Origin of the sequence: Leifsonia sp. CL147 (genome assembly GCF_900114565.1) — a bacterium.
Classification (GTDB): domain Bacteria; phylum Actinomycetota; class Actinomycetes; order Actinomycetales; family Microbacteriaceae; genus Leifsonia.
The window spans coordinates 1-56,297 of record NZ_FOTM01000025.1 but is presented as its reverse complement, the minus strand read 5'-3'; the positions used below and the strand labels follow the sequence as shown (position 1 = coordinate 56,297).

The following is a 56,297-nucleotide window of genomic DNA, read 5'->3' as shown; positions in this document are numbered from 1 at the left end:
CGAGGTCGCGGTGCCGGTAGCCATTGCGTTGCGCGGTGCGGTCGGGGCTGGGCTTGCCCCATTCCGCGCCGACGACGGCGTCAGCATCCGCGGAGAGGAGCGCATTGATCGTGGTCTGCAACAGGCTGCGCATCAGATCCGCCCGACGCGTCGGTCAAGGCTTCAGCGAGCACGCTCGCAGGGTCGACAATGTGAAGTGCGGTCATCGTGATGATGCCTTTCGAGTGGAGGTAAGAGACTTCTCGAAGGATCACACGGTGACCGCGCCCACGTCCGAAACGACGAGCCGGCCACCGCGCTACACCACATTACGGGGCACTACTTACGTTCCACCCACAGCAGCGAAGGAATCCCCTGCTGAGGCGCTAACGGTTCTGAATGACCCGGCAAGGTCGCTTGCTGATCTTGCATTCGTGTAACCAAGTGTCACGTGCGCCCCGGCGTTGAATAGTCCTCCTGATCGTCAACAACAAGACCTTCCACGTGGCTAAGTAGTCACCTTGGTGCTCTCGGATCGCCGTAGCACCTCCGCGTGTCGTGCCGCGAACATTTCCCACAACGTCGAGAATCGCGGGATGTCGCTCATCTACCCATACCTTGTGACGGATGCGTACCCCGGAACGAGCGACGCCTCGCTGTCGCGCGGCATCGGCCATGGCGTGTTTGTTCAGATAGTGGAGGATCACGACGGGGTGGTCGCTTCTGCTGGACCTGAACGCCTGGCCTCTGGCGGTGGAGGTATTGAGGTTTGTCTGCCTGAGGCGATCGCCAACCTCGATGCCTTGCTCAGATCCGGAGCGATCGGTTCGCGCGTTTTCCCGACTGGTCCGGGAGGGATGCCGTTCGCGCTATTTGGCGGTCACTGGGCAGCGTCGAGCGTTTTGATCCTGCCGTCCTTGTTGTCGATACTCGGCCCGCATCTGGGGACCAAACTGGTTGCCTCAGTCCCGCATCGGGAGGCGCTGCTTGTGTTCCCTGCTTCCGACGCCTCGTCCCGAGACGAAGTCCGTGACTTCGTCCGCGAACATGAATCCGACGGTGCGCGCCCGCTGACACCGGAGCTTTTCGCCCTCACCGCCGGCTGGCCACATCCGATCGACTGACGCCAGTCGCTATCGAAGCAATCTCTCCAACACTAGGAAGGCATTGGCTGAGGGGTCGTGTTCGCGAGTACATAAGGAGGCCACCCGCGATAAGAACAAACGCGATACCCAGGAGCAGCAGCCCGCAGCGGCGGTGAATATCGCTCTGCTTAAGCACAGATTTGTGGCTTCATCCCAGTGTCCAGTAGGGACTGTACCCGGTCACGGAACTGCGGATCTTGTTCCAGCTTCGTTGTCCGAGAGTGGCGTCGCCGACGAATCATCGGGTCAAGGAGCTTCGCCAGCTATCGCGAGAGAGGCACTGCGGAGCAGATCGAATACGAAGTCGGCGAACCCTTCGCCTTCCCAGCGAACGAAGTCGTCCCTGATAAAGAAGCCGGTGGAATCCTCCGCGCTGAGACGGACCAGCCCACCGCTGAGCATCGCCGTGAGCATTCGTGACCACTCGGAGTCGTCACCCTCGAGCCGGTGCAGGACCCACCGGGCAGCCGACGGAAAGCGAGGGATAAGCAGGTGCTCTTGGGATGTGGGGAACGTGACGGAATCGAAATGTGAACCGCGGAACTCGACATCGTAAAACTCGGAGTCGCTGAAATCCACCGAGCGCATCGGATGCCCGACGCTGGTCACGGTGACGAAGTCTCTATTCTCGAACAGCACATCCCGTAGCGGACCGGCGAAACGGATTCCTTCGAGCCTCGAATGGCGAAACGAAGCGCCCTTCAGATCGGCGTTACTGAAATCCACATCGTCGAGGTCGGCATTGTGAATGATGGCGTCACGCATCTTCGCGCGCTGAAAACTGACGTGTCGCCACTGGTTGCGTGGGTATTTCTCGCCCGCGCCGATGAGCGCCCCCTCTAGCTTCGCACGCGTGAAGGACGTGTGTTCGATCGACGATTCCCACACACGCAAGCCATCGAGCGAAGCACCGTCGAAAAGGCATCCCCCGACTTCCACCGACGACCACCGCATGTGGTCCAAGCTCGCGCCACGGAGGTCCAAGTCTTTCCAACGCGCGTTCTCCACGGTCCCGTAGATGGTCGCGGGTCGCTGGCTTTGCAGATGGTGCATCGCGAGCCCGCGCAGATCGTGGCGCCCATCGATCGAGTCCAGATTTCGCGGGCGACGCGCGCGCCCATACAGCCACGCGGATACCGCAGCGGCAAGCGCTCGACCTTCGGCAGTATCCCAACGTTTCCGCAGCTCGACCATCGTCATTTCGTGAACAAGCCTATTCCCTGACCGAACGGGTCGCTGTACTGGTTCAAGTGCGCTTGAAACCTACCGGGAGTGGTGATGTCCCACCAAGTATTTGTATTCACGTCGTGAAAGTCGGGGCCGTATTCGCCAGATTTGGATATCCAAAGGCTCAGACGAGAGTCGCCCTCGACAGAGTTCTTGATCGCACTGTCGAGGACCTGCCCTCTGAACATTTCGTATAGATTGCCGTTCTTGCCGGCAGCCAGCTCCTGCTTGGCAGACAACGCAATGTCCCCGGCGTCAAATCTGGCCACGGCGGCGTCGGTGTGTTCCTGGAGTATCGAGCTGATTTCAGCTACCGACTGCTCAGTCGAGATTTCGGTGACTGCGCCGCCTTCTTCGACAAGGAATGCGCCGCAGACCCCCTCGGTCGCCGCAATACACCCGACCACCGTGAGTGCTATTCCACCCACCACGACCGCCGTACCAGCGGCTTCCCCCAGTCCGGTCCAATCGACAGGGCCGTTCTTGAACTTGTCAGGCAAAGGCGACCACGTATAGAAGCTGAAGAACTGGCTAGCGTTCGTGGGAGCGTGCAAGAGATTGGCGTCGCCCGAGCTGTCGGAAGATTGGTGTTGGCTCGGACCGGATCCGCCGTTACCCGCGGGAGGTGGAGCGTTGGAGATGTCGGTTCCGTCGCCGTTGGCTGGTGCGCCGTAGTAGGCGTTGCGGCACGCGGCGGTATTGCAGCTAGGGTCGGGGTTCGTGGGTTCGTTGCCGGAGGGATCGGCTTGGGTAATCGGGTTATTCAGGGCGTAGGTGTAGCCATTGTTCTGCATCGGATTGTCCGGAGCCAGGACGCTATCGACGGAGAGGAATTTCCCGATGGTGGGGTCGTACGCGCGGGCTCCAACGATGCTTAGACCCGTTGTGGTCGATTGTGGCGCGTTGAGGTAGGTGTTGGTGCTTGACCAGCTGGCTGACGTACCGCGGGCGTTTCCGTATGGGTCGAAATACCGCTCGGTCGTGGCCGCTGTTGTGTTGTTGATCTCGAGGTACGGGGTTCCGTTGGCGTCGGTTCCGACGAAGTTCAAAACGGACCCAGTGACACCAGCCTGGGTTGTTCGTTCGGCAACCAGCTGGCCGCTGATGCTGTAGTCACGTACTGCGGAGGCGGTTGTCGTCCCGGGTGTGACGTGGAGTTGGGTATCCCCGACGAAGAGGGTGCTTCCCGCGGTTGGATCTGTTTGAAGCAGGAGGTTCCCGGATGGGTCGTAGATGTTCGATTGAGTGTGCGATGAGACATTGTCTGAGGCGAGTTTGCCCGCTGCATCGAACGTGAGGGTCTGCCCGGGGCGCGTTGCAGTGTTACCGGCTGCGTCGTAGCTGTAGCTGGATGTCGAAGTGGTCCCACCGGTGGCCGCTACTGTCGTGATGGCGTGTGGTTTGGCTGCGCCGGCTGCCGGGTACGAGTATGTGTTCGTCGTCGATGGCGCACTGGCCGAGGTGCCGTGCTGGACTTCTTGGGTCCGGTTGCCGGTCGCGTCATCGACATTGAAGCTCTCCCAGTAAGGAGCGGGCCCCCCGATGTTGCTTGCGGATGCTGCGGTTGTGCAGTTGCCGTCGGTGGGCGTCCAGGCTTGGGTGAGGTTTTTCAGGTAGTCGTAGTTGAAGCATTGGGTGTCAGTGGCGGAGATCCCTGCGTTTTTCAGGCTGGTGACATTTCCGCTGTGGTCGCGGCCGTACGTGAGGGTGGCTGGGGTGGAGTATGCGGTGCCGTTGTACTCGGTTTCCTGGATTCCTGTGACCGCTCCAGTGGCCGCGTCGTAGCCGAAGCTTGTCGTGTCGAGAACGCTGGTTCCCTTCTGGATCTGCGCTGTTTGCCCGATCCCGGTGAATGAGACGACGCCGTAGGAGGTTGAGCCGTGCAGCCCGCTGAGTTGAGCGGTGGTGTTGTAGGTGAAGTGGAGAGTTTCGGAGGCGAGGCCGCCTTCGGCGGGCAGGATCTCCGCGGCGAGGCTTTCGTCGCGGTTGTAAATGTTCGATGTGGTGTAGCTTGTGCCGGCGAATGCGGGAGCTCCGGCGGGAATGCTCAGTGTGGTTCCGGTGGGCTTGTACGCCTTGTCGTACCCGTTGACCGTCGCCTTGTAGGCGGCGCCGGGAGTTCCGGGCACGGATCCCTGGTAGCTGGTGGAAGAGGCGAGTTGACCGGTTGCGTTGGCGACGGTGTCGTACGTCCACGCTGCAAGGAGGCTCCCCGTAGTACCGCCAGCGTATTCGGCGAGTTTCCGGTTAAGCGGGTCATAGGTGTACGACAGTTGTTGCCCGCGAGCATCGGTGCTGGTGAGTAGGTTGCCCGCTAGGTCATAGCTGGTTGAGGTCGTCCCGGTGTCCGGGTCGGTGGCCGAGGTTTGGTGGTTGAGGACGTCGTATGTCCAGCTCCACGCATTACCGGCCTGGTCGGTCATGGAGGACATGTTTCCGCGCGCGTCGTAGGTGTACGCCGTGGTGTCGGTCGGGGCCGTGGTCGATACAGACGCGGCCTGATATTGGACGAGCTTCGTCTTTTGTCCCGCAGAGTTCGTGAAGACGCTCGTGGGTGTCCCGCCGGTCGGGGGGTTGGTGTCGGTTTCGTTGGTGAACGGGTAGACGTAGCTGGTGCGGAACTGTTCCGTGCCGTAGCTGTTGGTGATCGAAGCGGTTGTCCGGCCGGCGCCGTCGAAGGTCGTGACGAGCGAGGTTGGGATGTTCTGTGGGTTGTTGGCGATGAAGACCGTGCTCGACGGGGTCACGGAGGTCGTCCAATAGGGGCCTTGGGTGAAGTTGGCTTGACCGTTGGCGTCGTAGCCGGTGTCGGTCACGATGGTGCCACCGGCAGGTGAGAGGGATTGTGTCTGGACTGCTCGGCCGAGTCCGTCATACAGGGTGTAACTGCTCAGGGTCGAGTTCGAAGTCCACGTCGTGGTCTCGACCGATGATGCGGCGGTCTGGGAAAGGGCGTAAGTGTATGCCGTGTTCGGGTTGGTGGGGTTCGTGCTTTGGGCGTTCCCGGGTAGCCAGACCCCGGTTCGCCGGCCGAGCGCGTCGTAGCTGGCGCTGGTGACCAGTCCGTTCTGATCTGTGGCGGAGGTCTCCAGGCCGAGTGCCGGGTTGAACTGAACCGACGTGGTCCAGGAAACCGGTGCGGAGTTGTTCACGACCGACTGTGAGCTGTTGGCTGCGGCGTGGGCAGCGCCCGCTGTGGGCGTGTAAGTCGTGGTGGTCGTGTGGCCGAGGACGTCCGTTCGCGCGAGCGGGCGTCCGAGGCTGTCCACGGTTGTCGTGGATGCGGTCGTGAACTGCGGTTGACCGTTGGTGTAGCTGGTTGCCACCTGTGTTGAGGTCACGTTCCCGATTGTGGGAGCCGCACCGAGGGTGCTGCTGCCGTCGTAGAACGTTCGGGTGTCTGAGATCGCGTCGGCAGGGAAGGTGGGACTGGTTCCGCACTTCTGGCCGACCGTGACGCTCTCGGCGGTCGCGCCGATGATCCAGGCGGTCAAATTCGGGGCGGTCGCCGTGATTGTTTGGCAGGTGTTTGTGGCGCCGTCGGAGTGCTCAGTGTCCACCTGCGTGACGAATCCATAGGTGGGGTCGAACGTTGTGTTCGTGGTCGTGGTGGCGGTGCCGGTGGAGTTCGGTGTGGTTACGACCGTCTGCGCGTCACCGGTCAGGTAGGCAGTCCCGCTGGAGTCGGTCGCGGTGGCAGCGGACACCCATGGCGTGTGGATCGCTTGCGAGAGCTGGGACCCTGCAGCGCCGTTGAGGGTCTTTTGTGAGTAGACCCTGCCGGCGAACCACAGCGAATCCAGGATCGTCGTGCCGGTGACGTCAACGGTCTTCGTTCCACCCGACGCGTTGGCCCGGTCTTGGTCGAGGCCCTGGTAGTACACGTAGTCGTTCTCGTGTTCCTGGGCTGGAATCGTCGGGTCACCGGTGAGGACGTTGACGGTGTTGAAGCCGGCGAAGACTGACCAGGTGCGCTGGGCGTCCGGGATCAACGGTGAGGTGTCGTATCGCCAGCCCGGGGTGCCGTAAGTGTAGGTCGACTGTTGGATGACGTCGTTGCTTCCCCCTGTTGTCGGGTTGCTGACGACGCTATTGATGACGTACTTGTTGAAGAGGTCCTCTCGCTGGGTGCCGCCCTGCGGGGTCCACCATTCAGGGAAGCACAGTTCGTTGTTCGACCACGGGTTCGCCTCGATCCCGGAAACCTGCGCGGCGGTGCACTGTGGTGATGAGTAGCCCACCGTTGTCTGTGCGCCGAGAGCGGAGGTGATCCCGGAGATCCGGTACCGGTTCAGGGGCAGTTCGCCGTCAATGGCGTAGACGCGGTTCTGAAGCGTGCGTCCGGTGAAGGTTGTGGGCGGTTCGCTCAGGCCGGTGGTAGAGCCTACGTGCCCGGTGTGCGTGATTGATGTGAGCCAGAGGGCAGCACTGCTGCTGTCTCCGGGGTCCGGGAACGAGTGGCCAAGCGTCCAGGTGTCGACGGTGGAGTAGGCCGTGCTGGACCACACGGAGGTGGTGATCGTGTCGAGCATCGAATTGGACCAGAAGGTGGGCGAGAGCTGCGTTGAGCACGTTCCGGTGGTGCAGTTCTGGTCGTACGGAATATCCGGGTAGTTCGCGGGGACAGCTGGGGTGACGGCACTTCCTGAAACTGGCTCTGCGGTGCAATTCGCGTGACTCGCGTCGCTGCATCGGCCGTAGCTGTCGTACCCGAAGGACACGATTTGGGAGGGTGTGTTTGCGGTGTGGATGCTCGAGCTGGGCGCACCGTATTGGATAGATGCGAGTTCGCCGCCGCGGACATACGGTGTCGCCGTGGTGCCATTTAGCGCGTACTCGTTGGTCTGCGCATTGTAGGTGAAGGCTTCGGCGTTCCCGTTTGTGTCGATGACCTCGTCGAGATTCCAGCGCCATCCTTGACTGCACGATGACGCGGCGAACGTCGCGGCGTGGCACGGCTCCCCCGGGTCGTTCCCGAACACCGGGACCGTCCAGGTGGAGTTCGAGGACGGGTTTGCGCCGAAGAGGTAGCGGGTGCCGTCTGCTGTGGTGACGGTCCAGCAGTCGCTGTCGTAGGTTCCGTTGCTCCCACAGGACGCGCCGCTCGTGTGCTGAATGCGCGTGCCGTCGTCGTGCAGCAGCCGCCAGTTACCGCTCGTACCGATTTGGACGAGCTGGCCGGTGTGACCGTTGAGGTCCAGGGTAGCGTTGTCGGTCTTCCAGCACAGGTCGCCGGAGGTGGTGACGGGACCCGAGGAGCCATCGTCTAATGCGCAAGGAACATACGTGCGTTCGATGAATCCGGATCCGGTGATATGCCAGCCATCTCCAACCGATGAGGGCTGATTGTTGGTGGAGGCTGTCTCGCCATCGATCGACTGCGAGTCGTACGCCAGCGACAGATCGGGAGCGGGCCCGGCAGCAGTCGGCGGCACCCGCAGTGGGTAGGTCCAAGAGAAGTCGCCCGTTTGGGCGCTGACGTCCCAGGTGTCGGAGGGCTTCAGTGAGGTGGCGGTAAAAGTGCCGGTCCCCGCAGTCGATGAGGGAGCGGCGGTCGCCGCGAGAAGCATGGGCGTTGCGGAGACCTGGGCCGCGGTTACGACCGATTTGCTCGACGGGTCGGCCACGGAGGAAAGTGCGCTGGTTTTTGGTGAGGAGCTCGCTTTGGTCGCGGGCAGCTCGGTCCAGTGAATGCGGGAGGCGTAGTCTGCGCCAAACAGTGAGTTGAGAAGCGTTGCAGGAATTCGGATGGCGGTCGTCGCTTGGGAGCGAGCCGAGTCCGAGCGCTGGAGCTGGATCACCAGCCCGGAGAGCCCGAACTTCTTTGCCTGGGACGCGGAAAGAACTTGGGCCGTCACGGATTTCACGCTGGTCGAAGGGCCGGAGTGTGAGCCGACGTCGGCTGGTGCAAGTTCAATTCCTGTAGCGCCGACCGCCTGCCACGCCCCGAGCAGATCACCAAACCGCTTCCCCGCGAACTTCATCGCCGTTCGGCGTCCATCTGGCTTTGTTGCAACCGTGTACGTGCCCGCCTTCGGCAGGCTCTTCAGGTCGGGCTTAACACTGTTCGAAGAAGGCGCGGCGGTCGCGGAAGCGACACTGTTGGCGTGATGACCAGGAACGGGTTTGCCCAGCACAGGCTTGGGTGCCTCCGTTGTGGCAAACGCAGGGGTAGCGGTGATCAGCGCACTCACGAGCACTGCGATCGCTGCCGCGCCTACTCCACGCTTAAGAAAACCGGCCGGCCCAACTCGACGTGCTCGCATGCTGCCCTCTGTTCTTGACGCTGTTCGATGCGGGGAATGGTGCGCTAGCTAGGGTCAGAGTCGCTCATGAGCTGACCCAATTGGCTTCCGTCAATAACTCCGGGTACAACCGCGGGGCTACCGAGCTGCCCGACCCACTCCTGGGTTGTGATACCGGTTGAAGTGACGTCGGACCCGACCGCGAGCGGTCCGGACGCTCCCGGATCAGTCGTGTCATCAACCCAGATCATGACAGCCGTGCTTTGGGTCGAGCCGTTCAACAGGATGCGCATCAGATGGTTCTTGGCGTCATAAACCCCGGTCACCCACGTCCAGGTGTTTACCGCGGGCGTGTCGACGGTGTCGGTGAGGCAAGCACCGTGCGCCGGGGTGGCCGCGACCTGACTGCGCATGCAGAACACCGGGTGGCCTTGGCTGAGCTCTAGCGAGAACCCGTACCCCTGCGGACCGACCAGGGACAGTGCTGTGGCACTCTCTCCCGCGGTTGTCGGCTCCATCCAAACGCTCGCGCTGAAGGACGCGCTCGAGTTGAGCAGCGAGCCGCCGGTAACCGGGCTCGCTTCTGTTGGCGCCTGGCCGTTGGTACCTGTGAAAGCGAGCGACGTACCCGAACCCGAATAGACGGGTGAGTTTCCGCTCGCGACCGACACGTCTCCAGCGAGGTTAAGATTGGTCGCATTTGACGTCGTATTCGAATCGGGTATCGGACTCCCGCTGACCAAGTCGGTCGTCCATTGGTGACCGCCCGTCTCAAACGAGAGGTTCGCCGCAGGCTTCAGGGAAAAGGCCGCATATGCACCACGATCGGAACCCGAAATGCGCGGCGACACGTTACCTGCCGCGTCATATGCCACAACATTCAAAACCGAGGTGAGGTCCGGCATCCCGATGCTGATCGTGGCCTGGCCGTTCGTCCCGGACGGGCAGGCAAAGCCCACAAGATTGCCGCCCGGTGTTACCGTCAGGCCGCCCGTGCACGGCGAGGGCGCGTTGACCGTTTCGGCCACGGGCGGGTCGCCCGCCGAGACGGTGCCTCCCGGAGTAACCCAGTATTCATAGCCTTGGATGGACGCCTGATCGGTGGGATCCGTGATCACTGCGGTCGCAACGTCCCCCAAAGTTTGACCGGCAGTGGGCGTGACAGAGATGTTCGCCGCCGACGGACCTGTCGTGTACACCTTGAAGAAGCAGTCGATCGAGTGCGGTCCGGCCATTCCTGTGTCATCGCGGGACACGACGTACCACTTATAGGTGTGCCCGTTGACCCACGCGCTCGAGCCTGTCGTCGGCGCCGTGTAATTCCACACGAACGTCGAACCCTGATTCAGGAGCGAAGATGTGTATGACGCAGTCCCTACGATAGGACTCACGCTCATGTCGTCGATGTAGAAGACCCCTTGGACCGTCTGGCCGCTGTCGGCGTCTGAGATCACGGCCTGCATCGGCAGGTTCACCCCGGCCACTGTCGGGTTCAACGGCGTCGGGCTGGTCTGCGTCCCACAGCCTTTGCTGCCGATCGCCGACCCGAACTTCAGGTTCGAGGGCGCATTGGGCGGCGTGTCATAGATGGTGATCAGCTGGGCGTTCCAGTCGTAATGCTTCCGCGTCAGGCTGTTGCCCTCGTTCGCCGACCGCAGACCGAGCTGAATACTTCCCTGACCGCCGGCTGCCGCAGCGGTGACGGCGCTGGTGGCGTTCAGGCCCACCCAGTTGGCGGCTGGCGCGCACGGTCCGCCGTTCTCCTCCACGTTCTGGTCGAGCAGGGTGTTCCATGCTGCCGGCTCCTGGTTCCAGGTGAACCCAGGGCTCGTGGAGGGACCGTAGTTCCACAACTGCGTTGTGGTGGTATCGCAACTGTTTGAATACGTCTGGTTGGCGCGGAATTGAGAACTGGAGATGTACTTGCCGGCGAGTTGGCTCGTCTGGAACTGGAAGAACGCCCGCGACAGGTAACCGATGCCACCGGAGATGCCGTATCCGACGCTGTCCGAACTCGGGTCCAGATACGACTGGTTCGGGTATGCACGGTCGTCGTACCAATCGGCCTGCAGATATGCGGAGTTGCTGCTCCAATCGGGATCGATGTAGACCGGATACTGGAGATTAGGCGTTGCAGTGACCGAGTCGACCTTCAAACCCACTGATGTCGCGGTATTCGAATAGGCCATCGCCCGAGCATCACCGCCACCAGCCCCCAACGGGCCCGCCTTGGCTCCCGCGGAATCCCACCACAGTGGCGCGGCCGAGACTGCCTTGGCCCCACCAGGCGTAGTCGCCAGAAGGGCCTTCGTGGTGGAATTCGCAACCGTCAGTGTCGCGCCAGCGATGCCGAACTGTACGTTCGCGAGTTGGGGGTCCGCGGCGCCGGCCGGTGTCTTCACCACCAGGACCTCTGACATACCCGGCGCCGTCGCCGTGAGTTCAAGATCCACGTCGGGGAAGACATTCGGATAGGTCACGCTGGATCCGCTGATTTGGGGCGTCGGAAGGGCTCCGTAGGGCCACGACTCGGTTACCCAGTCCCCGCTCGGCACTTGGACCTGGGCCATCTGCGTGGTACCGCCAGCGGAGAAACGCACTGATGCAGCCGCCGCGCGCGGGCTGAACCATCCATCGACAGCGGAACCCAGAGTCGTGTCCTCGGGCGTCCATGCGCCGTTCTGAAGCACGCGCGAAGGGACCTGGTCCGCCTCTTGCTTGAACCCGCCGACAGCCAGAGCCGTGGTCAACAGCGTCGGCGACGTTTCGGATGTGACCGTGACGTCATGCTGAAACTTGACCGCGATCACGGAGGCGTTGGCCTCGGTGTCAGCAGTCGCCGAATCTGCAACAGTCGAGATATCCGCTTGTACTAGCGGTCCGGCCGCACCAGCCGGTGCCAGCGCGGTTGCCTGAGCCGCAACGCAGAGCGAGAAAGCGGCCACTACAAGTACAGTTCGGCTTCTGCGAAGTGAACCGAGCGATGCTTTGTTGCTTCGAACCTGGAGCGGTCTTGTGGATCTTGCGAGCGCGGGCGCCTGACGCAATGTGACTCCGAAGTCTCAGAACCTCCCCAGTGGCGGCTCGACCAAACCAAACCGTAGGGCCGGTACGTCCTGGAAAGGAATAGCAGGCGACACGCAGAACCCGTTTTGCACCCCCTATTGGGGGCAGATTGACCGTACGAGAAACCCAATATGTGAAACCTCTCAGGCGCCGTACGGTGTTTGGGAGCCTCCTTGACGGCGCCTTAAACGAGGCGGCCGCAAACTACGCCAACTCCCCGGAACGGCTAAGCCGCGGCAAGCGCCTAGTTATGCCCGGAATCGGTAGGCCATCGCCGGAGGGGCTCGACTCGTCGTACTCACCATCGGCGAGCCGGCGATACTCGTGGTCAATCTCGGCGTCGGGCTTGCGCGCGTCGCGATGACTGCGACTAGAGGTCTCTCGCGTAGAACAGCGAGTTTCCGTGGGCACCGTCAGGTTCCACTCGACCGGTCTCGACGAACCCGAGCTTGGTCATCACACGACGCGAGGCAGTGTTCCAGTCGCGGACGGTCGCCCATACTCGTCGGTAGCCCGACTCTTTGGCCCAGGCGAGCACAGCCCAGGATGCCTCGGTCGCAAATCCCTGACCCCAGACCCTGCGGAGAAACTCGTACGCCAATTCCGGCTCGCCATCCTGTCCGTGCACGTTCGCAATCAGACCGCAATAGCCGATGACCTCCGCTGAGCTCTTTCGCTGTGCTGCCAAAAGTCCCAGCGAAGCATCTGGGTCCCCCCGACGGAACCAGTCCTCGATATCCTCCACTGTCGGGTGACCGTCCGGGTCTATCCGACGATGCGGAGGCACGCGAGGATCGCGCTCGGTCCACAGTTCCCGCTGGAGGGCGGCATCGGACACTCGCCAACGCCGAAGCAGCAAACGCTCCGTCTCAACGACGACGTCGCCACCGGAGACTCGCGCGTGGTTCATACCGACGATTATGCGGGAACTCCGCTCATGCCCCACGCGGGAGGGCGAGGATGATGCTATGGCGACGAACACCTTCGCCCGCTGGCTGCGGGCTCAGCCCGCCCTTGTCGGATCGCCACCGCCGCTCGACTTGACGGTGCTGGCGAGCGATCCGGCTGAATTGTTCACGACGTGGATAGTCGAAGCAGCAGACGCTGGAGTGCCAGAACCCCACGCCGCGACGCTGTCAACGGTGGATGCCAGCGGTATGCCCGATGCGCGCACTCTCATCCTGAAGGACGTTGGCTCTCGTGGCTGGGCGGTCGCTGGGTTGCGCTCCTCCGCCAAAGGGGTGCAGCTAGGTACGAACCCGGTGGCCGCTCTGAATTTCTGGTGGCAGCCAATCGTGCGGGCCGTACGCGTGCGCGGAGCAGTCCGCGAAGCAACGCTGGAGGAGAGCGCCGCCGACCTCGCCGGGCGCTCAGCATCAGCACGCCAAGGCGTCGCGCCGGGTGATTGGACCTTGTGGTGGGTTGAGCCGAAGCGCGTGGAATTCTGGCAAGGTTCACCAGATCGGCGTCACATTCGAGTCGTGTATGAGCGCGACGGAGAGTCGTGGACAAAGTCGCGAGACGGTGGCGAGGGAACGCTCGATCGGAGCCCAGTGGTCACCGGCTGAGCGAATACGAAATGATGTGGATGACGGTCAGTGGGCCCTCAGCTTCGGTGGGCGGCTCGAAGTGATCGAAGTATGCGGCAATGAGCGCTTCGTCCAATGGGTAGTCGTCCTCGTGCGCAAGTCGACGAGCGCGCATCCGCTCCGACGCCACCTGTCGTGGTGTATCGAGGTACACGGTTACGGGTTCGATGCCGAGCGGACGCAGCAGCTCGCGGTACTCGATGAGTGCGCGGCGTGACCAGAACGAGAAGTCACGAACGACGTCAACGCCATCAGCAACCAGCTGAACGAGACGGGCTCTGAGCTCACGCTCGATCTCCTCGCGCAACTCCGGGGAAAGCGGCATGACCCGGAGTCCGCGGTTCCACGCCTCCTGATCGAACGAGAGCCGAGTCGTCCCGTCTGCTTCCAACTGTCGAGCAACGGTGGACTTGCCTGCACCTGCCGGCCCACACATGAGAACGACTCTGCTCGTTATGCCGACTCTATTGGCCCGGGTTCGACACCGTCATTACCAACGCCAAGCCGTTCAGCGAACCCGAGCGCTCGCGCAGATGGAACTCGAGATCAAACGCGAACGCATTCGAGACTCGGTCGCCAAACGTCGAGCGTCGCCCGAGCCCGGCGTCGCGCCCGAGCCCAGCCTGTGCGTAGCGAAAGCACGCTCTGGTCTATTGCCGGTCGTCTCGGCCGGCGGTACTATCGGCACCGAATCGGGGGCCCTAGGAGGTCATCGCCATGTCTGTCATTGTCGCCGTCAAGATTTCCGCCGATGTGGACGCGTTCAAGAGATCGCTCACCGAACGCGCGGACGACTACCGAAGGATCGCGGAGATGGGGCGGCAGCAAGGCGCCCTTCACCACCAGTTCGGCTCCGGGGATGGATACGTCCTCATCATCGACGAATGGGAGTCCGCGGACGCGTTCAACACGTTCTTCAGCGATCCCGAGCTGATGTCGTTCATCGGTTCTGTCGGCGCTGACCCGAACGTAGCCCCGGAGATCACCGTCGGCGAATCCGTGGATTCTCCCGATAAGTTCTAGCCGGCGCGTCGCTGCACCGACCCCCGCTAGACAGCGGAATTCCGCAGCTGCCTGCGAGGTAGCGTCGGCCACCCCTACGCTGCCGACTTCGGTGTCGGGATGCTGGTCGTCGCGCGTTACGACCACTCGATCCTGCACCCCGGCCTGGGATGACTCTTGCGGTCAGCGTCGGCGGTGTGATCGTCTTGGCCCCGTGAGCTTCTTTCCGCCGGACCCGCCCGAAGTCGAGAGCGAAGGCCCGGAGCGCGAGCCCACGCCGTGGTGGAAGCCGTCGGACACAGAGTTCGCTCCCCTCTTCCCGATCGACGCGACGATCGCCGTCACCGAGAATGTCGCCATCATCCTGGCGGCGGTTCGCGTCTACAGCAATGGCGTCGAGTTCCTGATCGACCGCCGCATCCGGCGCGGACGTGCGAGCAGCCAGGAATGGCGCGAGATGCAGTCGAAGATCAACGACCACTTCGTACGCTTCCACCCCAAGCGCCTCCGTTACGGGGTCCTGCTCGGCGACGGTCAGCAGGTGATCCTCGGCTCGCCGCCGGGTGTCTACGGCGTCACGCCTCAAAGCCACACCCTCAGCCACACGGGAGGGGGCGGGGGCGGGTCCGAGGATTTCTACCGGGCCGACGACGCCTTGTGGTTATGGCCGTTGCCACCGGAAGGCCCCGTGGAGGTGGTCGTCCAGTGGCCCGCGTTCGATGTGCCAGAGTCCCGCGTCGTGCTCGACAGTGTGCCGCTGCGCGAGCTCGCTTCGCAAGCGCGCCCGGTGTGGGGCGAGGACTAGCAGTGGGACAGACGGTCGTCCTCGTCGTGGGCCGTCCCGCCTCGGGAAAGACCACCATCAGTCGCGCCATCGCTGAGCGGTGGCAGCTCCCTTCCGTCGCCAAGGACACGATCAAAGAGGTTCTCTTCGACAACTAGAGTCGACCACTCCACTCGTCCGCCGACAGGGAGGCACCATGGACCGCCGGCTGGCCGCAGCAGGCCTCGCTCTCTCCCTTGCGGCTGCATCGCTGATGGTGACCGGGTGCGCTCCGGCAGCACGCTGCTTTCCAGAGCCGCTGAAGGCGACGCCGACGAGCGTGGCGGCAGGTGGGGCCGTGACCATATCGAGCGCCGCAGCGCGCTGCGACCTGGGCTACCCGGGTGGCCATACGTATTCCATCGTCCTCTGGCACCGCGGCATCCACTCGGAATCCATCAGCGTGAGAGTCGCGCCTGACGGCTCGTTCGGCACGGAGCTCACGGTGCCCGCCGATTTCCCGCACGGTGAGGCTTTCGTGGTGGTGAGTGGCAGCACCTACGACGATTGCGTCGACACGGGATCCTGCGCCGGGTACTCCACAACCATCACCGTCGAATAGCGGTTCGTCCGCTCGCGCGGCATCGAGTGGTCGCAACACGCCGTGTCACAGCGGGCCCATACGGCGTGTTGGGACCACTCGATCGCGAGGGCCGTGAGCAAGCGCAGCGACTCACGCCGGCGGCGCGACCGGCGCGACCGGCGGCGCGACCGGCGCCTTCGGCGGCGACTTCCGCACCACGCCGTCGGTCGGCGCGGGGACGGAGCTCCCGTCGAGGGTGACCAGCGCGGGCAGCGGCTGGCCGAGAGGCCCGGGCCACGGCTTCGGCTCCACGGGCGTCGGCCGCGGCGACGGAGGGGTCGGCTGGGTGATCGCGCTGCCGGGCGCCGGGGGCACCGGCCGGCCGAGTCCCGGCTGGACGAGCTGCGCCAAGGATGGTGCCTCATCCACTCGCGGCACACCGAACGTGCCGAGGCCCAGCAGGTCGCAGATGGTCTTCGGGATGGACGCGTGCGAGTGCCACTCCGAGTCGATCGCCTGCGGAACGGCACCGCCGAACATCAGCAGCGGGATGCGGGAGCCGCCGATGATCGGGAAACCGTCCGGGTGGAGGGCGTCCGGCACGGTTTCGATGGCGGGCGTCGGGACGGAGTCCGCGTATCCGCCCCAGTCGTCCCAGGTGAGGATGAACACGGTCTCGTCCCAGCCTCCGCCGTCGATCACGGCCTGCACCCGCTGCCAGACGAGACCCTGCCCCTTGGTCAGGTAGTCGGGCGCGCTCGTGAAGGGCGGATGCTCGTCGTAGCCCGCGGGCGACCAGACGTAGCAGATGTCCGGCAGCGTCCCTCCCTTCGCCATCGGGATGAACTGCGACGGCGGGTGCAGGTTGGCGTTTCCCGGCGCTTCGGTGAGGGTGGTGTAGAACTTCGTCGGGTACCCGTCCTGGTCGGGGAAGGCCGCCCAGCTGACGCCGGCCTTCTCGGCGACGCTGAAGATGGAGGGCAGGTTCCACACCGGATGCGGTCCGACGAACGGCGGGTTCTTGAGGGTGGGCATCTGGCCGCCGATCGCCAGCATGTGCCCGGGGGTCGAGTTGGAGCCGGACCCGAAGTGGTGGTCGCTGAAGACGAAGGTCTTGGCGAGCCAGCTGTAGTACGGGATGAGCTGGTCGTTGTCGAGCTGCATGCGCTCGGCCGGGTAGTCCCCCATCCGGTAGTGCACCCAGGCGTTGCGATCGTGCGGCTGGTCGAAATCCGGGGCCGTCGTGCGCAAACCGCCATTGTCCGCCACCTGGGCGCCCCAGTCGGCGAGGGTGGGGAAGTAGAAGTCGGTTGTCTTGTTCTCCTGCAGAAAGACGATCACGCGCTTCACCGCTGCCATGCCGCCAGGCAAGCACGCGAGCCTCTCCCCCGCCACCCCTGTGAGCGACTTCGCAGAACCAGCCCCACCGTCGAGTACACGAAGACTGCACGCGACACGCCGCCGCAGCGTGCAATCTTCGTGTACTCGACGGTGGGGGGTGAGGGAGCGGGGACGGGACGGTTGCGGGCGGGGTGCGGAGCGAGCATTCTGGGGTCATCCGCATCGAGGAGGTGGGCGCATGCAGGCCTCAGTCGGAGACCGCCTGATCGTCATGTCGAGGAGTGTCGCCGGGAAACAACGCATCGGGGTCATCGTCGAGGTGCACGGGAACGAAGGAGAGCCGCCCTACGTCGTCCGCTGGGAGGACGCCGACCACACGGCCGTCGTCGTCCCCGGCCCGGACGCGCACGTCGAGCACGCCGGGTGACCGCCGCCTCCCTCGCCCTCATCGTGGCGATCGGGCTGCTCGGGCCCGTGCTCTCGGCGAGGGCGGCGTGGCGCGTCCCGGTCGTCGTGGGCGAGCTCGCGGGAGGATTGCTCATCGGCGACACCGGGCTGCGCCTGGTGGATCCGCACACCGACGCGTTCCGGCTGCTCGCGAACATCGGGTTCGGCCTGACGATGGTGGTGGTCGGTTCGCAGATCCCGCTGCGCGACCCGCGCCTCCGCTCCACGGTCGGGCTCCGGGGCCTCGCGGGAGCGGCCGTCGCGGGTGTGGCGGCCGCCATCCTGGGCGTGGTCCTGGCGACGGCCTTCGGGACCGGGCATGCGGCGATGTACGCCGTGGTGCTCGCGTCGTCGTCCGCTGCCGTCGTCCTGCCGATGCTGGGATCCGTCGGGCTCTCGTCGGCGGGGCTCGGCCCGCTGATCGCGCAGATCGCGGTCGCCGACCTCGTCTGCATCGTCGCCCTTCCGTTCGCCGTCGCCCCTCAGGATGCGGGCCCCGCGGCGATCGGTGCGGTCGTGATCGCGGCGGTCTCGATCGCACTGGTCGTCGTTCTGCCACGGCTCGACCGGAACGGCCTGCGCCGGCGCATGCACGCCTACTCGGAGCGGCGGCGTTTCGCCCTCGAGCTCCGGCTGAGCATGCTCGTGCTCTTCGTCTTCGCCGCGATCGCGCAGACGGCCCAGCTCTCGATCATGCTGGCCGGGTTCGCGCTAGGCCTCGTGCTCTCGGCGATCGGGGAGCCTCATCGGCTCGCCCGGCAGCTGTTCGGGATGACGGAAGGCTTCTTCGGTCCCCTCTTCTTCGTCTGGCTGGGCGCGTCGCTGGACCTGCGAGACCTCGGCGGCCATCCCTGGATGGTGCTGCTCGGCGTCAGCCTCGGCGCGAGCGCGGTGATCGCGCACACCGCATCCCGGGCCGCGGGCCTGCCCTGGAGTCAGGCCGTCGTGTCCGCCGGGCAGCTGGGCGTGCCGGTCGCGGCCGTGGCACTGGGCCTGCAGGCCGGCGGCCTCCTCCCGGGCGAGGGATCGGCGCTCCTGCTCGGGGCGCTGATCAGCGTCGCGGTCGCGGCGGTGGCGGTCGGCGCGCTGGCGCGCCGCACGCAGCAACACCCTCTCGCCACCGTCGGAGATTCGCAGGCCTGACCGCCGAATCTCCTTCAGTACTGCCATTCGAAGGAGATCCGGGCCCGATTCTCCTTCGATCGCAACCGCGCCCGGCCCGCCCGGCCGGGCCCGGCCGCGCCCGACCCGTCGGCCGCGCCCCACCCGTCAGCCGCGCGCGAGTCCGAGGTCGGCGGCCAGCGTCAGCGTCGCCCGGGCGCGGGCGAGGGTCGGCAGGTAGCTTCCGTCGATGGCGGATCCGTCGGTCGCCGCCTCCACGGTGGCCTCCGCCCAGGCGAGTTCCGCCGGCGACGGGCTCAGCGCTTCGTTGATGGCTGCCGCGTGCGCGGAGCGCAGCATCAGCTTGCCGGTCATGCCGAGGGCCCGGGAGGCGCTGGTCGCCTCGGACACCCGGTCGGGCGAGTCCGCGAGGGTCGGCCCGTCGATCGGTCCGGGAAGCCCGGCCGCGGCGCTGGCCACCACGAGCCGCGAGCGCGGGTAGGCGAGGGCGACCGGGTCGTCGTGCATCCCGGTGTCGCGCCGGAAGTCGCCCGACCCGAAGGCCAGCCGGAACGTCCTCTCCTGCCGGGCGATCTCGGAGGCGGCCTCGAGGCCGCACGCGCTCTCGATGAGCGCGACGATCTTCGCTCCCCGCGCCAGCGCCAGGGCGGTCCGCTCGATATCGGCGGCCGACTCGGTCTTGGCCAGGATGATCCCGAGCAGACCGTGCGACGCCCCGATGACGCGGAGGTCGTGCGCCCAGTGCGGCGAGGTGACGTCGTTCACGCGGACCCAGGCGGGCCGGTCGTCCAGGAAGCGGGCCGCGGCCTGACGGGCGGACTCCTTCTCGGCCGCGGGGACCGCATCCTCGAGGTCGATCACGACGGCATCCGCTCGGGATGCAGCAGCATCCTCGAGCCGGAGCCCGGAGACCAGGTGCCAGGAGCGCGCGAGCCGCGCAGGCACCGCCGGGTGGGCGGTGGCTGCGCGGCTCTCCGTGAGGTGGGTCATCGGTTCCGTCCGCCGGCCGACTCCTCCAGCTGCGTGTCCGCGGGGGTGGTGCCGACGATCGCGTGGAGGTTGGCGGTGGTGGGGACCGGCGTCGCGACGGGAGCCTCGACCGGCGGCAGGCCGTGGTCCTCTCCCATGGTCTCCTCGTCGAACGGCCGTGCGCCCGAGAGCGTCAGACGGACCTGCTCGGCGTCGATCTGCCGCGTCCAGCGTCCGATGATGAGGGTGGCGACCGCGTTGCCGGTGAAGTTGGTCACCGCACGCGCCTCGGACATGAACCGGTCGATGCCGACGATGACGCCGACGCCGTTGACCAGGTCGGGGCGGTACGTCTGCAGTCCGCCGGCCAGGGTCGCGAGGCCCGCTCCGGTGACGCCCGCAGCACCCTTCGACGCGATCACCATGAACAGGAGGAGGCCGATCTGCTCACCGAGGGCGAGCGGCGTGCCCATGGCGTTGGCGATGAACAGCGACGCCATCGTCAGGTAGATGGCCGTGCCATCCAGGTTGAAGGAGTAGCCCGTCGGGACGGTGATGCCGACGACCGACCGGGAGACGCCGAGGTGCTCCATCTTGGCGATGAGCCGGGGCAGGGCCGCCTCGGAGGAGGAGGTGCCGACGATGAGCAGGTACTCCTGGCGCAGGTACTTCAGCAGCGAGAAGATGTTCACTCCCGTGACGACCTTCAGCAGCAGACCGAGCACGACCACGATGAAGATCGCGCAGGTGATGTAGAAGCCGATCATGAGGGTCGCGAGGCTCACCAGCGCGCCCGCTCCCGTGCCGCCCACGACGGCCGCGATGGCGCCGAACGCACCGACCGGAGCCAGCCACAGGATCATCGACAGGATGCGGAAGACGACCGCCTGCAGGCTCGTGACGGCCTTGACGATGCCGGCGCCGCGCGCGCCGAGGCCCTGGACGGCGAAGCCGACGAGCAGCGCCACCAGCAGGACCTGCAGGATGCTGCCGGACGAGAACGCCGAGAACAGCGACACGGGGATGATGCCGAGGATGAAGTCGGTGCCCGAGACCGCCTCGCCGGTGGCCTTGTAGCTGATCCCCTGGAGGTGGAGGCCGGTGCCGGGGTGCAGCAGGTTGCCCACCACCAGCCCGATCGCCAGCGCGAAGGTCGACATCACGAGGAAGTAGCCGAGCGCGAGTCCGCCGATCTTGCCGACCGTGGCCGCCTTGGCGATCGAGCCGACGCCGATGACGATCGTGCAGAAGATCACCGGCGCGATCATCATCTTGATGAGGCCGACGAAGGCGGTGCCGATCGGCTGAAGCGTGACGGCGAACGCCGGGGCGACGATACCCACGATGGCCCCGGCGATCACGGCCACGATGACGGCGAAGTAGAGGTAGTGGTTTCGGTTGATTCGGCGGCGGGCGCCGGGCTTCTTTAGCATGGGATGGTCCATTCGATCGGAACGTCGTTGTGCCTGATCCACCTGAGGTGGTGCACCATCAGCCTGCGGAGGCGGACCGGGCGGCGCTATTTGTGGTCATACTGATCACCAGAGGATCGAGGTCAGGATCGAGGTCGGAATGGTCCGGGCACGACGGCGATGGAGCATCGCGAGCCGCATCTTCGCGCTGCAGCTCGTCGCCGTGCTGGTCGTCGCCGGCGCGCTGACGCTCATCCTGTGGCTGAGCTCCCGCCAGTCGGCGAACGAGACGGCGACCCGGGTGAGCCTGGCCGTCGCCTCGACGCTCGCACACGACCCTGCCGTCGTCTCCGGCGTCCAGGCGCTCCAGCCGACCGCACGCCTGCAACCGCTCGCCCTCGAGGAGATGCACGCGACGGGCGTCGACTTCGTGACGATCATGGATCCGTCGGGCACCCGCTTCACGCATCCCAACCCGGCGGAGATCGGCAAGAAGTACATCGGCACGATCGCGCCTGCGCAGGCGGGACGGACCCTCACCGAGACCTACACGGGCACCCTCGGACCGTCCGTGCGGGCGGTCGTCCCGGTCCTCGACCACGGAACGGTCGTCGGGATGGTCGCGGCCGGCGTGACGGAGAGCAACGTGACGTCGTCGGTCGCCGCGCGCATCCCGTTCGTCCTCGCCGGCGCGGTGCTCCTGGTGCTGATCGGCACCCTCGGCGCGATGCTCGCCCGCCGCTTCCTCTCGCGGGTGACGGGGGCGATGCAGCCGACCGAGCTCTCGCGGATGGTGACCTACTACCAGTCGGTGCTGCATTCGGTGCGGGAGGGGCTCATCCTCACCGATGAGAAGGGGCGCGTCGTCCTCTACAACGACGAGGCCGCCGACCTGCTCGACCTCCCGCCGGCCTCCGGCGATCAGCAGCCGGTGCCGGTGAGCGAGCTGGAGCTGCCGGCCGCGATCGCGGAAGTGATCTCCGGCGGCGGCCGCGTGACCGACCAGACGTATGTGGCGGGCCGGCGGCTCATCGTCGTGAATCAGGAGCCGGCGACTCCGGCCGGCGGTTCGCGGCAGGCCCTCGGCACGCTCACGATGCTCCGCGACCGCACCGAGGTGCAGCGCCTCGCGGGCGAGCTGGAGTCGGTGCGCACTCTGACGGAGGCGCTGCAGTCGCAGAGCCACGAGTACACGAACCGGCTGCACACGGTCGTCTCGCTGCTGGAACTGGGGAGGCCGGAGGAGGCGATCGAGCTGATCGCGGAGCAGGTGGAACGCAGCCAGTCGCTCGCCGACGACGTGCTCGGCGCCGCCAACCAGCCGGCGGTCGCCGCGTTGCTGCTGGGGAAGGTGGCGCAGGCGGCCGAACGCGGGGTCGAGCTCCAGGTCGCGGTGGACGAGGGACTGCCGGACTCCCGGCTCTCCCCCGTCGATCTGGTGTCCGTGGTCGGCAACCTCGTCGACAACGCGATCGATGCGGCCGCCGAGAGCGCAGGTCCGGCCTGGGTGCGGGTGACCCTGACCGCGGACCGCGCCGAAGGGATGCTCGAGCTGACCGTCGCGGACAGCGGCGGCGGGGTGGACGCGACGGTGGCCGACCGGATCTACACCCGGGGGTTCTCCACGAAGCCGAGCGGACCAACCGGCCGCGGATTCGGGCTGGCGCTGGTGCGCGAGCTGCTGGAGTCCAACGGCGGCAGCATCCACTTGCGGCAGGGGCCTCCCACGGAGTTCGTGGCGCGCTGGGCGGTGGCCGCATGATCCACACCCTGGTCGTCGAGGACGATCCGCTCGCCGCCGAAGCGCACGCCAGCTACCTGGCCCGGCTGGACGGCTTCGCGGTGGCCGGTGTGGTCGGGACGGCCGCCGCGGCGCTCGCGGCGATCCGCGCCTCCCTCACGTCCGAGCCGATCGAGCTGGTACTGCTCGACATGAACCTCCCCGACGGCACGGGCATCGACATCGCACGGCGCATCCGGTCGGCCGGGATCGCGGTCGACATCATCGCCATCACGGCCGTGCGCGATATCGACATGGTGCACTCCGCGGTGTCGGTCGGGATCGTGCAGTACCTCATCAAGCCGTTCGCGTTCGCGACCTTCGCCGCGAAGCTGCAGACCTACCTCGACTACCGGCGCCGGCTCGAGAGCGGCTCGGCGCACGCCACGCAGGACGACGTCGACCGGATGCTCGCCTCGCTTCGCACGCCGTCCGACGTCCCGCTCCCCAAGGGCCTGTCCGAGCCGACCCTGCAGGCGGTCGTGGAGTACCTCCGCGGCGTCGACCGGCCGCTCTCCGCGGTGGAGGTGGCGGAGCCGCTCCACTTGTCCCGGGTCACCGCCCGCCGCTACCTGGAGCACCTGGCCGACACCGAGCGGATCTCGCGCTCGCCCCGCTACGGCACCCCCGGCCGCCCGGAGCTCGAGTACCGCTGGCTGGGCTGACGCCGCCGCTGGACCCCATGGATGCCCGGGGCGCATCATCGGATCATGACGAGCACGCTCGGCACCGTCCCCGGCCGGTTCCGCCTCCGCCACGGCGCGGGCTTCTGGGTCATCGCGGCAGCGTTCCTCGCGGTCATGGCGTTCTCGACCATCCCCACTCCGCTGTATTCGCTGTACCAGGCGCGGGACGGCTTCCCGACCTGGGTCGTGACGGTCATCTTCGCGGCGTACGCGGTCGGCGTCATCGCCAGCCTCTTCCTCATCGGGCACCTCAGCGACCGGACCGGGCGGAGGCGGATGGTGCTGATCGCCGTTCTGCTCGAAATCGTGGCCGCCGCGCTCTTCCTGGTGTGGAACGACGTGGCCGGCCTCATCGTGGCGCGGATCGTCTCCGGTGCGGGCGTCGGCGCGCTCACGGCGAGCGCGACCGCCCAGCTGAGCGAGCTCCGGGCGGTCGCGCGCCCGGAGGAGGGTCCGCGCCTGGCGGGCACCGTCTCCACCGTCGTCAACACGGGAGGCCTTGCGCTCGGTCCCCTGATCGCCGGCGCCTTCGCCCAGTTGCTTCCGCAGCCGCTCGTGCTGCCGTACGCGGTGTTCCTGCTGATCCTGGCCGTGGCCGCCGTCGCCGTGCCGCTGGTGCCGGAGACGGTCGCGCGCGCGCAGGAGCGGCCGCCGTACCGTCCGCAGCGCATCTCGCTCCCGGCGGAGGCGCGCGGGGCGTTCTCCGCGGCGGCGGTCGCCGCGTTCGCCGGTTTCGCGGTATTCGGGCTGTTCACGTCCCTGGCGCCGAGCGTACTGGCCGGGACGCTGCACCAGACCTCGCACCTGCTGGCCGGCTTCGTGCCGTTCGCGGTGTTCGCCGCCTCCGCGGTGTCGCAGATCGTCTTCGCCCGGCTCAGTACCCGCGCCCAGCTGATCCTCGCGCTGGTGCTCATGCTGTCCGGCCTCGGCGGCTTGGCGGCGGGTGTGCTGTCGGCATCCCTCCCGGCGTTCGTCGTCAGCGGGGTGCTGGCGGGCGCCGGCGTCGGCCTGCAGTTCCGCTCCGCCATCGCGGTGGCGGCGTCGCTGGCGGCTCCCGACCGCCGGGGCGAGGTGCTCGCGGCGATCTTCCTGATCGCCTACCTCGGCCTGGCGCTGCCGGTCCTGCTCGTCGGCGTCGCGCTCATCCTCTGGCCGCTGGTCACGGTGCTGGTGGTCTTCGTCGCGGCGGTCGTGGTGCTGTCCATCCCCGCCGGCCTCCGGATGCTCCGCCGCACCTGATCGGATTGCGCCGGAGGGCACCCCGTCGCGGTCGCGATGACGCGTGCAACGAGGTGTCCCCCGGCGAGAGGAGCGTCAGATCCCGCGGGCGAGGCGGTAGTACGCCGCGTTGCCCTCGAGGTCGCGGCGGAACTGCCGCAGCGTGGTCGACTCGTCGATGACGACCAGCTCGGTGCGCGCCATCCGGGCGAAGTCCTCGAACACCTCGACGCCGACGGCCGTGCTCATGACGGTGTGGTGCGCGGCCCCCGCCTCCAGCCACGCGGTGGCGGAGGTGGTGAAGTCGGGCGCCGGCTTCCAGACGGCGCGGCCGACCGGGAGCTTGGGCAGCGGGGCCGACGGCTCCACGACCTCCACGACGTTGGCGACCAGGCGGAAGCGGTCCCGCACGTCCGACAGGGCGACGACCACCGCGGGACCGGAGTCGGCGGTGAAGACCAGGCGGACCGGGTCGTCCTTGCCGCCGATGCCGAGCGGGTGCACCTCGAGGGTCGGCTTGGCCGACGACAGCGACGGGCTCACCTCGAGCATGTGCGCGCCGAGGATGCGCTCGTCGCCGGGCGTCAGGTCGTAGGTGTAGTCCTCCATGAGGGAGGCGCCGCCCGGGAGCCCCGCGCCCATCACGTTGGCCGCGCGGACCAGGACCGCGGTCTTCCAGTCGCCCTCGGCGCCGAAGCCGTATCCCTCGGCCATCAGGCGCTGCACCGCGAGACCGGGCAGCTGCTTCAGGTCGCCCAGGTCCTCGAAGCTGGTGGTGAAGGCGCCGAAGCCGCCCTCCTCCAGGAAGGAGCGCAGGCCCAGCTCGATCGCGGCGCCGTCGCGCAGCGACTGGTGGCGCTCGCCGCCGCGGCGGAGCTCCGGCGCGACGTCGTACAGCTCCTCGTACTCGGCGACCAGGGCGTCGACGTCCTCGGTGGATGCTGCGGCCACCGCCGCTGCGAGCTCGTTCACGCCCCAGGTGTTCACCTGGACGCCGAAGACGTGCTCCGCCTCCGTCTTGTCGCCCTCGGTCACGGCGACGAAGCGCATGTTGTCGCCGAAGCGGGCGAGCTTCAGGGTGCGGGTGGCCGCGTGTCCGGCGGCGGCGCGCATCCACGTTCCGACCCGTGCGGCCACGACCGGGTTGGAGACATGGCCGGCGACGGTCGTGCGGGGGACCCCGAGGCGGGTCAGGATGTAGCCGAACTCGCGGTCGCCGTGGGCGGCCTGGTTCAGGTTCATGAAGTCGAAGTCGATCTCGGCCCAGGGCAGCTCCACGTTCGCCTGCGTGTGCAGGTGCAGGAGCGGCTTCTGGAGGGCGTCGAGGCCCGTGATCCACATCTTCGCGGGGCTGAAGGTGTGCATCCACGCGATCACGCCGATGACGCGGTCGTCGGCGTTCGCCTCCAGCATGATGCGGCGGATGGCGTCGGAGTCGGTGAGGACCGGCTTCCACACGATGCGGACGGGCACGCCGGAAGAGGCGCCCAGTTGGTCGGCGATGGCGCGCGACTGGTCGGCGACCTGGGCGAGGGTCTCCGGCCCGTACAGGTGCTGGCTCCCGGTCAGGAACCAGACCTCGTAGACATCGAGGGAGGTGGTGAGCTTCGGCATCAGGAGATGGATCCTTCCGGGTTCTGTCCGTACACGTTCTGATAGCGGTCGAAGAGGCTGTCGATCGCCTCCTGCGGGATGGGGACGATGTCGCCGCCCTGGCGGGCGATGTGCATCGTGCGGGCGACGTCCTCGGCCATGACGGCGGCCTTCACGGCATCCCGCGCATCCTTGCCGATGGTGAAGACGCCGTGATTCTGCATGAGTACGGCACGGCTGCGGTGACCGGTCAGGGTCTGGACGATGCCGCGGCCGATGGAGTCGTCGCCGATGATCGCGAACGGACCCACCGGGATGTCGCCGCCGAACTCGTCCGCCATGGCGGTGATGGCGCACGGGATGGGCTCGGCGCGCGCCGCCCAGGCGGTGGCGTAGGTGGAGTGCGTGTGCACGACGCCGCCGACCTCGGGCATGTTCCGGTAGACGAAGGCATGCGCCGCGGTGTCCGAGGAGGGCGACCGCTCCGAGCCGGGGGAGCCGGGGACGACCGCGCCGTCGAGGGTGCAGAGGATCATGTTCTCGGGCGCCAGGTCGTCGTAGTCGACGCCGCTGGGCTTGATGACGAAGAGGCCCTCGCCCGGGACGCGCTCGGAGACGTTGCCGCCGGTCCAGACGACGAGCCCGTAACGGACGAGCTCGGCGTGCAGGGCGGCGACGCGCTCGCGGGCGGCGCGGACGGCGGCGGATTCGGCGGGGGTCACTGGTCGGTTCCTTCCGGGGTGGCGGGGGCGTCGGTGAGGGCGTCGGGGGCGCTCGTGTCGTCGGGGGCGGTGCTGGGGGCGTCGGGCAGCGCGACGACCGCTGCGCGCTCGACGGCGAGGCCGGCGTCGTAGCGGTCGAGGTAGGCGGCGAAGCCGGCGACATCCGCCGCGCTCGGCTCGGCGGTCTCGAAGGCGACGTCGCGGAACACGCTCTCCCGCAGGTACGTGTCGAGGTCCTGCCCCGTCTCCGCGCGCGAGCCGAGGTAGGCGGCGAGCACCGCGATCCCCCACGCCCCGCCTTCGGAGGCGGTGTGCGCGACCGAGACCGGGGCGTCGAGAGCGCCGGCGAGGAAACGCTGCGCCACGCCCGCCGTGCGGAACACGCCGCCGTGCGCGAGCATGCGGTCGAGCGCCACGCCCTCGTGGGCGAGCACGCGCATCCCGAGCGCCAGGGTCGCGAAGACGCCGTACACCTCGGCGCGCATCAGGTTGCCGAGCGTGAAGCGGCTGCCGGGCGTGCGGACGAGCAGCGGCCGCCCCTCGTCGAGGCCGGCGATCGGCTCCCCGGCCAGGTGGTTGTAGGCGAGCAGGCCGCCCGCGTCGTCCTCACCGGTCAGAGCCTCGCGCAACAGCGTCTCGAACACGGAATCGGGCTCGACCGGGCTGCCGGAGGCCGCGGCGAACCGGCCGAACAGGCCGGCCCACTCCGCGAGCTCGCTGGCGCCGTTGTTGCAGTGCACCATCGCCACGGGATCCCCTGCGGGCGTGGTCACGACATCCAGTTCGTCATGCACCTCGGCCAGCGCACGCTCCAGCACGACCATCGCGAAGATGCTCGTGCCTGCGCTCACGTTGCCCGTGCGCGGCGCGACCGAGGCGGTCGCGACCATCCCGGTTCCCGCGTCGCCCTCGGGCGGGCACAGCGGCACGCCGGGACGCAGCACACCGGACGGGTCGAGGAGGGCGGCGCCCGCGGCGGTCAGCTCGCCGGCCGGTTCGCCGGCCGAGAGCACCTCCGGCAGCAGGTCGCGCAGCGGCGGGATGCGGCCGGCTGCCAGGCCGTCGTAGCGGCCGACGAGGGCCTCGTCGTAGTCGGTCGTGGCCGGGTCGATCGGGAACATGCCGGACGCGTCGCCGACGCCGAGCACCCGGCGGCCCGTCAGCTGCCAGTGCACGTAACCCGCGAGGGTGGTGACGAAGCGGACCGAGGGGATGTGCGGCTCGGCGTCGATCACGGCCTGGTGCAGGTGGGCGATCGACCAGCGGAGCGGGATGTTGACCCCGAGCAGGTCGGTCAGCTCGCGTGCAGCGGCGCCCGTGCTGGTGTTGCGCCACGTGCGGAACGGGACGAGGAGCTCGTCCCGTTCGTCGAAGGCCAGGTAGCCGTGCATCATGGCCGAGACGCCGAGCGCTCCGATGGTCGTCGGTGCGACGCCGTGGCGCTGCTCGGCGTCGGCGACGAGGCCGGCGTAGGCGGCACGGAGGCCGGTCCAGACCTCCTCCAGCGAGTAGGTCCAGCGCCGGTCGACGTAGGAGTTCTCCCACTCGTGGGCGCCGACGGCGAGGACGACCGACGGATCGTCGGCGTCCACCAGGCACGCCTTGATCCGCGTCGAGCCGAGCTCGATGCCGAGGGCGGTGCGTCCGGCGGCGATGGCTTCGCGCGCGCGGGCGTCGGGTGCGGCGGCGGGCTGCATGGCATCCACTCCTTTGTGACCGGTCACATTGACACAGGAAGCATACGCCATCAGGCCGAGTCGCGCACGACGAGCACGGGCGCGACCGGCTCCTCGAAGCCGAGGTCACCGCCCTCGATCAGTGACACCAGCCGGGCGACGCACCGCCGTCCCAGCTCGTCGAACTCCTGCCGCACGGTCGTCAGCGGCGGAGCGAAGAACGCGGCCTCGGGGATGTCGTCGAACCCCACGACGGCCAACTCGCCCGGCACGGCGCGTCCTATGAGCCGGGCCGCGTAGAGCACCCCGAGCGCCATCTGGTCGTTGGAGGCGAACACCGCCGAGATCGCCCGGTCTCCCACCAGGGCCGCACCGATCGCGGCACCGGACGCCGCGGTCCAGTCGCCCTCGGGCGAGACCACGGGATCGGCGCCGGCCGCCGCCATCTCGGACAGGAATCCCTCCCGTCGCGCCCGCGCCTCCGTCCAGTCACCCGGCCCGGTCAGGTGCGCGATCCGCCGGTGGCCGGCAGCGAGCAGGTGGCGGGTGGCCAGCCGCGCGCCGAGCACCTGGTCCACGAAGACGCCTTCGTCGCCGGCCCCGCCCGCGCCGTGGAGCGTGACCGAGGGGACGGACAGCGAGAACTGCGCCATCGCATCCTGCACCCGCTGCTGCGGAGCGATCACGACCACACCCTCCACGGCCTGCGCGCGCAGGTGGTCGAGGGCAGCCTCCAGATCATCCGAGTCGAGGGACCCGGCGTGCGCCACGGTGACCGTGTAGCCGGCGTCGCGACCGGCACGCTCCACCGCGTCGATGCTCGAGGCCGGCCCGAACAGCGACGACGTGGATGCGGCGAGCACCCCGATCGTGCGCGAGCGCGCCGTCGTCAGCATCCGCGCCGCGCGATTCGGCCGGAAGTCCAGGTCGGTCATCGCCGCGAGCACGCGCTCCCGCGTCTCGGGCCGGATGCTCGGATGATCGTTGAGCACGCGCGACACCGTCTGACGCGAGACGCCCGCCGCAGCGGCCACCTCACGCACCCCCGGGGCACGCCCTGGCTCGCTCACGTCCACACCTCCCGCACATCCACACCCTAGGGGAGCCGGGCCGGTCTGCCGGACGGGGGGCCGCCCGGGCCGGCTCGCCGGCCGGCGGCCCGCCTACATGTCTGGCCGCCTGACCTGCCTTCCCGCCACTTGCCACTTGCCGACCGGCCGCCTGCCGACCGGTCACCTGCCGGCCGGTCACCTGCCGGCCGGTCACCTGCCGACCTGCCAACCTGCCGACCGGTCCCTGCCACCTGCCACCTCCCACCCCCACCCGCCGGTGGGCTATCGAAGGAGATCGGGTTTCGAATCTCCTTCGAATGGCAGTACTGAAGGAGATTCGAACGGGATTCGTTCGAATCTCCCGCAATCGCCCGGCCGACCGGCGCCCGAACCGGCGCCCGAACCGGCGCCGCCGCGACGGCCGCACCGGCCAGCTTCCGGTCACCTCGGCTCCCGCAGCAGCGGTCACGGACGATCCGCGTAGGGTCGGGGCATGGACTCTTCGGACACCGTCGCCGCGGACCGGCCGGTCGCCCTCGTGACGGGCGCGTCGCGCGGGATCGGCCGGGCGATCGCGGTCGAGCTCGGCCGCACGCACCACATCCTCGTCGGAGGGCGGGACGCCGCCGCCGTCGATGCGGTGGTCGCTCAGCTGCCGTCCGCCGAGCCCTTCGTCGCCGACCTCGCCGGCGACACGCTTCCGCCTCTGCCCGGGCGACTGGATGTGCTGGTCCATTCGGCCGGGGTCGAGGACGGCGGCACGGTCGAGGAGACCGGCGTCGAGACCTGGCGGCGCGTCTTCGAGGTGAATGTGTTCGCCGTCGCGGAGCTGACCCGTCGGGCGCTGCCGGCGTTGCGGGCGGCCGGCGGGCTGGTCGTCGCCATCAACAGCGGGTCGGGACTGGCCAGCTCTCCCGGCGGCGGGGTCTACGCGGCGTCGAAGTTCGCCTTGCGGGCGCTCACGGACGCGCTCCGCGAGGAGGAGCGGCCGCGCGGAGTGCGCGTCAGCAGCATCCATCCGGGTCGCGTCGACACCGACATGCAGCGCGCGCTCGTCGCCCGCGAAGGCGACGAGTACGACACGGCGTACACGATCACGCCCGAGATGGTCGCGGCGACCGTCCGCATCGCCGTCGACCTGCCGCCCTCCGGAACCGTCGAGTCCCTCAGCGTCCGCCCCCTCCGCCGCCGCTGACCCCCCGCCCCTCCGCCCCCGCCCCTCGCGCCCCACCGCCCCTCCGCCCCTCCGCCCCACCGTCGAGTACGCAAAGACTGCACGATTTCGAGCTCAGAACGTGCAGTCTTCGTGTACTCGACGGTGGGGCGCGAGCGGGGCGGGGCGCGAGCGGGGCGGGGCGGCTAGGCGCGGTGGGCGGGCTTGTGCTCGTCGGGGCCGCCGCCGGAGCTGGTGTCCTCGCCGGGCTCGGGGGCGCTGCCGTCGGAGGCGGCGCCGTCGGGCAGCTCGTCGGCGTCGGGGCGGGTGTTCTCGTCGCTCATGGCGTCGTCCTTCCGTTCTGTGCTGACCGCGCGACGGTACTCCGTCCGGCGCTGGAGGTCCACCGTCCGCACGGGCGCGCAGAAGCATGACGGCATCCGGGGATGTCACCCGCCGGCCCTAGACTGCGTCCCGTGACCGACGCATCCACCCCGCCGCGGGGCGACGGCTCGCTCGCCCGGCGACTGACCCTGGGGGATGCGATCAGCATCGGTCTCGGGTCGATGATCGGCGCGGGCGTCTTCGCCGCGTTCGCTCCGGCCGCGGCCGCCGCCGGTGCCGGACTCCTCGTGGGACTCGTCGTCGCCGGGTTCATCGCATTCTGCAATGCGACCTCCTCGGCGCAGCTCGCCGCCCAGTACCCGACCTCCGGCGGCACCTACGTCTACGGCCGGGAGCGGCTCGGCGAGTGGGCCGGGTTCTTCGCCGGCTGGTCGTTCGTGGTCGGCAAGACGGCCAGCTCGGCGGCGATGGCCCTCACCTTCGCCACGTACGCGGTGCCCGGTCCCTGGGTGAAGCCGGTCGCCGTCCTGGCCGTCGCAGCGCTCACCGTCGTCAACACTCTGGGGGTGACGCGCACGGCCCTGCTGACCCGCCTCCTCGTCGCCGTCTCCCTGGCGGCGCTCACCGTCGCGGTCGTCATCGGGTTCACGCACAGCGCGGCGAGCGCGGCGCAACCCGGTCCGGCGGTGACCGCGTACGGCATCCTGCAGTCGGCCGGATTCCTGTTCTTCGCCTTCGCCGGGTATGCACGCGTGGCCACGATGGGCGAGGAGGTGGTGGATCCGGTGCGCACCATCCCCCGTGCCATCACCACCGCGTTAGGCATCACCCTGGTCGTGTACGCACTCGTCGCCGTGTCGGCGCTGCACGCCATCGGAGCGGCCGGCCTGGCGGAGGTCACGGCGCCGCTGAGCGCGGTGGCGGACACCGGCGGGGCCGCGTGGCCCGGGGTGGTCATCCGGATCGGGGCCGCTGCGGCCGCCCTCGGTGCGCTGCTGGCGATGATCGCCGGGATCGGACGCACGAGCCTCGCTATGGCGCGCAACCGCGACATCCCCTCCTGGTTCGCAGCCGTCCATCCACGCTTCCGCGTCCCCTACCGGGCGGAACTGGTGCTCGGCCTGATCGTCTGCGTCCTCGTGGCTGTCACCGATCTGCGCGGCGCGATCGGCTTCTCGTCGTTCGGCGTGCTGCTCTACTACCTGACCGCGAACGCCTCCGCCTGGACGCAGGATCGGGCCCACCGACGCTACCCGCGCGCGCTCGCCGTGGCCGGCGCCGTCGGCTGCGTGGTCCTCGTCGCGACCCTGCCCCTGCCGGCCGTCGTCGCCGGCCTCGTGGTCCTCGCGATCGGGATGGGTTACCGTTTCCTCCGGCTGCGCGCGGCCAGCGGGTCGCGGCGGCGAGAGGAGGACCCGTGACCGTCCGCGTGACCCTGATCGGAGGACCGACCGCGCTCATCGAGCTCGGCGGCCTCCGCATCCTCACCGACCCCACGTTCGACCCGCCGGGCGAGCATCCCGTCGCCGGTCGTGTGCTGGTCAAGACCGCGCCGGCGGGCCTGACTCCCGAACAGGTCGGAGCGGTGGATGTGGTGCTCCTCTCACACGATCAGCACCCCGACAACCTCGACGATCGGGGGCGCGACGTCGTGCGCGCTGCGCCGCTCACCGTGAGCACGGCCGCTGCGGCCGAACGGGTCGAGGGCGCGGTGCGCGGACTCGGCCCGTGGACGCATCTGACCGTTCCCCGGCCGGACGGCTCCGAGCTCCGGGTGCACGCGGTCCCGGCCCAGCACGGACCCGACGGGATGGACGCCTCCTCCGGCCCGGTGATCGGCTTCGTGCTCGCCGGCGAGGGTGTGCCCACCGTCTACGTGAGCGGCGACAACGCGTCCCTCCGCGTCGTGGAGGAGGTCGCCGAGAACCTGGGTCCGATCGACATCGCCCTGCTCTTCGCGGGCGCGGCGCGCACCGCCCGGCTGGATGCGTTCCTCACCCTCACCGCGGACAAGGCCGCCCGGGCGGCGGCCCTGCTCGGCGACGCCGTGATCGTCCCGGTGCACGCCGAGGGCTGGGCGCACTTCACCCAGGGCCAGGCGGACGTGGAGGCGGCCTATGCCGAGCACGGCTTGAGCGACCGCCTCCGGATGCTGCGACCGGGCGAGTCGGTCGAGCTGGATTCGGCCGGCTGACGCACAGCGCCGGTGACGGTGGCAGCTGCGCGTCCTACCACGGAAGCAGGCGTTCCGCGCGGAATTCACCCCGGCATCACCCGGACGGTCTCCTCCTTCGGTATAGTCGCGATCGACAACGTCGGCCAGTGGGGGAACAGTGCGCGACCAGGGACAGCAGGTGCCGGAGACGGCGGCTTCCCGCGCGCGCCCGCTTCGCCTGGCCCTCCTCGGTCTGGCCGGTGCCGGCGCGCTCACGCTGTTCGGCTTCCTGCTTCAGTCGTCTCCGGCCTCCGCCGAACAGGCGCCGCCACCGTCGGGGTCTCTTCTCGGGTCGGTCGTCCAGGCGGCGCAGGGCGCCGTGGGGTCGCTGACCTCGACGGCGCAGGCCTCGACGGCGCCGAGCGGCACCAGCGGCGCGAGCGCCACCGGCACCGCGAGCGGCACCGGCACCGGCACCGCGAGCGGCTCCGGACTTCTCGGCTCCATCGTGACTCCGGTCACCTCGGCCGTCGACTCGGTCGTCTCGTCCGTCCCGATCGTGGGAACGGCGGTCGACGGCATCCTCGGTCCGACCCCGATCGGCTCGATCACGGCACCCGTCGTCGGGACCGTCGACGGTGCCGTCGGAGGGGTGGTCGGTGGAGTGACCGGCGGCTCGGGAGGTACGGGAGGTTCGGGCGGGGTCGCGACTCCGCCGGGTCAGCCGACCCCACCCTCCACCTCGCCCGGGGGCGCCGCGGGCTCGACGAGTCCGACCGGCCCCGTCACCGCCGGTGCGCCGGGCGCCGTCGTCGCGGGCGTGCCCGCCGTTCCGGCTCCCGCAGCCCCGGCCTCCACCACGGCATCGGCGAAGGGGCGCGCCGGCGTCCCGGCCGTGACCCCGCTCCCGGTGCTCACCGTCCCGCCGGGCACGGCGACCGCTCTCCCCGGTGACCTCCCCGCCCAACCGCACTACTTCGACGGCTCCGCTACGGCAGGAGGCACGTTCGTGCCGTCCGCCGGGCAGGCCGGAGGCGCCGTCGGCGAGGTCGAAGCCGGCTGGCTCCCTCCCCTCGCGCTCAGCGCCGCGACGGGCAGCCCTTCGTCGAGCCCACCTCCCACAGGTCCACCGGGCGAACACGACGTCAGCCCCGGCTGACCGCCCTCTCCGGACGGAGGCCCACTGCGCCTCCCCTCTCGGCAGCCGCCCGAACTCGTTCGGTGGGGCGCCGGCTCGCACGGCGCCCACGACGGGCGCGGAGCCGACGCGCGGACACGCTGCCAGGCCGGAACGGGCACGTCCCTCTGCGGACGCACACCTCCTTCCGGTCTGAGCCGCGGCGACGCGCGTCCAGAAACTTCGGAGGACAGCTCGTGGAACGAGCGATCAACACAACACACGACACCGAGCAGGCCGCGCTCTTCGCCGCGGCCTGGTCCCGATTGGATGCTGCGCTCACGTCGGAGCGCTACGACGACGTCGCCGAGGTGATCCGGCGCCACTGGTTCGACCTGCTCTCCGGCCCTGCGCACGAGCTGACAGTCGCGCTCGAGCGGGTGCCGGCTCACGAACTCGACCGGCGACCGTTGATCGTCGCACTGCTCGGACGGAGCACGCTGACCCTGGCCCGGCGCCGCGTGCACGGCCTCAGACGGATGGGCCAGGCCGGCGCGGCGCTGGACAGGCCGGCACACGGGATGCGCGGGCTCGACCGCGCGATCATTCAGACCAACCAGGCCGACCTGCACCGGATGCTGGGCAGGCCGGACCGGGCGCGGACCTCGGCCCGCACGGCTCTCGCCGAGCTCGAAGCGCTGCCGGATGCCGAGGCGCGCGGCAACGAGACGGTCGGCGGCCTGTATGCGCAGCTCGCAGCCTGTCTGCTCGACACCGGCGCCGACGCCGACGCCCTCGACGCCGCCGAGAGGGCACTGCTGCACGCCCAGACGCTCGGCGACTCCGCCGCTCCCGCCATCTTCGCGACCCTGGCCGGCCTCAATGCGACGACCGGCGAACTGGCCTCGGCGAGGGAGAACATCCACGCCGCCCGCTCCCAGGGCCGCCCGCTCCGGCAGGAGGACCTGGTGCTGCTGCGGCTGGCGGAGGCGATGGTCGCGCTCGACGAGCTCGACGCGACCGCGGCCCAGGCCCATCTCTTCGAAGCCGAGGTCGAAGCCGACTCCGAAGCCGGCGTCGAAGCCGCCATCCAAGCCCAAGCCGAGGCCCCACCCACCGCGCACTGGATGCCGGCCATCCTGATCGCCGGGATGGTCGAGCTGGTGGGCGGCTATCCCGGACGCGGCCTGGCCCGCCTCGAGCAGTCCGCCCGGGCGCGCGGGCCGGAGGGCCGCACCGACGCGGCACGGCGCGCTCTGGCACCGTTGCGAGCGGTCCTGCAATGCGCTCTGGGGAATCCGGATGCCGCGGCCGCCATCCTCGACCGGGACGCCGGCCCGAGTGTCGTCGGCTGCATCGGACATGCCCGGCTCGAGCTGATGCGCGGGCGGCACGGAGCCGCCCTGCAGCAGCTGCGACCACTGTCCGGCAGCGTCATGTCGATACGGCAGCAGGCGGAGGCGTCGGCGCTCGAAGCGGCCGCTCTCCTTCGCTTCTCGACGGAGCGGCGGACGACAGCGGTCGTCGACCACCTCGGCGCGATGCTCCAGCACAGCCGGCTGCTTCTGCCGCTGGCGCTCCTGCCCGCGTCGGATCTGCTCCGCGTCTCGGCCGCACTCACGACCGGCGGCTACGGCGAGCTCGTCGCGCACGGGCGGCTGCGTTCCCTGCTCTACGACCTGGAGGCCGAGGACCCGCTCACGCCGCGGGAGACGGCGGTGCTCGCCACTCTGCTCGAGCATCCGTCGCACGCGGCCATCGCCGCGCGGCTGAACGTCTCGGTGAACACCGTCAAGTCGCAGCTGCGCAGCGTGTACCGGAAGCTCGGCGTCAAGACCCGGGACGAGGCGATCGCGATCGCCCTCGAGCGTCACCTGCTGACGGAGCGGGACTGACGGATGCGCCGGCCGAGCCGACCCTGCGATCGAGTGGTCGTTGCGGCGGCGGCGGGAGGCGCGGCGGCGGGAGGGGCGGCGGCGGGAGGGGCGGCGGCGGCGGCGGCGGGGAGGATCCCCGCGGCGAGCACGCGCTGCCCGATCGCCCAGGCGGCGCCCGCGGCGGCGAGCTGCCCGACGATCCGGCCGGCGAGCGCGAGCAGAACGATCCACGGCGTGAGGTCGCGCGGTGAGAAGACAGGCAGCGACACCAGGAACAGCAGCAGGGCGGAGACGAGCGCGCCAACCGCGAAGTGCCGCAGGCGCGGCTCACTGCGGCGGGCCAGGAGCAGCAGCGTGACGTCGAACCCCGCCCCCGTGATGACCAGCGGGATGACGATGAGCACACCGAGCGGGGTGAACCCGATGGCGAGGATGCCGACCAGCGCGAACGCGATGGTGGTCGTCCACGGGAAGCCGACCAGCCTCCGGGCCAGGAGGGGCAGGACGCTGTGGATGCCCGCCGCCACCGCGTACGCGGGAGGGAACAGCACGGCGAGGAGCCCGGTGACGGGAGCGATGAGGATGAGCAGCAGGGCTCCCAGCGCGGCGAACGCCGCGATGATCAGGAGGGCGCGCGTGCTGAGGCGAGGGCTCGCCGGCCCGGTCGGTTTCGCCGCCATCGTCCACCTCTCTCGTGAGTGCACTCAATCCTGCCCCCAGTCGAAGGGACGTACGGCGCAAAACGGGGTCACCCGGCGAAGATGTGTGGTTTTGTCGACAGAGCGGCTTCGATCACGGACCCGCCGGAGGACACGACCTGCGCGACGACACAGCTGGGAGGGCGATTGGACGACGAGTTCACGGGGATGCCCGATCGATCGCAGGCGGGCCGGTCCGCGCTCGCGCAGTTGAAGGAGGCGGTCGACGCCGACGACTGGGATGCGGCCAACAGGGCGGTCTGCGCCGGCTGGTTCGAGCTCATGACCGAGCACGGCGAGGCGGTCCGCGTCCTCCTGGAGCGCGCACCCGGCCACGCTCTCCGCACCCACCCCCTGCTCGCCATGATGCTCGGCCTGATCTACAACACCCATGGATTCCATCGACTGCGCGGGCTGCGGTATCTGGTGACCGCCGTCCGGGCGGCCCAGGCCCCGCGCAGTATGACCGTGAGCGGCGCCGACCGCGTGCTGATCCGTTCGGCCGAGGCCACCGCGTTCCGGCTGATCGGGCGGCCGCGACTCTCCATCGGGCCTGCCCACGCCGCGGTCTCCGAGCTCGACCGGCTGGACGACGAGGAGCGGGAGTCCCTCGGCGAGCTCCCCCGCCTCTACGGGCAGCTGGGCATCTCGTTCTACTACGCGGGCGAGGTGGACGATGCCATGGACACCTTCGCGAAGGGACTGGCGGTCTCGCCCACGACGCCTCCGTCCTCCGGCTTCGGGAACCTGGCGATGCTCGCCGGCGTGCACGCCCTCCAGGGCGACCTTCCGGAGGCCGCAGCGCACATCGACTATGCGAGGACCGGGCCGTGGACCGATCGGCAACGGCGGATGTACACGGGGACCTTCTACCGGCTGGCCGAGGCGACGCTGGCGCTCGAGCGCTTCGACACCGCCGCAGCCCGCACTCATCTGGAGGCGATGGAGCACGACCGGCGCTCGATCGAGCACTGGATCGCCGAGGCGGAGGTCACAGCACTCCTCGAGCTCGTCGAGGGCCGCCCGGGCGAGGCCCTCGCCGGGCTGGAGGCTTACGCATCCATGCGTGGGGCCGAGTCCCGCACGGCAGCCGCCCGGAACCGGCTCGCGCGGACGCGCTCCATCCTCCAGCTGGCGCTCGGGAACCCGGATGCGGCGGGCGTCATCGTCGAGCGGGACACCGTCGCCGGCCCGGAGCGCCACCTGGCACGAGCGAGGGTCGGCCTGTCGCTCGGCAAGAACGGATCCACCTTGAGCGAGCTGCGAGCGACCGCAGGCCACCTGCGGACCGCGCGTTCCTCGGCCGAGGCGGCGGCGCTGGAGGCGGCGGTGCTGCTCCGGTTGTCGCCGACGTCCCGCACCCGCGGCGTCGTGCAACATCTCGGCGCCCTCCTCGACAAGACGCGGCAGCGCCTGGCGATCGCGTTGCTGCCCGGCGATGACCTCGACCGCGTCGCAGCTGCTCTCGACGAGGCCGGCTACGGGCACGTCACGACCGACGTGCCGCTCCGTTCGCTGCTCCCGGTCGCGGAGGCCGACCTGCAGCTCACCGATCGCGAGCTCGCCGTTCTCGGCCAGCTGATGGGGACCGGCTCGGTGTCCGAGATCGCTTCGGCGCTGGTCGTCTCCGCGAACACAGTGAAGACGCAGTTGCGCAGCGTGTACCGGAAACTGGGCGTCAGAAACCGGGAGGATGCGATCGCGGTCGCCCTGAACCGGCACCTCCTAGTCGAACGGGAGTGATCGCGGATCGTGGCCCATGGGGTGATCGCAGGGTGAAATCCACCGCGTCCGAGCCTTCCGGGCAGTAGCGTTCCGACTGACACCGCATACCCGCCCAGTGACCGAGGAACGACATGACCCTCGACGAGAGCGCACCGACCCTCCGTCGCCCCAGCGCCGCGGCGCGCTTCCGGCGAACGCTGCCGGAGACTTTGGCGTCCCTCCTGGTCGCGGCCCGGGACGACGAGAGGCTGGCGCTCGGTCCACAGCGTCGCGCCGCTTACCTGCTCACCCGCCAGGTGATCAGCGGGCTGCTGACCGCCGGGTACCCGGCGGGCCTGCTGGCGCGCGAGCTCGGCGTGCGCAGCGAATCCATCCGCACCCGCGCCCAAGCCGGATGGACTTCGCTCGCCGATGTCGCCGTGCTCTCCGGACGGGATGCGGACGGGCTGCTCGAGCGGTGCGCCCGCTCGGGCCTGGTCGTCGACGAGGAGGGGCGTCTCCACAGCGACGACCTTGTCGCCCTCCTCCTCGCGCCATGAGGGCCCGCACCGACGCCGCGCCGGCGGCCGCGGCACCGCCCGCGGAAAAGATCTCCGAAAAGCCGCGTCATGATCGCCCGGCTTCCGCATCTCTTAAGCGGCGCGTGACCCGAACATGCACCACCGGCGATCCGAATCGCCGTTTCGATGTCCGGCTCCCCTGCGGGGCCGGCGCCGGGAGACCCGAACCCCGCTCGACGCCGGTAGCGTCCGCCGTCCTGCGGCGGGCGCTCCCGGTGGGCCCAGAGGAAGAACACACGATGCCCGACCCGATTCACCGACCGGCCGACCTCCAGCACCCGCGGGTGCTCGCCGGAAGCCGCTGACGCCATGAGGAGCGACGACGGCCTGCGCGAGGACGAGTGGATGGACGCCGCGCCCGAGCGGTCGGACACCGACCTCGTCGAGTCCGCGCGCGCAGGCGACACGGAGGCCTTCGCGGAGCTGTGGCGCCGCCACGCTGCGGCAGGGCGGACGGTCGCCCGGTCCTTCACCGACGAGGACCCGGACGACGTCGTCGCCGAGGCGTACGCCCTCATCCTGAAGGCCGTCCGCGACGGACGCGGGCCGCACACCGGCTTCCGGCCCTACCTGTTCACGACCATCCGCAATGTCGCCGCGGGCTGGGGCGGCGGCCGACGCGAGGCACCCATCGAGGATGCGACCACGATTCCGGACCCGACGTCGACGGAGGCGGCGAGCATGGAGGCGCTGGACCGCTCCCTGACCGCACAGGCCTTCCGGTCGCTGCCCGCTCGCTGGCAGGAGGTGCTCTGGTACAGCGAGGTCGAGCGGATGACGCCGGCCGCCGTCGCACCGCTGCTCGGCCTCACGGCGAACGGCACGGCGGCGCTCGCCTACCGCGCCCGCGAGGGACTCCGCCAGGCCTGGATCCAGGCGCATATCAACGCGAGCGCCGAGGGCTCCGACTGCCGCTGGACCACCGAGCGGATGGGCGCGTACGCACGCGGAGGCCTCGGCAAGCGGGAGACCGCGCGCCTCGAGCGCCACCTCGCCGAGTGCACGCGCTGCTCGATCGTCGCCGCGGAGGCGCAGAACGTCGGGTCGCGGCTCGCCCTCATCCTGTTGCCGCTGCTGCTCGGGATCGGCGGAGCGACCGCGTACGCCGCGCAGATCGCGCGCGCAGCGGCGGTGACCGCCGCGGCGGCGGGCCTGGGAGGCGGTGCGGGCGCTGCTGCGACCGGCGGCCAGCCGGCCGCAGCATCCACGATCGGGATGACCCGGTCGCTCGGGCGCACCGGTACGGGTGCGAGTCGCGCGGCGATCGGCGTCGGCGCCACGGTCGCCGGCCTGGCGGTCGCCGCCGGGGTCGCAGGGGCGATCGTCCTCGGGCCGCAGTTGCTGGGCGGGCCAGGACATGACGTGGCGTCGAGCCGGTCCGACGGCGCTCCGCCGGCGTCGGCTCAGGATGCGCCGGGCACGTCCTCGGGGGCGTCCACCGCTCCTGCGGTTCCGACGGCCCCTCCGGTGGTTCCGGCCGTTCCCGGGCCGACGGTTCCGGGCCCGACCGATCCTAGCCCGGCGGCTCCTGGTCCGCTCGCGCAGACCCCCGCGCCCTCGCCCGTGATCCAGGCGACGATTCCGCCCGTCACCCCGCCGACGGCGCCGACGACGCCTCCGGTCACGCCGGCCGCGCCGCCCGCCGCACCGGCCATCACCACGGTGATCCCGGCCGGCTGGCAGACGGCCGCGACGACCCTCCCGCTCGCGGGAACCGGGCAGCCCGGTGCGACAGTCGCCATCACCGCCTCGCCCGCCGGAACCGCACTCAGTGCGACGAGCGCGACCGCCCTCTCCGCTCCGGCGCCTCTCGCGACGGCGACCGTCGCCGCGGACGGCACGTGGGCCGTGGAGGCGAACATCGCCGCTCTGACCGACGGTGCGTGGGTGCTGAGCGCGACGCAGACCACCAGCAGCGGGACCTCGGCGGGCGCCACCGTCCGCATCGGGGTGGACCGCACGGCGGAGCCTCCCGTCATCGCCGCGGTGGACACGGGAACGGGAGCGACCGCCGCGCTGCTCGCGCCCATCCTGACCGGTACGGCCGAGCCCGGGGCCACCGTCGAGCTCTTCGATCACGGCACGGGCATCGCAACGGTCACCGCGGACGCTCAGGGCCAGTGGAGCTCGCCGGAACTCATCGCGATCCCCTCCGCCTACTCGCTCACCGCGCGGCAGACCGACCCGCTCGGGAACGTGTCGGCGCAGTCCGTACCGGTGACCGGAACGGTGACCGTCCCGGCCGTCACGGCGACCGTGGTGCCCGGCGGGGTGCACATGGCCGTGCACGGCACGCCGGGAACCACGCTGGCGGTCTGGGCCGACGGCACGCCGGCGCCGCAGCTTCCGGACCTGATCCTGGATGCGGCAGGCGACGCCTCCAGCGATTACGCGTGGACGGACTCCGGGACCCATCGGATCGGTGTGGTCGCGCTGTTCGCGACGGCAACCGGCACCCGCCACGGCGTCCTGAGCGACGCTCCGGTCACGCTGCCCTGATCCCGGAGCGGGCGGGGTCGCGGCCCCGCCCCCGACCCCGCGCTCCGCGGCGGCTCACCGGGGCCGCAGCCCCGGTCCTCCGCCGCGGCTCACCGCCTCCGCGGCCTCGGGCGACGCAGCAGCATCAGGCCGGCGCCCGCGATCAGCGCCGCCAGAGCCGTCAGGGCTCCGGCGAGCGAGCCGAGCATGTCGCTGCCGGTGCTCGCCAGGCCGTGCACGCCCGGGTCGGTCACCGTGGCGCAGGCGGTCCCGTCGTCGCCGCAACGGCTGTCGCCCGTGGAGGGATCCCAGGGACCGGACAGCGGCCCGAGGGTCGCCCGGTTGGTGATGTCCTGCGGCGCGATCAGTTTCGTGGCGACGGTGATGGTGGCCTTCGCCCCCTTCGCGATGCCCGCGATGACCCACGTCAGGTCGCCGTTCGCGGCCTTCGTCGCCGCCGGCTGGGCGCCGATCAGCTGGAGTCCTCCGGGCAGCAGGTCGGTGACGGCGACGTCCTTCGCGTCGATCTGGCCGTCGTTGGTCACGGTGATCGTGTAGACGATGGTGTCGCCCACCTCCGCCGTCGAACGGTCCGCGGTCTTCGCGATGCTCAGGTGGCCCACGTCGAAGCGGTTGGTCACCGTGACGGTCGCGCTCTGACCGGCGCCGATCGTCACCCGGCCGTCCGCGGGATCCATCGTGGTCGCCGTCGCGAGCCCGGCGTCCGTCTCCTCGACGGCACAGGAGGCGCCCGCGATCAGGCCGTCGACGGTGGCGGTGTAGCCGTTGTCCTTCGACAGGACCACCGTGCCGCCGTCGGCGAGCTCGATCGGGGTGACCACGCCATCCACGTCGTAGCTGCAGGTCACCTGCATCGTGAACGGGCCGGCTCCGAACTTCGCGACGCCGTCGCCGATCCGCTTCTTGTCGATGACGAGCGAGCCCGTGTCGAACGTGTTCGTGATCGTGACCTGCGCCGGGTCGCCGGCCGGGACGGTCACCCCACCGTCCGGCGCGATGGCGACGGCGGTCGCCCCACCCGTGGCGGTCTCCGTCACCTCGCAGTGCGCGCGCTGGATGAGTCCGGTCACCGTCGCCGTGTAGCCGTTCGCCGCATCCAGAGTGACGAGGCCCCCGTCCGGCAGCGGGATGGTGAGCGTCTGGCCGTCCTTCTGCCAGATGCAGACGAGCTGGGCGGTGAACGGGCCGGAGCCGTAACGGTCGACCCCGTCACCGGTGCGCTGCTTGACGATGGTGACGCTGCCGGACGAGAACGTGTTCGTCACGCTCACCGTGACGCTCGGGATGCTGCCGTCCGTCGCACCCGGGATGGTCACCGTCGGCAGGTCCACCGTGCTTCCGGTCGCCCCGCCGTCGGTGGTCTCGGCCACCGAGCACTGGGTGCCCGCCGGATAGACGCCCGGCACGGTCAGCGTCTGGCCGCCGGCGATCGTCAGGTCGCCGTCGAACAGCGTCTGGTCGCCTCCGTAGACGCAGGTGACGTGCACCGTGAAGGGCCCGTCGCCGAAGCTCCCCGCGGCGTCGCCGTCGACGATCTTGCTGATGGCGAGAGTGCCCGCCGCGTAGTGGTTGACGATCTCCGCGGTGGTCGGCTGCGGGCCGGCACCGAGGGTCACGGTGGCCTGCGAGCCGTCCGTCGCCGCGGCGCCGTCGACCGAGAACGACACCTGGTTCGGCGAGGCCGCTGCACCATCCGCATCCGTCTCGGTCACGACGCAGGCCGCGTGCGCCGGCAGGCCGCCGATGGTGTGCGATCCGCCGTCCTGCAGGGTGAAGGCGGCGTCGCCGGCTGCGAGCGGGATGCTCTGGCCGAGCGGCGCCGTGCAGGCGACGCCGACGGCGAACGGTCCGAACGTGCCCGCGGTCGCCGCCGTGTCCACGTGCTTGGTCACGGTGAGAGAGGTCACGCCGTAGTCGTTGACGATGGCGACCTGCTGGCCGGCCGGCACCGGCGCGGTCGCGTCGGCGGCCGCGATGGTGACGGATCCCGGCGTGACGCTGCGGCTCGACTCACCGTACGAGCCGTCGGCCCCGTGCTCGGTGACCGCGCACTGGGCGCCGGTGGGGATGCCGTCGATCCGCGCCGTGTACTGGTTCGCGGCGCTGAGGGTGACGGAGGCGTTCCCGCCCAGATCGACCGGGACGCCGGTCACCGTGCAGACGACATCCGCCTGGAAGCTCGCCGGCGCGTACTGCGCCGCCGCTCCCGTGACCGTCTTGGTGATCTGCAGGGGTCCGCCCGTCAGGATGACGCCCGCCTTGATGGGCTCCTGGGGGCCGGCCGGCTGCGACCCCGACACGTAGGTCGGGTAGAAGCCGAACGAGTTCCACGCACGCACGGCCGTGACCGGAGCGCTCACCGACGCGCGGTCGTCGCCGGCGGCGGTGGTCGGGATGTTCGTGCTGGTGTAGGTGACCTTCACCTCAGCGCCCGGCGCGAGGGTACCCGTGGCCGTTCCGCTGAAGTCGAACACCATCTTGACGCCGGTGACATCCGCAGCCTGGATGGTGGTCCCCACCGCGCTCGAGGGCACCCACGAGCCGGCCGGGCACGAGGAGCCCGGCGTGATGTCGGCCGCGCACGGCTTCGCCGCGGTGGTCACGAACCAGGTCATCACGGCGCCCGCGGCGTCCGCGGACGGCTGGAAGGCGAGGTCGCCGTTGAAGCGCGGCGTGTAGACCGAGCCGCGGGGGGAGGAGTCGACGACACCCGTGTCACCGGGCGCGGGGAACACATCCACGGCGGTGAGGTTCTTGGCGGCCACGTTCCCGCCGTTCACCATGTCGAGCTTCCAGTCGTCGGTCGCGCCGATCGCGCTGACCGCGGCGCACGGGTACCGGTAGAAGCCCTCGCTGTCGGGGGTGCACGGAAGCGCCGGGTTGACGATGTTCTGCGCCTGGCCGGTTGGCGACTTGACACCCTTCGATGCGGTGAACGAGCCCTGCGAGAGGGTGGTCACCACGTTGCTGGTCGAGCAGGTGTTCGCGGCGAAGGTCACCGCACGGCCGTTGCCCGGGTTCAGCGCCGTGCAGTCGCTGCTCGCGAGCTGGCGGTCGGTCGTGACGCCGAACGTGTTGACCGCGGACGACGCCGGCGCGAGGCCCGGCTTGATCTGCAGGCCGATCGTGATGCTGTACGTCTCTCCGGGGGCCAGCTGCGACCCGGCAGGCCAGGTGAAGCGGATGCTGCCCGTCACGGGATCGTAGGCGCGGGCGATGACCGCGCCGTCCGTCGGGAGCGTCCCTCCCGTCGAGGTGCTGTACGTCGGGACGTTCGTCGGGACGTACAGCAGGGAGCCGTCGGCCGGCAGCGTGTCCGTCACCACCGGGTTCGGCAGGATTCCCGTCCCGGTGTTCTTGAAGCGCAGCGTCCAGTTCACTTCGCGTCCCGACGCGGCCTGGCCGGGGCTGGTCTTCTCCACGGCGATCTTCGCGGTGCCCGGGTCGACGGTGAAGGTCGCGGTGGCGTTCGCCTGCTGCGCCTGCACGTCGTTGTACGACGCGTCGGCCGTCACGGTGTCCGACACCGTCCCCGGCGCCGTCTCGCCCGGCATCGGCTGTGGGACGACGGTCGAGGTCACCGGTCCGCTGCCGTCGCGCAGAGTGCTCCGCAGCGAGAGGTTCAGGGTGACCTCGTCCACGTCATTGGAGGCGGCGAACGGGGCGCCATCGGAGCGGGAGAAGGTGAAGCGCAGGCCGGTCACATCCGCCGCGGCGACGCCGGAGGGCAGCGCGGCGGAGGCGATCGCAGCCGGCGTCCCGGTCTGCCACGCGGCGGCCGGCCCCTGGCCCGTCTGCGCATCCACCTGGACCTGGTCGGCGCCGGTCGGCGTGTTGGGCAGAGTGAAGGACTTCAGAGTGAAGGCGTTCCAGAACGTCGGATCCGCATCCTCGATCACGAGCACCTTGGGCGACAGCGTCCCGGTCGAGCGCGCACGCAGGTTCACCTGGATCGGGTCCGCGGGCGCCGACTGCAGGGTGCTCGACGGGTTGAACGACTTCGCCGTCGTGACCTGCAGGTTGCCGTTCTGCAGCGTGAGCGCGACACCGCGCGTGTCGGCCGCCTGGACGCCGGGGTAGACGTCGTCGTGCAGCGTCGCGTGCGCGGTGTTCTGGATGGTGCTGGGCGTCGGAGCCGCTCCCCCGGTGCGGCTCGTCTTGCGCAGCTGCGCGGTCAGCGCCAGGGTGATCTTCTGCGACGGCGAGATCGTGCCTCCCGTGCCGTCTGGTCCCTGTGCGTTGGTGCCGCGCAGCAGTGCGCTGACGGCGACGACGTCGCTCAGGTCGGCAGCCGTCAGGGCGGTCGCGGCGGCCAGGCTGAGCGTCTCGGTGGTCTCGGTGCCGTCAGCAGCCCGGTGCAGCAGGGACACACTGCTCTGAGACGCCTGCACGCCCGGCGCCTGGGACAGGTCCACGGCGATCTTCGTCAGGGTGAGCTGCTCGAACGGGTTGGTGGTCGCATCGTACGGCGCGAACACGCACGGGTCCGAGGTGGTCGCGTTCGCGCACTCCGTCGGGTCGGACAGCCGCAGCTGCCACGTGCTGCTGTTCGAGGTGTTGGTCGCCGTCGTCGTGTACGTCGTCGACGGATACGCGGAAGCGGGGACATCCGGCTGCGGGATCACCAGCGTCTGCGGAGACGCGGTCTTGGTCACCTTCGTGGTGAACGTCGGATCGACGATCGTGACGTGGTCGTCCGCATCCCGGGTGGTCGGAGCGCCGGTGAAGGGCTGCGCGCCCACCTCGACGGAGTTGTCGACCGCCCCCGGCGAGCCGGCCAGGTTGTAGGTGCGGGTGCCGGTCACCCAGTCGGTGACGGTGCTGCCGCGCACACTGTTGCGCAACGTGAGATCGAGGTGGATGGTGCGGCCTCCGGGAACGGCGCCGGCGCTCACGCTGGCCACGCCGCTGCCGACGGCCGGCGCGGTCGGGTCGCCGGTCGACTGGATGCGGGCCGCGCGGTTGGGGCTCTCCACGACGGTGAGCCGCACCCCCTGCGTGCTCGCGCGCTCCGCTGCGGTCAGCGTGTACCCGGGGAAGATCCCGTCGCACGCGTTCGCGCTCGCGCACGCCTCCGACGTGATGTCGTTCCAGGTCGTCCCGTCGAAGAGCTCGACCTTCGAGACCTTGTCCCACCGGATCAGCGGGTCGAACGTCGCGCCCTGCGTCACGGTCGGGGTGATGGCGTCGATCCGCGCCAGGTCGAACGCCTGGAAGACACTGCCCGCGATCGGGCTCGGCACCGCAGGATCCTGGATGGTCATCGACTGCATCCCGCTCACCTGGCTGCCCCAGCCGAGAGTGACACCCGTCGTGACACCCGACTGCGCCAGGACGACCTTCTGGCCGTCCCAGCTCTTCGCCGCGATCAGCGGGCCCGGGCCGCCCGTGGTCGCCTGCACGCCCACCGTGGCGCAGGCCGACGCGGGCTGGCTCGTGACGGTCGTGCTGCCGGCGACCGTCCCGGACGCCTGGCCGACGGCGCAGTTCTGGTAGGGGGTGACCGTCGGGTACGCGCCCGGGTTCGTCGGGCCGGTGCCGTCGCGGAGCAGAGAGCGCGCGGTGAAGGTGATGGCCGGCTTCACGTTGGTCGCCTGGCCGAAGCCGTCCGCATCCGCGAAGGTGAAACGCAGGCCCCGGAGGTCGGAGTGCGTCGTCCCGCTGGGCAGCACGCTGTCGAGCGTGGCCGAGTACGTCTTCGAGCCGGCCGTCGCATCCACCACGGTCAAGGTCTGCCAGGTGGTGCCGTCGGTCGTGTACTCGATCGTCAGCGTCGAACCCGCGGGCACGGCGGTCGACGCGATCCCGGTGGCGTCGAACGCGTTCCAGTACGGAGCGTTCGCGGTGTCCTGGGGCTCGGTGACCACGATGGTGTTCGGGCGGACGGAGCTGGTGCCCGTGGGCGTCTGAGCGGACAGCTGCACGAGGCTGGTGCCTCCGGGGATCACCGTGCTGGGGGTGACCGACTTGCCGAGGGTCAGCTTCACTTCGGGGAAGTACACGTCGAGGCTCGCGCCGGCGTCCTGCGACGCCGTCCCGGCCGGATTGACGCCGGTCACCGTGACGGTGTTCGGGTAGCTGACGAAGCCGGAGCCGGCCGGGCCCGCATCCGTCGTCGTGTCCACGGTGAACGGGATGCTCGCCGACGCGCCCGGCGCGATCGCGCCGGCGTAGACGACCTGGAACCCGGTGAGGAACTGGCCGGTCGCGAGGGCCGGCGTCGGCGGGAGGCCGGAGTTCTGGTCGAACGTGGAATCCGCCGGCGCGGATCCGGTGTTCACGAGCCAGTGGACGGTTCCGCTGGTCGCGCCCTGCGGCCACGTGGCGCCGGAGGTGAAACCTCCGAAGGTGACCTTGCCGGTGAAGAAGGTGCCGGATCCCGGCTCGCTCACGGTCAGGCTGGTGAGGGGGCCGGTCGAGGTGTTCTTCGCCGTGAGGGTGGCCGTGGACGACTGCCCGGCTGGGATCTGCTGATCCTGGAACGACTTGCCCGCGGCGACGCTCACGGTGAGGGGCGCCACCACCTGCTGGGCCGACGCGGGAGGAGCCTGGCCGTCGCCGTCCGGCGTGCTCACCGAGGCGCCGACCTGGTTGGTGCGGGTGCCTCCGGTCACGAGGGCGGTTCCGTCCGTGCGGCTGACGGCGCGCTGCGCGAGCGTCAGCGCGACGGACCCGGCGGTGCCGCCCGCCGCGATGGTGTCGCCCGTGCTGGAGGAGAAGACGAACTGGAGGCCGGTCACGTCCGCGGCCTGCACGCCCCCGGGCAGCTGCGGGGTGGCACCCACGGGACCGTCGACCGGTCCCCCCGCGGTGATCGCGACGACCTGCACCTGGTCGGCGCCGGCCGGGAAGGTGACGGCGCCGAAGCCCGCGAAATCGTAGAACTCGAACGTGCTCGTGGCCGCGCTCGGGTCGGCGGGCTCGGCGATGGTGAGGCTGGTCGCCGGGATGTTGGAGGTGTTCTTCACGGTCAGCGCGACCTGCGAGGTCTCCCCCGGGTTGTACTGGGTGGAGCCCGGCGTCCACGTCTTCGACACCGTCGCCGCGATCACGTCCGGAACGTGCACCGTCACGGGGACGCCGCTGCTGACGGTCGTCGCGTTGGTCGCCTGCAACGTCGCCGTATTGGTGAGCTGCACGCCGTCCTGGTCCTTGGCGACGTCGGACGGCATGGTGACCTGGATCTGCACGGACCCCGTGGTGCCCGCGGCGAGTCCCGTGCTCGCCGGGACGGTGTTGGGCACGTTGTCCGCGAACGCCACCGTCACCGTGTTCCCGGTCACCGTGGTCGTGACGCTGCCCGCGCCCACCACCGTCGGCTTGCCCACGATCTGCAGCGGGGCGGGGACGGGGTCGGTCAGGACCGCGTTCACGCATCCCGTGGTCGTCGACGAGCATCCATAGTTGATCGTGTAGAGGAAGCTCTGCCCCGGCTCGACCTGCGTGACGCTCGCCGTCTTCGACAGGTTGAGCACACCCGAGCCGAGGTCGTCGGCGTTCGCGGCCGGGGCGCCGATGGCGACCGCGCCGATCAGGGCGAGGACGATGCCGGTCGCGACGCTGGCCGGAGCGCGGAGCGTGCGGCGGCGGTCGCGGCGGTCGCGGTCGCGGCGGTGGCGGCTTGGGCCGCTCTGGCGGTGGCGTCGGCCGTCGCGATCGGAGGGTACGAGCAATGAACGAAGTCGGCTGAGCACGGCGAAAGTCCTTCGGGCAGAACGGTTTCGGTCCGACAGCACGTGCAGCGAGGACGCACTGCTGGCGGGATACCGTCGAGTCTGCCGACTGCGACATCCCAACCGGACGGTTTTCACCCCGGGTTCACCCCGGAATCGGCCAAATCACCCCCCTTCGGGGGTCAATCTGCGAGCCTTCTCAGGCACCCGGCGGGCGCGATTCGTCACGAATGTCACCCTCCCCGCCCCCAAAGCGACCATTCGTCACGAATGTCACCCTCCACCCGCCCAAAGCAACCATTCGTCACGAATGTCACCCTCCCCGCACCCAGAGCAACGATTCGTCACGAACGTCACCCTCCACCCGCCCAAAGCGACCATTCGTCACGAATGTCGCCCTCCCCGCCACCAGAGCGACGATTCGTCACGAATGTCACCCTCCCCGCCACCAGAGCGACCATTCGTCACGAATGTCGTGCTCCCCGCCACCAGAGCGACCATTCGTCACGAATGTCGTGACATACCCGCCCGTCAGCCAATCGCCGGAGGGTGAGAGCATCGCCCCGGCGCGGATGGGAGCCGTCGGATGCACGGACGCGGCGGTGAATGCCACGGTTTGGAACGTTTGCCGGTGTTCGCCGGGCCGCACATGTTCCGTAAGGGCGCAGTCGCGCATCGTGGGGCAGGAGGGGCGTCGGGAGCGCGACGTCACGGCAACCGCGGCACCAGCACCAGCACCGGCACCAGCACCGGCACCGGCACCAGCACCAGCACCAGCACTGCCGCCGTCGCCGCCCATCCCGCCACCGTGAACACGGCGTCGGCCGTCCGCCAGCGCGGAGGGACGCGTTCCGTTCGTCGCGGGTGGGCGCCGAACGCCCGGGACTCCATCGCGAGGGCGACGCGGTCGGCGTGACGGATGCTGGAGGCGAGGAGGGGCACGACGCCGGACAGCATCCGCCTGACGGCCGCGATCGGCCCGCGCCCCGGGGCGACGCCGCGGATCCTCAGGGCCTGGCGGATCAGCGTCAGCTCGGCGGCGGAGCGCGGCACGAACCGGTAGGCGGCCACGGCTGCGTAGGCGAAGCGGTACGGGATGCGCAGCTGCGCGGTCAACGCCCGCGCGAGCTCCGGCCCGCTCGTCGTGAGACCACCGATCAGGCCGAGGGCCAGCAGGGCCGCCAGCCGGAGGGCGGTCGTCAGGCCGAGGAGGAGCGCCCCGGCGGTGAGCCGGAGCGGACCGGCGACGACGAGCACGTCCGTGCCGGACGCACGGCCGGGATCGACCCAGACGGCGGATCCGACCGACACCACGAGGATGCCGACCGGCACGCCGACGAGGAGGAGGACCAGTGCGCGGCCGCGGAGGCGGCATCCCGCGAGCAGGAGCACGACGGCCAGCAGCAACAGGAGGAGCGGCGCGGCCGCATCCCGGGTGACCAGCAGCGCGATCCAGGCCGGGACGACCGCGGCGACCTTCGCGAGCGGGTTGAGCCGGTGGAGGAAGCTCGGCGCCGGCGTCGCCAGGCGGAGGGCGGGCGCAGTCATCGCAGCCCGGGAAGGTCGGCGAGTCGCGTCAGTCCGCGCAGCTCCACAGGGATGGACGGCCCGGCGAGCGCGCGCACCAGCGGCGGCTGCCGGAGCGCGTGCGCCTCGAGCAGCGCACGGTCGCCCAGGATGCGCGCCGTCTCGTCCAGGGCCACGACCCGCCCCTCGTCGAGGATCGCGACATGGCGTGCGTACTGGCCGATCAGTCCGAGGTCGTGAGTGACGACGATGACCGTCGTGCCGGTCGCGTTCAGCGCGGCGAGCAGCTCCAGGAGGTCGGCCGCGCGGGCGCGGTCCTGGCCCGAGGTCGGCTCGTCCAGGACCAGGACGGGCGCGCCCTCGATCAGCGCCGTGCCCACCGACAGGCGCCGCTTCTGCCCGCCCGAGAGCCGGAATGGATGCGATGAGCGGTGCGCGTGCAGGTCCAGCAGAGTGAGCATCCCGTCGACGCCGGCGGTGACCTGCGCCTCGGGGAGCCGGCGCTGTCGCAGACCGAGCGCCAGCGCCAGTTCGTCCTGCACGGTGTGAGCCACGAACTGGTGCTCGGGATTCTGGAACACGAAACCGATCGTCTCGCGGAGCGCGCTCGCCGATGCTCGCGCCGGTTCGAGGCCGAGCACCTCCACGGTCCCCCGCGGCACGCGGAGGACGCCCGCGAGCGACTGCACGAGCGTGCTCTTGCCCGCTCCGTTCGGCCCGACCACGGCGAGGAAGTCGCCCCGGGGCACGCGCAGCGAGACCTCGTTCAGGATGCGGCGGCCGCCGCGCTTCACGGTGAGTCCGGTGACCGAGATCGCCGGGCGTACCTCCGCATCCCGGCCGGGACCGGCCCCGCTCGGCCCCTCGGCCCCGCCCCGGTCTCCCGGGGTCTCCGCACAAACCTCCGCCCACGCTCCTCCGCCACCGGCGACCTCCGACCCTCCAGCCCCTGCCGGCTCGCCCGCACCATCCACATCCGGATCCGCCAGCGCAGCCGCCAGCTCCCCGGCCGTGAGCGGCAACGGATCCAGCGGGATGCCCGCCCGCCGCATCCGGAGGGCGGCGGTCGTCGGAGTGGGCAGCCACACGCCGAGCGCCTCGAGGTCCTCGGCGCGGGCGCGCAGCACCTCACGGACCGGGCCGGAGGCGAAGGGCCGGCCGGCGCCGTCCAGCACGAGCACCGTATCCACGATCCCGAGCGCCAGGTCGAGGTCGTGCTCGACCAGCACGACCGACCGCGTCGAGCCGGGCGCCGTGAGCTCGCCGAGCAGCCGGTACACCTCCTCGGCACCGGCCGGGTCGAGGCTGGAGGTCGGCTCGTCGAGGACCAGCAGCGGCGACCCGAGCGCCAGGGCGCACGCGATGGCGAGTCGCTGCTTGCCGCCACCGGACAGGATGTCCGGGTTCTCGTCGCGGCGGTCCCACAGTCCGACGGCGCGCAGGGCGGCCTCCGCGCGCGCCTCGACCTCGGCCGCCGGGACGAGCCGGTTCTCCGGGCCGAAGCACACTTCGTCGAGGACCGTGCGGGTGACCAGCTGCGCCTCCGGGTCCTGGAACACCATCGCCACGCGCTCGCTGAGCTCCGCCACGCTCGCCTCCCGCGTCGAGACCCCGCCGACCGTCATCGTGCCGGCGAACTCGGCGGGAACCGCGTGCGGCACGAGCCCGTTGAAGGTCAGCGCGAACGTCGATTTGCCGCATCCGCTCGGGCCGAGGATGAGGAGCACCTCGCCGGGCGCCACATCCACATCCACCTCGTCGGGCGTCCAGGCGGTCGCACCGGGATGGCGGACGCGCACGGAGCGGGCGACGGCCGCAGGAGCGAGCGGGGGCGGACCGTCCACGGATGCCCTCCTCTCGCCCGGCCGCCTCCACGCTACGGCACCGGGCGCGCCGGTTCAGCCGCCGGGCGGGCTCAACCGGCGGGCGGGCTCAATCGCCGGGCGCGCAGGATCAGCCGGCGCCACGCTCACCCCGCGCCACGCTCACCCGGCGCCACGCTCACCCGGCGGGAGTGGCGGAGCAGGAGGTCACGATGCCCGCGAGCGTCATGACGTACGTGTAGTCGACGACCTTCGAGCTCCATCCGGTCTGCGGGTCGACGACGGTGACATGGATGACGAAGCTTCCGCCCAGCAGGCTGCCGATGGCGTTCAGGATGCTGATCGGGATGGTCGTCGTGTACACGCCGCCGGCGACGGTCGTCGTCGCGCCGGTGACGAGCTGACTGTTCGTGCCCTTCTGGGCGACGAACTGGACGGTCGTCGAAGCGTAGCCCGCCGGAGGCGACCACTGGAGGCTGATGCTCGTCGTCGTGATCAAGCCCGCCCAGGAGCAGAACGGCGACGCTCCGGCGAGCGAGACCGGGGGGATGGTCTTGGCCTGGAGGGTCGCCGTCGCCACCTCCTGATCGCGCCACTGCGCGTCGACCGGCTGTGGAACGGAGACGAGAGCGCCGACCGCGATGAGGGAGGTGAGCGTGGCGGCGAGCAGCAGCCGGGTGACCCGCCTAGGCACGACGTCGCCGCCTCAGCGCGGCGCCGGCCCGCGCGAGCAGGATGCCGCCGAGGACGGCCCCGGCCGCCAGCACTCCGTAGTCGCCGATGCGGGTTCCGGTGTCCGGGAGGGTCGCTGGGCGGCCCGCCTCCGTGATGGTCCCGGACGCATCCACGCGCAGGACAGCGGTGACGGTGTTGCGCGCGGTATCGATGGAGGCGTCGGAGGCGAGGGCGAGCCGGATCTGCAGGTGGACCGTGCCGGGCGTTGGCTTCGCGCTCGCCTCGAGGGCCGCGCGGGCGGCGGGCAGCGCGCTCAGCGCGGTGGCCGGCAGGACGGTCCGGGCGCCCGAGGAACAGATCCCCCTGGCCCACGGGCGGACGCAGCTCTCCACCTCTGCGGTGATGGCGTCGGAGCGGGCGAGCGGACCGGTCGCGGAGAGCTGCCCGAGGAGGCTGTCGAGCTCGCTCACGTCGGCCACCACATCCACGAGCCACGGCGTGCTCTGTCCCGGCACCAGCAGGAAGGGCCGCGGGCCGGCATCGGAGGTGAGCGTCAGCGGCTGCGGCGTGGGAGCGGGTGCTGCGGCCGCAGGGGGAGCGGCCGCGGCGGCGGCGGGAGCGGATGCGGCGGCCGCGGCGGGAGCTCCCGAACCGAGGAGGCCGACAAGGATCATGGGTGCGGCAGCGCAGGCTGTCGCCGCGAACCGCATCGCGCGCCGGCGACTCATGTGCGGAACCCCGCGACATCGACGCGGCGACGTCCGCGCGACCGGCGGCGGCGCCCGCCCCGTTCGCGTCCCTCCCGTTGCTCTCCCCGCTCGCGCGGCCAGAACACCCACGTGACCAGGGCCGCGACACCGAGAGTGAGCACGCCGACCACCCACGGGCTGCCCAGCCACACCACGACCCGTGCGAGACCCGGCGCAGACCACAACACCTCGCGGACCGTGGCGACGTCATAGGGAGCCGGGTCGACCGTCGGGTTGGCGTCACCCTTCAGGACCAGGCGGGCACGCCCATCCTGAGCGGGCTCGACGGACACCACACGGTGCGTCACCGGGAGCTGACCCGGCCGGTCGACGGTCACGACATCCCCCACCCGGGCCTCGGCGGCCGGAACCTGGTGGACCAGCGCCAGCGACCCGGTCGGGATGGTCGGTGACATGGACCCGGTCTTGAACATGATGAGACTCAGATGGAACACCAGAGCGGCCGCGACCCACAGCAGGCACAGCACTCCCCCGACAGCGGCCACGTTCAGCAGGGCGCTGCGGAGCCACCGGCCCGCGCTGCGTCGCCGACGGCTCGGTGGGGTGACTCCGTCTGCGCTCAGTGCGAGGACGCTTGGAACTGCCATGTCGCGGTCCCGGCCTGCGACTGGGTGAGCCCGGCGCCCGCGGTCACGGCGAAGCACAGGTCGACGGCGGCGCCGGCGCTGGTCACCGGAGCGCCCGGCGCCAGCTCGAACGTCACGGTCCCCGGAACGCTCCCCACGGCTGTCGCCGCGGGCACCAGGACGGTGCCGGTCGTCGAGGACGTGCACCCGAAGCTGGAGGGCTGGATGAGCGTGTACGTCAGGTTCGCGACCGTGCCCGTCGTGGAGGGCGCGGTCACCGTCACCGTCGCCGGACTCGTGGTGTTGGCCGCGAGCCGGACGGCGTAGGGCGCGTAGACGACGTCGCCCGGGGACAGCGACGAAGCGTTCACGCTGAAGCCCAGCGCGGCACCGGGAGTGGTGGCGTGGTCGCTGAACGCGGTGCCGTCTGTGGAGCCCTGCAGGTTGAACGTGCCGGCCTGGAAGGTGCCCGTCGCGAACTCGGAGTCGTTCCAGGCCGCAAGGGTGACGGTCGCACCGACGCCGAGGACGAGGCCGCCGGCGAGCAGCGCCCGCACGCGACCGGAGACGCGTCGGCGCTTCCGCGGTTCGGCCTGCTCGGCGTGTCGTGCACGGGTGACGGGTTCGGGATTCGCTGCCTGGTCATCCATCGGGTCCAGCCTTTCGTCGGGTTGGCTGCACGCTACCGCCCGGCCGAGGCGCCGCAATAGCGTTTTAACCCTGCGATCACCCTGATCAGGGCCTTAAACCCCCATCACTGGGTACACAGAACGGTCTCGTCGGTATGTGGGGACCATCCGCGCAGACGCCGGAGCCGGCGATGGATGCGGGCACCGACGTCCTCGGCCGGTGCGCGGTCGATCGCTCCCCTGGTCTCATTCCGGCCGGGGCCCCGGTCGCGTGCCCGTGATTTTCGCGTGCGTGTCAAGCCCTCACCCGCGGGGCGAAGCAGTGGTTGTGTGAAGGATGCACGAACAGGAGGCACGCCGATGCTGGCCGGCTTCGAAGGGGTCCCGCTCGACCCCGCTCTCGAGATCATCGCGCTCACCGGCACCTCGTGGCGGATCTGCGACACCCGTGTCGAACCCACCGATCCGGGCGGACTGCTCGCCTACATCGAACAGGACAGCGGCGGTTTCGACATCATCATGCTGCGTCCCGGCTTCACCGAGACCGCTTTCGCGGACTCCTTCGAGGCGGCCCTGTCGCTCATCAATTCGCGGCGAGCGAGCGACAGCGGCACCTGACCAGTCGCGCGACGCCACGGTTGCATCTCTCCCCGCGGAAACGGAGGAGTCATCGGGGCCCTCGGGCGAAACTGCCTCCGTTTCCCGCTTACGCGCCGCAACATCCCGCTCCATTCCTCCCTTTTCTGTGGAGACCAGTCCGCCGACGCCAGTGCCGGAAACGGAGGATGTGCGGCTCGACACGCCGCTGCAGGTAGGGAAACGGAGGAAGGATGCGGCATCCATGCCCCCAAAGTCCTCCGTTTCCAGCATGTGGCCGGGAGGGAGGCG

At 69.8% G+C, this 56,297-nt stretch carries 41 protein-coding genes and 1 pseudogene; 20 read left to right on the top strand and 22 right to left on the bottom strand.

Annotation, left to right across the window (positions count from 1 at the left end; translation table 11 throughout):
* Positions 1 to 206: pseudogene (locus BM287_RS16675) on the bottom strand (transposase); the annotation flags it as partial.
* A 369-nt stretch (positions 207 to 575) separates the two neighbouring features.
* Here BM287_RS16675 and BM287_RS16670 point away from each other — a divergent pair.
* A complete protein-coding gene (locus BM287_RS16670; RefSeq protein WP_090107356.1) occupies positions 576 to 1,103 on the top strand; it encodes a DUF1444 domain-containing protein in 528 nt (175 codons plus the stop codon).
* A gap of 267 nt (positions 1,104 to 1,370) precedes the next feature.
* Here BM287_RS16670 and BM287_RS16665 read toward each other — a convergent pair whose 3' ends face one another.
* From BM287_RS16665 to BM287_RS16650, 4 genes are all read right to left on the bottom strand, one after another.
* Entirely contained in the window at positions 1,371 to 2,324 is a 954-nt protein-coding gene (locus BM287_RS16665) for a pentapeptide repeat-containing protein (RefSeq protein ID WP_090041923.1), read from the bottom strand.
* Positions 2,321 to 8,545, bottom strand: a complete 6,225-nt coding sequence (locus BM287_RS16660; RefSeq protein WP_170857603.1) for an RHS repeat domain-containing protein — start codon at positions 8,543 to 8,545, stop codon at positions 2,321 to 2,323. The genes BM287_RS16665 and BM287_RS16660 overlap by 4 nt, the downstream gene beginning before the upstream one ends.
* 116 nt (positions 8,546 to 8,661) lie before the next feature.
* On the bottom strand, positions 8,662 to 11,541 hold the full coding sequence (locus tag BM287_RS16655) for a DNRLRE domain-containing protein (RefSeq protein WP_139230722.1): 2,880 nt from the start codon (positions 11,539 to 11,541) through the stop codon (positions 8,662 to 8,664).
* 491 nt (positions 11,542 to 12,032) lie between these two features.
* Positions 12,033 to 12,572, bottom strand: coding sequence for a GNAT family N-acetyltransferase (locus tag BM287_RS16650; protein ID WP_090041915.1), 540 nt, complete (start codon positions 12,570 to 12,572; stop codon positions 12,033 to 12,035).
* A 58-nt stretch (positions 12,573 to 12,630) separates the two neighbouring features.
* Between BM287_RS16650 and BM287_RS16645 the strand changes: the two genes are divergently transcribed.
* Positions 12,631 to 13,230, top strand: a complete 600-nt coding sequence (locus tag BM287_RS16645; protein WP_090041912.1) for a pyridoxine/pyridoxamine 5'-phosphate oxidase — start codon at positions 12,631 to 12,633, stop codon at positions 13,228 to 13,230.
* On the opposite strand, the gene BM287_RS16640 is transcribed toward BM287_RS16645, so the two are convergent.
* Complete coding sequence (locus BM287_RS16640) at positions 13,220 to 13,687, bottom strand: P-loop nucleotide/nucleoside kinase family protein (RefSeq protein WP_090041909.1); 468 nt, start codon at positions 13,685 to 13,687, stop codon at positions 13,220 to 13,222. The genes BM287_RS16645 and BM287_RS16640 overlap by 11 nt on opposite strands.
* Positions 13,688 to 13,968: 281 nt before the next feature.
* On the opposite strand from BM287_RS16640, the gene BM287_RS17925 reads away from it, so the two are divergent.
* From BM287_RS17925 to BM287_RS16625, 4 genes are all read left to right on the top strand, one after another.
* Complete coding sequence (locus BM287_RS17925) at positions 13,969 to 14,274, top strand: hypothetical protein (RefSeq protein ID WP_090041906.1); 306 nt, start codon at positions 13,969 to 13,971, stop codon at positions 14,272 to 14,274.
* A 193-nt stretch (positions 14,275 to 14,467) separates the two neighbouring features.
* On the top strand, positions 14,468 to 15,058 hold the full coding sequence (locus BM287_RS16630) for a hypothetical protein (protein ID WP_090041902.1): 591 nt from the start codon (positions 14,468 to 14,470) through the stop codon (positions 15,056 to 15,058).
* A gap of 2 nt (positions 15,059 to 15,060) precedes the next feature.
* Positions 15,061 to 15,195: a P-loop nucleotide/nucleoside kinase family protein gene (locus BM287_RS18235; protein WP_280140969.1), complete on the top strand. Its 135-nt coding sequence runs from the start codon at positions 15,061 to 15,063 to the stop codon at positions 15,193 to 15,195.
* A 38-nt stretch (positions 15,196 to 15,233) separates the two neighbouring features.
* Positions 15,234 to 15,638, top strand: coding sequence for a hypothetical protein (locus BM287_RS16625; protein WP_139230721.1), 405 nt, complete (start codon positions 15,234 to 15,236; stop codon positions 15,636 to 15,638).
* A 111-nt stretch (positions 15,639 to 15,749) separates the two neighbouring features.
* Here BM287_RS16625 and BM287_RS16620 read toward each other — a convergent pair whose 3' ends face one another.
* Entirely contained in the window at positions 15,750 to 16,958 is a 1,209-nt protein-coding gene (locus BM287_RS16620) for an alkaline phosphatase family protein (protein WP_090041897.1), read from the bottom strand.
* Positions 16,959 to 17,178: 220 nt separating this feature from the next.
* Here BM287_RS16620 and BM287_RS16615 point away from each other — a divergent pair, with 220 nt between their 5' ends.
* A complete protein-coding gene (locus BM287_RS16615; protein WP_090041894.1) occupies positions 17,179 to 17,367 on the top strand; it encodes a DUF1918 domain-containing protein in 189 nt (62 codons plus the stop codon).
* Positions 17,364 to 18,530 carry a cation:proton antiporter gene (locus BM287_RS16610; RefSeq protein WP_090041891.1) on the top strand — a complete coding sequence of 389 codons (1,167 nt, stop codon included), beginning with the start codon at positions 17,364 to 17,366 and terminating at the stop codon, positions 18,528 to 18,530. Before BM287_RS16615 ends, BM287_RS16610 begins: the two co-directional genes overlap by 4 nt.
* 126 nt (positions 18,531 to 18,656) lie before the next feature.
* Here the strand turns inward: BM287_RS16610 and BM287_RS16605 are convergent, their stop codons facing one another.
* A complete protein-coding gene (locus BM287_RS16605) occupies positions 18,657 to 19,499 on the bottom strand; it encodes an HpcH/HpaI aldolase/citrate lyase family protein (protein WP_090041888.1) in 843 nt (280 codons plus the stop codon).
* Positions 19,496 to 20,911, bottom strand: a complete 1,416-nt coding sequence (locus BM287_RS16600) for a cation:dicarboxylate symporter family transporter (RefSeq protein WP_090041936.1) — start codon at positions 20,909 to 20,911, stop codon at positions 19,496 to 19,498. Before BM287_RS16600 ends, BM287_RS16605 begins: the two co-directional genes overlap by 4 nt.
* A gap of 139 nt (positions 20,912 to 21,050) precedes the next feature.
* On the opposite strand from BM287_RS16600, the gene BM287_RS16595 reads away from it, so the two are divergent.
* From BM287_RS16595 to BM287_RS16585, 3 genes are read left to right on the top strand one after another with little or no spacing between them, the layout of a single operon-like run.
* Positions 21,051 to 22,652 carry a sensor histidine kinase gene (locus tag BM287_RS16595; protein ID WP_090041886.1) on the top strand — a complete coding sequence of 534 codons (1,602 nt, stop codon included), beginning with the start codon at positions 21,051 to 21,053 and terminating at the stop codon, positions 22,650 to 22,652.
* The gene (locus BM287_RS16590; RefSeq protein WP_090041883.1) at positions 22,649 to 23,335 is read left to right on the top strand and encodes a response regulator; all 687 of its coding nucleotides are present in this window, start codon (positions 22,649 to 22,651) and stop codon (positions 23,333 to 23,335) included. Before BM287_RS16595 ends, BM287_RS16590 begins: the two co-directional genes overlap by 4 nt.
* Before the next feature lie 45 nt (positions 23,336 to 23,380).
* Positions 23,381 to 24,595 (top strand): MFS transporter, encoded by a 1,215-nt coding sequence (locus BM287_RS16585; RefSeq protein ID WP_170857601.1) that lies wholly within the window; start codon positions 23,381 to 23,383, stop codon positions 24,593 to 24,595.
* 75 nt (positions 24,596 to 24,670) lie between these two features.
* Here the strand turns inward: BM287_RS16585 and araA are convergent, their stop codons facing one another.
* The 4 genes from araA to BM287_RS16565 are packed head-to-tail and all read right to left on the bottom strand — an operon-like array spanning position 24,671 to position 29,635.
* A complete protein-coding gene (araA, locus tag BM287_RS16580) occupies positions 24,671 to 26,188 on the bottom strand; it encodes an L-arabinose isomerase (RefSeq protein WP_090041874.1) in 1,518 nt (505 codons plus the stop codon).
* Positions 26,188 to 26,889 carry an L-ribulose-5-phosphate 4-epimerase gene (locus BM287_RS16575; protein ID WP_090041871.1) on the bottom strand — a complete coding sequence of 234 codons (702 nt, stop codon included), beginning with the start codon at positions 26,887 to 26,889 and terminating at the stop codon, positions 26,188 to 26,190. The genes araA and BM287_RS16575 overlap by 1 nt, the downstream gene beginning before the upstream one ends.
* Entirely contained in the window at positions 26,886 to 28,586 is a 1,701-nt protein-coding gene (locus BM287_RS16570) for a xylulokinase (RefSeq protein WP_090041868.1), read from the bottom strand. Before BM287_RS16570 ends, BM287_RS16575 begins: the two co-directional genes overlap by 4 nt.
* 50 nt (positions 28,587 to 28,636) lie before the next feature.
* Positions 28,637 to 29,635, bottom strand: coding sequence for a LacI family DNA-binding transcriptional regulator (locus BM287_RS16565; RefSeq protein WP_090041933.1), 999 nt, complete (start codon positions 29,633 to 29,635; stop codon positions 28,637 to 28,639).
* 475 nt (positions 29,636 to 30,110) lie between these two features.
* Between BM287_RS16565 and BM287_RS16560 the strand changes: the two genes are divergently transcribed.
* Entirely contained in the window at positions 30,111 to 30,812 is a 702-nt protein-coding gene (locus tag BM287_RS16560; protein ID WP_090041865.1) for an SDR family oxidoreductase, read from the top strand.
* 164 nt (positions 30,813 to 30,976) lie between these two features.
* Here BM287_RS16560 and BM287_RS17920 read toward each other — a convergent pair whose 3' ends face one another.
* Positions 30,977 to 31,114 carry a hypothetical protein gene (locus BM287_RS17920; RefSeq protein WP_170857600.1) on the bottom strand — a complete coding sequence of 46 codons (138 nt, stop codon included), beginning with the start codon at positions 31,112 to 31,114 and terminating at the stop codon, positions 30,977 to 30,979.
* 132 nt (positions 31,115 to 31,246) lie between these two features.
* Here BM287_RS17920 and BM287_RS16550 point away from each other — a divergent pair, with 132 nt between their 5' ends.
* The 4 genes from BM287_RS16550 to BM287_RS16535 all read left to right on the top strand — a co-directional run bounded on the left by BM287_RS16550 (position 31,247) and on the right by BM287_RS16535 (position 36,282).
* Positions 31,247 to 32,536, top strand: coding sequence for an APC family permease (locus BM287_RS16550; protein WP_244528419.1), 1,290 nt, complete (start codon positions 31,247 to 31,249; stop codon positions 32,534 to 32,536).
* Positions 32,533 to 33,309 carry an MBL fold metallo-hydrolase gene (locus BM287_RS16545; RefSeq protein ID WP_090041859.1) on the top strand — a complete coding sequence of 259 codons (777 nt, stop codon included), beginning with the start codon at positions 32,533 to 32,535 and terminating at the stop codon, positions 33,307 to 33,309. The genes BM287_RS16550 and BM287_RS16545 overlap by 4 nt, the downstream gene beginning before the upstream one ends.
* Positions 33,310 to 33,448: 139 nt before the next feature.
* On the top strand, positions 33,449 to 34,429 hold the full coding sequence (locus BM287_RS16540; protein ID WP_090041856.1) for a hypothetical protein: 981 nt from the start codon (positions 33,449 to 33,451) through the stop codon (positions 34,427 to 34,429).
* Between the two features lie 215 nt (positions 34,430 to 34,644).
* A complete protein-coding gene (locus tag BM287_RS16535; RefSeq protein ID WP_090041853.1) occupies positions 34,645 to 36,282 on the top strand; it encodes a helix-turn-helix domain-containing protein in 1,638 nt (545 codons plus the stop codon).
* On the opposite strand, the gene BM287_RS16530 is transcribed toward BM287_RS16535, so the two are convergent.
* The gene (locus tag BM287_RS16530) at positions 36,258 to 36,944 is read right to left on the bottom strand and encodes a hypothetical protein (RefSeq protein WP_170857599.1); all 687 of its coding nucleotides are present in this window, start codon (positions 36,942 to 36,944) and stop codon (positions 36,258 to 36,260) included. The two genes, BM287_RS16535 and BM287_RS16530, sit on opposite strands and share 25 nt — an antisense overlap.
* Before the next feature lie 186 nt (positions 36,945 to 37,130).
* On the opposite strand from BM287_RS16530, the gene BM287_RS16525 reads away from it, so the two are divergent.
* The 3 genes from BM287_RS16525 to BM287_RS16515 all read left to right on the top strand — a co-directional run bounded on the left by BM287_RS16525 (position 37,131) and on the right by BM287_RS16515 (position 41,746).
* Positions 37,131 to 38,705 carry a helix-turn-helix transcriptional regulator gene (locus tag BM287_RS16525; protein ID WP_090041930.1) on the top strand — a complete coding sequence of 525 codons (1,575 nt, stop codon included), beginning with the start codon at positions 37,131 to 37,133 and terminating at the stop codon, positions 38,703 to 38,705.
* Positions 38,706 to 38,818: 113 nt separating this feature from the next.
* On the top strand, positions 38,819 to 39,226 hold the full coding sequence (locus BM287_RS16520; RefSeq protein WP_090041851.1) for a hypothetical protein: 408 nt from the start codon (positions 38,819 to 38,821) through the stop codon (positions 39,224 to 39,226).
* 330 nt (positions 39,227 to 39,556) lie between these two features.
* Entirely contained in the window at positions 39,557 to 41,746 is a 2,190-nt protein-coding gene (locus tag BM287_RS16515; protein WP_090041849.1) for a sigma-70 family RNA polymerase sigma factor, read from the top strand.
* An 89-nt stretch (positions 41,747 to 41,835) separates the two neighbouring features.
* Here BM287_RS16515 and BM287_RS16510 read toward each other — a convergent pair whose 3' ends face one another.
* The 7 genes from BM287_RS16510 to BM287_RS16480 all read right to left on the bottom strand — a co-directional run bounded on the left by BM287_RS16510 (position 41,836) and on the right by BM287_RS16480 (position 55,430).
* Positions 41,836 to 49,440 carry a DUF5979 domain-containing protein gene (locus BM287_RS16510; RefSeq protein ID WP_244528418.1) on the bottom strand — a complete coding sequence of 2,535 codons (7,605 nt, stop codon included), beginning with the start codon at positions 49,438 to 49,440 and terminating at the stop codon, positions 41,836 to 41,838.
* Between the two features lie 687 nt (positions 49,441 to 50,127).
* A complete protein-coding gene (locus BM287_RS16505) occupies positions 50,128 to 50,967 on the bottom strand; it encodes an energy-coupling factor transporter transmembrane component T (RefSeq protein ID WP_090041845.1) in 840 nt (279 codons plus the stop codon).
* Entirely contained in the window at positions 50,964 to 52,790 is a 1,827-nt protein-coding gene (locus BM287_RS16500; protein WP_090041843.1) for an ABC transporter ATP-binding protein, read from the bottom strand. The genes BM287_RS16505 and BM287_RS16500 overlap by 4 nt, the downstream gene beginning before the upstream one ends.
* A 157-nt stretch (positions 52,791 to 52,947) precedes the next feature.
* Positions 52,948 to 53,463, bottom strand: coding sequence for a hypothetical protein (locus BM287_RS18160; protein ID WP_244528417.1), 516 nt, complete (start codon positions 53,461 to 53,463; stop codon positions 52,948 to 52,950).
* On the bottom strand, positions 53,456 to 54,172 hold the full coding sequence (locus tag BM287_RS16490; protein ID WP_139230720.1) for a hypothetical protein: 717 nt from the start codon (positions 54,170 to 54,172) through the stop codon (positions 53,456 to 53,458). Before BM287_RS16490 ends, BM287_RS18160 begins: the two co-directional genes overlap by 8 nt.
* Positions 54,169 to 54,801 (bottom strand): signal peptidase I, encoded by a 633-nt coding sequence (locus tag BM287_RS16485; protein ID WP_090041838.1) that lies wholly within the window; start codon positions 54,799 to 54,801, stop codon positions 54,169 to 54,171. The genes BM287_RS16490 and BM287_RS16485 overlap by 4 nt, the downstream gene beginning before the upstream one ends.
* A complete protein-coding gene (locus BM287_RS16480) occupies positions 54,774 to 55,430 on the bottom strand; it encodes a SipW-dependent-type signal peptide-containing protein (RefSeq protein WP_090041835.1) in 657 nt (218 codons plus the stop codon). The genes BM287_RS16485 and BM287_RS16480 overlap by 28 nt, the downstream gene beginning before the upstream one ends.
* A 309-nt stretch (positions 55,431 to 55,739) precedes the next feature.
* On the opposite strand from BM287_RS16480, the gene BM287_RS16475 reads away from it, so the two are divergent.
* On the top strand, positions 55,740 to 56,027 hold the full coding sequence (locus BM287_RS16475; protein ID WP_139230719.1) for a hypothetical protein: 288 nt from the start codon (positions 55,740 to 55,742) through the stop codon (positions 56,025 to 56,027).
* The last annotated feature ends 270 nt before the right edge of the window (positions 56,028 to 56,297 follow it).

Excerpts from the sequence above, each read along its gene's own strand:
- BM287_RS17920 (WP_170857600.1), bottom strand. The coding sequence starts at position 31,114 with ATGAGCGACGAGAACACCCGCCCCGACGCCGACGAGCTGCCCGACGGC.
- BM287_RS16570 (WP_090041868.1), bottom strand. The coding sequence starts at position 28,586 with ATGCAGCCCGCCGCCGCACCCGACGCCCGCGCGCGCGAAGCCATCGCC.
- BM287_RS16590 (WP_090041883.1), top strand. The coding sequence starts at position 22,649 with ATGATCCACACCCTGGTCGTCGAGGACGATCCGCTCGCCGCCGAAGCG.
- BM287_RS16650 (WP_090041915.1), bottom strand. The coding sequence starts at position 12,572 with ATGAACCACGCGCGAGTCTCCGGTGGCGACGTCGTCGTTGAGACGGAG.
- BM287_RS16595 (WP_090041886.1), top strand. The coding sequence starts at position 21,051 with ATGGTCCGGGCACGACGGCGATGGAGCATCGCGAGCCGCATCTTCGCG.
- BM287_RS16560 (WP_090041865.1), top strand. The coding sequence starts at position 30,111 with ATGGACTCTTCGGACACCGTCGCCGCGGACCGGCCGGTCGCCCTCGTG.
- BM287_RS16490 (WP_139230720.1), bottom strand. The coding sequence starts at position 54,172 with ATGAGTCGCCGGCGCGCGATGCGGTTCGCGGCGACAGCCTGCGCTGCC.
- BM287_RS16600 (WP_090041936.1), bottom strand. The coding sequence starts at position 20,911 with ATGCTAAAGAAGCCCGGCGCCCGCCGCCGAATCAACCGAAACCACTAC.
- BM287_RS16525 (WP_090041930.1), top strand. The coding sequence starts at position 37,131 with ATGCCCGATCGATCGCAGGCGGGCCGGTCCGCGCTCGCGCAGTTGAAG.
- BM287_RS16485 (WP_090041838.1), bottom strand. The coding sequence starts at position 54,801 with ATGGCAGTTCCAAGCGTCCTCGCACTGAGCGCAGACGGAGTCACCCCA.
- BM287_RS16625 (WP_139230721.1), top strand. The coding sequence starts at position 15,234 with ATGGACCGCCGGCTGGCCGCAGCAGGCCTCGCTCTCTCCCTTGCGGCT.
- araA (WP_090041874.1), bottom strand. The coding sequence starts at position 26,188 with ATGCCGAAGCTCACCACCTCCCTCGATGTCTACGAGGTCTGGTTCCTG.
- BM287_RS16640 (WP_090041909.1), bottom strand. The coding sequence starts at position 13,687 with ATGTGTGGGCCGGCAGGTGCAGGCAAGTCCACCGTTGCTCGACAGTTG.
- BM287_RS16665 (WP_090041923.1), bottom strand. The coding sequence starts at position 2,324 with ATGACGATGGTCGAGCTGCGGAAACGTTGGGATACTGCCGAAGGTCGA.
- BM287_RS16515 (WP_090041849.1), top strand. The coding sequence starts at position 39,557 with ATGAGGAGCGACGACGGCCTGCGCGAGGACGAGTGGATGGACGCCGCG.
- BM287_RS16505 (WP_090041845.1), bottom strand. The coding sequence starts at position 50,967 with ATGACTGCGCCCGCCCTCCGCCTGGCGACGCCGGCGCCGAGCTTCCTC.
- BM287_RS17925 (WP_090041906.1), top strand. The coding sequence starts at position 13,969 with ATGTCTGTCATTGTCGCCGTCAAGATTTCCGCCGATGTGGACGCGTTC.
- BM287_RS16520 (WP_090041851.1), top strand. The coding sequence starts at position 38,819 with ATGACCCTCGACGAGAGCGCACCGACCCTCCGTCGCCCCAGCGCCGCG.
- BM287_RS16530 (WP_170857599.1), bottom strand. The coding sequence starts at position 36,944 with ATGGCGGCGAAACCGACCGGGCCGGCGAGCCCTCGCCTCAGCACGCGC.
- BM287_RS16670 (WP_090107356.1), top strand. The coding sequence starts at position 576 with ATGTCGCTCATCTACCCATACCTTGTGACGGATGCGTACCCCGGAACG.
- BM287_RS16480 (WP_090041835.1), bottom strand. The coding sequence starts at position 55,430 with ATGGATGACCAGGCAGCGAATCCCGAACCCGTCACCCGTGCACGACAC.
- BM287_RS16605 (WP_090041888.1), bottom strand. The coding sequence starts at position 19,499 with ATGACCCACCTCACGGAGAGCCGCGCAGCCACCGCCCACCCGGCGGTG.
- BM287_RS16620 (WP_090041897.1), bottom strand. The coding sequence starts at position 16,958 with ATGGCAGCGGTGAAGCGCGTGATCGTCTTTCTGCAGGAGAACAAGACA.
- BM287_RS16645 (WP_090041912.1), top strand. The coding sequence starts at position 12,631 with ATGGCGACGAACACCTTCGCCCGCTGGCTGCGGGCTCAGCCCGCCCTT.
- BM287_RS16585 (WP_170857601.1), top strand. The coding sequence starts at position 23,381 with ATGACGAGCACGCTCGGCACCGTCCCCGGCCGGTTCCGCCTCCGCCAC.
- BM287_RS16615 (WP_090041894.1), top strand. The coding sequence starts at position 17,179 with ATGCAGGCCTCAGTCGGAGACCGCCTGATCGTCATGTCGAGGAGTGTC.